60 protein-coding genes, 1 pseudogene, 1 riboswitch and 1 other annotated feature are annotated in these 56802 nt (G+C 33.5%); of the genes and pseudogenes, 16 read left to right on the top strand and 45 right to left on the bottom strand.

Annotated elements, in window-relative coordinates:
- Window positions 1–214: 214 nt before the first annotated feature.
- The 8 genes from csn2 to T513_RS11815 all read right to left on the bottom strand — a co-directional run bounded on the left by csn2 (window position 215) and on the right by T513_RS11815 (window position 9332).
- A complete protein-coding gene (gene csn2 / locus T513_RS0109970; protein WP_031589970.1) occupies window positions 215–913 on the bottom strand; it encodes a type II-A CRISPR-associated protein Csn2 in 699 nt (232 codons plus the stop codon).
- On the bottom strand, window positions 910–1215 hold the full coding sequence (gene cas2, locus T513_RS0109965; RefSeq protein ID WP_029073318.1) for a CRISPR-associated endonuclease Cas2: 306 nt from the start codon (window positions 1213–1215) through the stop codon (window positions 910–912). Before cas2 ends, csn2 begins: the two co-directional genes overlap by 4 nt.
- A 4-nt stretch (window positions 1216–1219) precedes the next feature.
- Entirely contained in the window at window positions 1220–2092 is an 873-nt protein-coding gene (gene cas1, locus T513_RS0109960; RefSeq protein ID WP_029073317.1) for a type II CRISPR-associated endonuclease Cas1, read from the bottom strand.
- The gene (gene cas9, locus T513_RS0109955) at window positions 2089–6123 is read right to left on the bottom strand and encodes a type II CRISPR RNA-guided endonuclease Cas9 (protein WP_031589969.1); all 4035 of its coding nucleotides are present in this window, start codon (window positions 6121–6123) and stop codon (window positions 2089–2091) included. Before cas9 ends, cas1 begins: the two co-directional genes overlap by 4 nt.
- 363 nt (window positions 6124–6486) lie before the next feature.
- Window positions 6487–7086, bottom strand: a complete 600-nt coding sequence (locus tag T513_RS11830; RefSeq protein ID WP_051654437.1) for an Ltp family lipoprotein — start codon at window positions 7084–7086, stop codon at window positions 6487–6489.
- A 163-nt stretch (window positions 7087–7249) separates the two neighbouring features.
- Entirely contained in the window at window positions 7250–7855 is a 606-nt protein-coding gene (locus T513_RS11825) for an Ltp family lipoprotein (RefSeq protein WP_051654436.1), read from the bottom strand.
- Window positions 7856–7994: 139 nt separating this feature from the next.
- Window positions 7995–8600, bottom strand: a complete 606-nt coding sequence (locus T513_RS11820; protein ID WP_051654435.1) for an Ltp family lipoprotein — start codon at window positions 8598–8600, stop codon at window positions 7995–7997.
- Window positions 8601–8726: 126 nt separating this feature from the next.
- Window positions 8727–9332 carry an Ltp family lipoprotein gene (locus T513_RS11815; protein ID WP_051654434.1) on the bottom strand — a complete coding sequence of 202 codons (606 nt, stop codon included), beginning with the start codon at window positions 9330–9332 and terminating at the stop codon, window positions 8727–8729.
- Between the two features lie 112 nt (window positions 9333–9444).
- Between T513_RS11815 and T513_RS0109930 the strand changes: the two genes are divergently transcribed.
- Together T513_RS0109930 and T513_RS0109925 are read left to right on the top strand one after the other, a co-directional pair.
- Window positions 9445–10293, top strand: a complete 849-nt coding sequence (locus T513_RS0109930; protein ID WP_080703152.1) for an endonuclease/exonuclease/phosphatase family protein — start codon at window positions 9445–9447, stop codon at window positions 10291–10293.
- A 43-nt stretch (window positions 10294–10336) separates the two neighbouring features.
- Entirely contained in the window at window positions 10337–10618 is a 282-nt protein-coding gene (locus T513_RS0109925; RefSeq protein ID WP_031589963.1) for a hypothetical protein, read from the top strand.
- A gap of 58 nt (window positions 10619–10676) precedes the next feature.
- Here T513_RS0109925 and T513_RS0109920 read toward each other — a convergent pair whose 3' ends face one another.
- Both T513_RS0109920 and T513_RS11545 read right to left on the bottom strand, forming a co-directional pair.
- A complete protein-coding gene (locus T513_RS0109920; protein WP_029071446.1) occupies window positions 10677–11138 on the bottom strand; it encodes an RpiB/LacA/LacB family sugar-phosphate isomerase in 462 nt (153 codons plus the stop codon).
- Window positions 11139–11409: 271 nt separating this feature from the next.
- The gene (locus T513_RS11545) at window positions 11410–13674 is read right to left on the bottom strand and encodes a glycogen/starch synthase (RefSeq protein ID WP_080703151.1); all 2265 of its coding nucleotides are present in this window, start codon (window positions 13672–13674) and stop codon (window positions 11410–11412) included.
- Window positions 13675–14187: 513 nt separating this feature from the next.
- On the opposite strand from T513_RS11545, the gene T513_RS0109905 reads away from it, so the two are divergent.
- Window positions 14188–14925: a MerR family transcriptional regulator gene (locus T513_RS0109905; RefSeq protein ID WP_031589961.1), complete on the top strand. Its 738-nt coding sequence runs from the start codon at window positions 14188–14190 to the stop codon at window positions 14923–14925.
- A gap of 26 nt (window positions 14926–14951) precedes the next feature.
- On the opposite strand, the gene T513_RS0109900 is transcribed toward T513_RS0109905, so the two are convergent.
- From T513_RS0109900 to thiM, 7 genes are all read right to left on the bottom strand, one after another.
- The gene (locus tag T513_RS0109900; RefSeq protein WP_031589960.1) at window positions 14952–15515 is read right to left on the bottom strand and encodes a TMEM175 family protein; all 564 of its coding nucleotides are present in this window, start codon (window positions 15513–15515) and stop codon (window positions 14952–14954) included.
- 162 nt (window positions 15516–15677) lie between these two features.
- Window positions 15678–16352 carry a TenA family protein gene (locus T513_RS0109895; RefSeq protein ID WP_056995128.1) on the bottom strand — a complete coding sequence of 225 codons (675 nt, stop codon included), beginning with the start codon at window positions 16350–16352 and terminating at the stop codon, window positions 15678–15680.
- The gene (locus T513_RS0109890) at window positions 16327–17022 is read right to left on the bottom strand and encodes a class I SAM-dependent DNA methyltransferase (RefSeq protein ID WP_031589958.1); all 696 of its coding nucleotides are present in this window, start codon (window positions 17020–17022) and stop codon (window positions 16327–16329) included. The genes T513_RS0109895 and T513_RS0109890 overlap by 26 nt, the downstream gene beginning before the upstream one ends.
- A 2-nt stretch (window positions 17023–17024) precedes the next feature.
- Entirely contained in the window at window positions 17025–17816 is a 792-nt protein-coding gene (gene thiD / locus T513_RS0109885) for a bifunctional hydroxymethylpyrimidine kinase/phosphomethylpyrimidine kinase (protein WP_029073308.1), read from the bottom strand.
- Window positions 17817–17844: 28 nt separating this feature from the next.
- A complete protein-coding gene (locus tag T513_RS0109880) occupies window positions 17845–18516 on the bottom strand; it encodes an HAD family hydrolase (RefSeq protein WP_035877128.1) in 672 nt (223 codons plus the stop codon).
- Entirely contained in the window at window positions 18509–19141 is a 633-nt protein-coding gene (thiE, locus tag T513_RS0109875) for a thiamine phosphate synthase (protein ID WP_031589956.1), read from the bottom strand. The genes T513_RS0109880 and thiE overlap by 8 nt, the downstream gene beginning before the upstream one ends.
- On the bottom strand, window positions 19131–19949 hold the full coding sequence (gene thiM, locus T513_RS0109870; protein WP_031589955.1) for a hydroxyethylthiazole kinase: 819 nt from the start codon (window positions 19947–19949) through the stop codon (window positions 19131–19133). Before thiM ends, thiE begins: the two co-directional genes overlap by 11 nt.
- A gap of 71 nt (window positions 19950–20020) precedes the next feature.
- A riboswitch (TPP riboswitch) is annotated at window positions 20021–20132 on the bottom strand.
- 123 nt (window positions 20133–20255) lie between these two features.
- Here thiM and T513_RS0109865 point away from each other — a divergent pair.
- Both T513_RS0109865 and T513_RS0109860 read left to right on the top strand, forming a co-directional pair.
- Complete coding sequence (locus T513_RS0109865; RefSeq protein ID WP_031589953.1) at window positions 20256–20837, top strand: hypothetical protein; 582 nt, start codon at window positions 20256–20258, stop codon at window positions 20835–20837.
- A gap of 3 nt (window positions 20838–20840) precedes the next feature.
- A complete protein-coding gene (locus tag T513_RS0109860; RefSeq protein WP_031589951.1) occupies window positions 20841–21122 on the top strand; it encodes a bacteriocin immunity family protein in 282 nt (93 codons plus the stop codon).
- Window positions 21123–21540: 418 nt separating this feature from the next.
- On the opposite strand, the gene T513_RS12590 is transcribed toward T513_RS0109860, so the two are convergent.
- Entirely contained in the window at window positions 21541–22125 is a 585-nt protein-coding gene (locus T513_RS12590) for a sugar O-acetyltransferase (protein ID WP_422723614.1), read from the bottom strand.
- Between the two features lie 2 nt (window positions 22126–22127).
- Window positions 22128–23129: an alpha/beta hydrolase gene (locus T513_RS0109850; RefSeq protein ID WP_031589949.1), complete on the bottom strand. Its 1002-nt coding sequence runs from the start codon at window positions 23127–23129 to the stop codon at window positions 22128–22130.
- A gap of 148 nt (window positions 23130–23277) precedes the next feature.
- Between T513_RS0109850 and T513_RS12085 the strand changes: the two are divergent.
- Window positions 23278–23403 (top strand): annotated as a pseudogene (locus T513_RS12085) (LysR family transcriptional regulator); the annotation flags it as partial.
- 299 nt (window positions 23404–23702) lie between these two features.
- Here the strand turns inward: T513_RS12085 and T513_RS0109840 are convergent.
- From T513_RS0109840 to T513_RS0109820, 5 genes are all read right to left on the bottom strand, one after another.
- Window positions 23703–24536 (bottom strand): nucleotidyl transferase AbiEii/AbiGii toxin family protein, encoded by an 834-nt coding sequence (locus T513_RS0109840; RefSeq protein WP_031589947.1) that lies wholly within the window; start codon window positions 24534–24536, stop codon window positions 23703–23705.
- Complete coding sequence (locus tag T513_RS0109835; protein WP_031589945.1) at window positions 24533–25126, bottom strand: type IV toxin-antitoxin system AbiEi family antitoxin domain-containing protein; 594 nt, start codon at window positions 25124–25126, stop codon at window positions 24533–24535. Before T513_RS0109835 ends, T513_RS0109840 begins: the two co-directional genes overlap by 4 nt.
- Before the next feature lie 392 nt (window positions 25127–25518).
- Entirely contained in the window at window positions 25519–27012 is a 1494-nt protein-coding gene (gene lysS / locus T513_RS0109830) for a lysine--tRNA ligase (protein WP_031589944.1), read from the bottom strand.
- A gap of 32 nt (window positions 27013–27044) precedes the next feature.
- Window positions 27045–27253 (bottom strand) — a binding site (T-box leader).
- Window positions 27254–27295: 42 nt separating this feature from the next.
- A complete protein-coding gene (locus tag T513_RS0109825) occupies window positions 27296–27838 on the bottom strand; it encodes a GNAT family N-acetyltransferase (RefSeq protein ID WP_031589942.1) in 543 nt (180 codons plus the stop codon).
- Complete coding sequence (locus tag T513_RS0109820) at window positions 27835–28596, bottom strand: MurR/RpiR family transcriptional regulator (protein ID WP_029071429.1); 762 nt, start codon at window positions 28594–28596, stop codon at window positions 27835–27837. Before T513_RS0109820 ends, T513_RS0109825 begins: the two co-directional genes overlap by 4 nt.
- A 152-nt stretch (window positions 28597–28748) precedes the next feature.
- Between T513_RS0109820 and T513_RS0109815 the strand changes: the two genes are divergently transcribed.
- The 3 genes from T513_RS0109815 (at window position 28749) to T513_RS0109805 (ending at window position 32177) form a co-directional block, all read left to right on the top strand.
- Window positions 28749–30440, top strand: a complete 1692-nt coding sequence (locus T513_RS0109815; RefSeq protein WP_031589941.1) for a PTS transporter subunit EIIC — start codon at window positions 28749–28751, stop codon at window positions 30438–30440.
- Between the two features lie 2 nt (window positions 30441–30442).
- Window positions 30443–31246, top strand: a complete 804-nt coding sequence (locus T513_RS0109810; RefSeq protein WP_031589940.1) for a Cof-type HAD-IIB family hydrolase — start codon at window positions 30443–30445, stop codon at window positions 31244–31246.
- A 73-nt stretch (window positions 31247–31319) separates the two neighbouring features.
- Complete coding sequence (locus T513_RS0109805) at window positions 31320–32177, top strand: N-acetylmuramoyl-L-alanine amidase family protein (protein WP_031589939.1); 858 nt, start codon at window positions 31320–31322, stop codon at window positions 32175–32177.
- Window positions 32178–32193: 16 nt separating this feature from the next.
- Here the strand turns inward: T513_RS0109805 and T513_RS0109800 are convergent, their stop codons facing one another.
- Window positions 32194–33132 carry a DUF1848 domain-containing protein gene (locus T513_RS0109800; protein WP_029071426.1) on the bottom strand — a complete coding sequence of 313 codons (939 nt, stop codon included), beginning with the start codon at window positions 33130–33132 and terminating at the stop codon, window positions 32194–32196.
- Between the two features lie 28 nt (window positions 33133–33160).
- Window positions 33161–34153: a tRNA dihydrouridine synthase DusB gene (gene dusB / locus T513_RS0109795; protein ID WP_029071425.1), complete on the bottom strand. Its 993-nt coding sequence runs from the start codon at window positions 34151–34153 to the stop codon at window positions 33161–33163.
- A 138-nt stretch (window positions 34154–34291) separates the two neighbouring features.
- Between dusB and T513_RS0109790 the strand changes: the two genes are divergently transcribed.
- The 5 genes from T513_RS0109790 to T513_RS0109765 all read left to right on the top strand — a co-directional run bounded on the left by T513_RS0109790 (window position 34292) and on the right by T513_RS0109765 (window position 38221).
- A complete protein-coding gene (locus tag T513_RS0109790) occupies window positions 34292–34768 on the top strand; it encodes a helix-turn-helix domain-containing protein (RefSeq protein WP_031589937.1) in 477 nt (158 codons plus the stop codon).
- 657 nt (window positions 34769–35425) lie between these two features.
- Window positions 35426–36298: an ABC transporter ATP-binding protein gene (locus tag T513_RS0109780; RefSeq protein ID WP_031589933.1), complete on the top strand. Its 873-nt coding sequence runs from the start codon at window positions 35426–35428 to the stop codon at window positions 36296–36298.
- Entirely contained in the window at window positions 36291–37076 is a 786-nt protein-coding gene (locus T513_RS0109775) for a hypothetical protein (protein WP_029071421.1), read from the top strand. The genes T513_RS0109780 and T513_RS0109775 overlap by 8 nt, the downstream gene beginning before the upstream one ends.
- A complete protein-coding gene (locus T513_RS0109770) occupies window positions 37069–37494 on the top strand; it encodes a hypothetical protein (RefSeq protein WP_029071420.1) in 426 nt (141 codons plus the stop codon). The genes T513_RS0109775 and T513_RS0109770 overlap by 8 nt, the downstream gene beginning before the upstream one ends.
- Entirely contained in the window at window positions 37487–38221 is a 735-nt protein-coding gene (locus T513_RS0109765; protein ID WP_031589932.1) for a hypothetical protein, read from the top strand. The genes T513_RS0109770 and T513_RS0109765 overlap by 8 nt, the downstream gene beginning before the upstream one ends.
- Before the next feature lie 200 nt (window positions 38222–38421).
- Here T513_RS0109765 and hslO read toward each other — a convergent pair whose 3' ends face one another.
- From hslO to prfA, 8 genes are all read right to left on the bottom strand, one after another.
- On the bottom strand, window positions 38422–39294 hold the full coding sequence (gene hslO / locus T513_RS0109760) for an Hsp33 family molecular chaperone HslO (RefSeq protein ID WP_029071418.1): 873 nt from the start codon (window positions 39292–39294) through the stop codon (window positions 38422–38424).
- Between the two features lie 138 nt (window positions 39295–39432).
- Complete coding sequence (gene ftsH / locus T513_RS0109755) at window positions 39433–41388, bottom strand: ATP-dependent zinc metalloprotease FtsH (protein WP_031589929.1); 1956 nt, start codon at window positions 41386–41388, stop codon at window positions 39433–39435.
- A gap of 14 nt (window positions 41389–41402) precedes the next feature.
- On the bottom strand, window positions 41403–41939 hold the full coding sequence (gene hpt, locus T513_RS0109750) for a hypoxanthine phosphoribosyltransferase (RefSeq protein ID WP_029071416.1): 537 nt from the start codon (window positions 41937–41939) through the stop codon (window positions 41403–41405).
- A gap of 22 nt (window positions 41940–41961) precedes the next feature.
- Entirely contained in the window at window positions 41962–43197 is a 1236-nt protein-coding gene (gene tilS, locus T513_RS0109745; RefSeq protein ID WP_029071415.1) for a tRNA lysidine(34) synthetase TilS, read from the bottom strand.
- Window positions 43198–43226: 29 nt separating this feature from the next.
- Complete coding sequence (locus T513_RS0109740; protein WP_029071414.1) at window positions 43227–43787, bottom strand: HdeD family acid-resistance protein; 561 nt, start codon at window positions 43785–43787, stop codon at window positions 43227–43229.
- Entirely contained in the window at window positions 43784–44272 is a 489-nt protein-coding gene (locus T513_RS0109735; protein ID WP_162176430.1) for a GNAT family N-acetyltransferase, read from the bottom strand. Before T513_RS0109735 ends, T513_RS0109740 begins: the two co-directional genes overlap by 4 nt.
- 10 nt (window positions 44273–44282) lie before the next feature.
- Entirely contained in the window at window positions 44283–45149 is an 867-nt protein-coding gene (gene prmC, locus T513_RS0109730) for a peptide chain release factor N(5)-glutamine methyltransferase (RefSeq protein ID WP_029071412.1), read from the bottom strand.
- The gene (gene prfA / locus T513_RS0109725) at window positions 45149–46225 is read right to left on the bottom strand and encodes a peptide chain release factor 1 (RefSeq protein WP_029071411.1); all 1077 of its coding nucleotides are present in this window, start codon (window positions 46223–46225) and stop codon (window positions 45149–45151) included. The genes prmC and prfA overlap by 1 nt, the downstream gene beginning before the upstream one ends.
- Window positions 46226–46370: 145 nt before the next feature.
- Here prfA and T513_RS0109720 point away from each other — a divergent pair, with 145 nt between their 5' ends.
- Window positions 46371–47015: an HAD family hydrolase gene (locus T513_RS0109720; protein ID WP_031589928.1), complete on the top strand. Its 645-nt coding sequence runs from the start codon at window positions 46371–46373 to the stop codon at window positions 47013–47015.
- A 63-nt stretch (window positions 47016–47078) separates the two neighbouring features.
- Window positions 47079–47696 (top strand): thymidine kinase, encoded by a 618-nt coding sequence (locus T513_RS0109715; RefSeq protein ID WP_029071409.1) that lies wholly within the window; start codon window positions 47079–47081, stop codon window positions 47694–47696.
- A 12-nt stretch (window positions 47697–47708) separates the two neighbouring features.
- Here T513_RS0109715 and T513_RS0109710 read toward each other — a convergent pair whose 3' ends face one another.
- The 11 genes from T513_RS0109710 to T513_RS0109660 form a co-directional block, all read right to left on the bottom strand.
- A complete protein-coding gene (locus tag T513_RS0109710) occupies window positions 47709–48047 on the bottom strand; it encodes a DUF1622 domain-containing protein (RefSeq protein WP_029071408.1) in 339 nt (112 codons plus the stop codon).
- 66 nt (window positions 48048–48113) lie between these two features.
- A complete protein-coding gene (locus tag T513_RS0109705; RefSeq protein ID WP_238551742.1) occupies window positions 48114–48722 on the bottom strand; it encodes a hypothetical protein in 609 nt (202 codons plus the stop codon).
- Entirely contained in the window at window positions 48719–49339 is a 621-nt protein-coding gene (locus T513_RS0109700) for an ABC transporter ATP-binding protein (protein WP_029071406.1), read from the bottom strand. The genes T513_RS0109705 and T513_RS0109700 overlap by 4 nt, the downstream gene beginning before the upstream one ends.
- On the bottom strand, window positions 49332–50015 hold the full coding sequence (locus T513_RS0109695; RefSeq protein WP_029071405.1) for a hypothetical protein: 684 nt from the start codon (window positions 50013–50015) through the stop codon (window positions 49332–49334). The genes T513_RS0109700 and T513_RS0109695 overlap by 8 nt, the downstream gene beginning before the upstream one ends.
- Window positions 50012–50584 (bottom strand): hypothetical protein, encoded by a 573-nt coding sequence (locus T513_RS0109690; protein ID WP_031589926.1) that lies wholly within the window; start codon window positions 50582–50584, stop codon window positions 50012–50014. The genes T513_RS0109695 and T513_RS0109690 overlap by 4 nt, the downstream gene beginning before the upstream one ends.
- A complete protein-coding gene (locus tag T513_RS0109685) occupies window positions 50568–51380 on the bottom strand; it encodes a hypothetical protein (RefSeq protein WP_031589925.1) in 813 nt (270 codons plus the stop codon). Before T513_RS0109685 ends, T513_RS0109690 begins: the two co-directional genes overlap by 17 nt.
- 12 nt (window positions 51381–51392) lie before the next feature.
- Window positions 51393–51524, bottom strand: coding sequence for a hypothetical protein (locus T513_RS12585; protein WP_269082089.1), 132 nt, complete (start codon window positions 51522–51524; stop codon window positions 51393–51395).
- A 194-nt stretch (window positions 51525–51718) separates the two neighbouring features.
- Entirely contained in the window at window positions 51719–53083 is a 1365-nt protein-coding gene (gene dnaB, locus T513_RS0109675) for a replicative DNA helicase (protein ID WP_029071402.1), read from the bottom strand.
- Window positions 53084–53093: 10 nt separating this feature from the next.
- Window positions 53094–53540, bottom strand: coding sequence for a 50S ribosomal protein L9 (gene rplI, locus T513_RS0109670; protein WP_029071401.1), 447 nt, complete (start codon window positions 53538–53540; stop codon window positions 53094–53096).
- Window positions 53541–53542: 2 nt separating this feature from the next.
- Complete coding sequence (locus T513_RS0109665) at window positions 53543–55501, bottom strand: GGDEF domain-containing protein (RefSeq protein ID WP_031589924.1); 1959 nt, start codon at window positions 55499–55501, stop codon at window positions 53543–53545.
- A 49-nt stretch (window positions 55502–55550) separates the two neighbouring features.
- A complete protein-coding gene (locus T513_RS0109660) occupies window positions 55551–56471 on the bottom strand; it encodes a DUF2232 domain-containing protein (RefSeq protein WP_051654433.1) in 921 nt (306 codons plus the stop codon).
- Between the last annotated feature and the right edge of the window lie 331 nt (window positions 56472–56802).

The raw sequence follows: 56802 nt of genomic DNA, 5'->3' as shown, positions 1-56802 counted from the left end.
TTAGCGATGTTTTGTATCTGTTCAAAATAACACAACTCTAAAACCCTTTCTAAAGAATATCTAAGACTACATACGTTTTGTATCTGTTCAAAATAACACAACTCTAAAACCCTGATGCTTTAAGTTCACAACCAATAAATGTTTTGTATCTGTTCAAAATAACACAACTCTAAAACCTCAAATTAGGGTTTAGAGTCTATTCGCTCAACGACTGCTAGTCATCTTGAACAAAATCTTCATTGAAATCATTATCAATGATAAAAGTCTTAAAGTATGTGTTTACGAGATTTCTATAAGAATTCTCGATAAATAATATATTAATATGCTTATAATTCTTGTATTTACATAACTCTTCAAGTTGATGATCATCAAAGTAATTAAAGCAATTACACAACACAATAATTATACCTTGATTCAATTCAGAAACAAGTTCTAAGTAATTCATCAATAAATCAAATGTAGAAGAAATAGACTCCTGAGTAAACTTCACATTAATGGATTTTAAATACTGATTAACTAATAAATCATCATTGTATTCAAAATCAAGATTCAAATTATATAGTTCATCTACTAATAATCCATTAATCTTTTCTATATATCTCTTATAACTAAAATCTTTATCTTCATCATGTAGAATTAACTTCTCAATATATTTATAAAGAGATGTAAGCATTGTTTTAGAATTAAGATTAATATTAGTAGGATTAATGATTACATCCATCTCTGAAGGAAGAACGTAGTCTTCTTTATCATTAAGAAGAAGTATTTCATTAGTCTTTAATTTATTATTTACAATACCATTTAGTAGAAATAAAATCTTAGAAAATAATTTATGATCTTCAATAATCAATCTTGTATTCGTACAATCATCAAAGATGATATCATTCTCAAATCCAGCTATACGTAATATCATAATATAATCATTCTTTCTTCTGAATCTTCAATGATGCTTTGCTTTTCACCTACAAGATATTCAATCTTAGAAAATTGTTTTTCCGTTATAACTAGTATCTCCACATCACCTTTCTTGGGTGCATGTGCCTTTAGTCTTGCTTTTACACCATTAACTACTGACATATTCAAAGCAAGTTTACAATAAACACTCTCTTGCATCATTACAAAGCCATCATTTACTAAAAACTTGTGAAATGTCCTATATGCCTTTTGATCTATATATGTCGTTGAAGGTAAATCAAACAATACAATTATTCTCATATATCTATAGCTCATACTCAATGAATTTTAACTCATTGAGATTATGCTTCTTGATTGCCTGAAATACACTCTTTACATATATAGCTATGGCATTAGATACATACTGTTTACTTCTATTAATTACAACCTGTTGATTTAATACATCTATAAGTTTTATTTTCATAGCTCCATCAAATCCTTCATCAATATTATCTCTAACAATTTTATCTATTAATGGTCTAAATGGTTCCATTAAATCAGATGATAAATTATATGGGTTAAACTCATTTCGATGTTTTATTCCTAGTTGAGTAAGATAACCATAAGCAACAATATCTCTATTAAATTGTGACAGAAGAACTGTATATCCATAATTGAGTGCTGCATTTAAATCACTGCCATCATCTCTTTTAAATGACATTCCAAATAATGTATCAAAATATACTTTAGCTGCATGACCTTCTCTATTTGTTTCATCATTGCGTTGAAGTTCTTCTATATAAACATCTAACTTATCTGCATTCTTTTCACCATAATGCTTTAGAATAATTGATTGATTATGAATCTTCTCTTTAATAATTCTTGTCCATACATCAACCGCAAATTCCTTATCCCAATACAGCTGTTCATTTATTCTCTTACTTGAATTATGACATCCATAATATGGCATAATTTCTCCTGCAGGACTTCTTGTTTCATCACAAAATATAATTTTTATTTTTCTTTTGATTAGCTCATTAATCAAATAAGAAGTAATCACAACGGCTGTACTGTTGACAATAACCGTATTTATCTCAGATAAATGAATTCTACGGATATTGTCATTTCGTACAACCAAATAATCATTCTTATATGTTAATTTTGCTTTACTATCAATAACTACTATTCTCCAGCTCATAACTTATATTTCTTTGAATACATTCCTGTCGGAGACTCTGCGATGAAGGAAATATCATCTAATGAAATTGTTCTACCATTTAAACGTCCTATCGTCGTACTAATTTTAAAGTCAGAATACATTATTTTTCCAATAGAAGAATTACAATGCAAAGTAGCTAAAATTTGTTTAATTATATTACACTTTTCTTCAATAGAAATCACTTTTAATTGTTCATATCTATCTTCGAATTTCTTTACTAATTGTTTTCTATATTCCGGATAATATAGTTCCATCTTGTTAATTAGCAATCTATACAAATCAATTATCTTCTCACTATCAAGATTATCGTAATTCTTATATTTCATTGCTTTATATATCTCACAAACTAATTTAGTCTGTGATTCATTTAATATTAATTGTTTTGCATTAATAATTTCAGTAGGCGCAACAATATAATATAATCCACCATCTTTCTCAATAAGCTGATTCTTTAGAATTTCTTTACCAATTTGTACTTCTTCTAAGTCTTCTGCTTGCTTAAGATAGTTAATCTTTATTTCTTCATCTGCATTCTTATACATTAGAGGTATACCAGTAAGCTTATTAACCTCTATTACCTTCTTACCCTTCTTCTTTTTACCCTTAATTGCAACAATAAATGAATTTACACCACTAAAACCACCATATTTATTCACATTACTACGATACTTATTAACAGGTACAGTAGCCAATGTATTGTCTTTATCTGAATTAGTATCATTAGGTAAAACCGTAACATTAAAGAATGTACCATTATTTTCTTCTAACTTCTTTGTCACAAAACAATCTTTATAATAGAAACACTTCTTAATTCTATCAATATAATTAGGATCCCAAACGATTTCTCCTGTATCCTTATCTGCATAGATATTTCTCATACTATTAAGGATAAATCCATCATTGTTTTTCTTCATTTCTTTACCCTTATTCTTCTGATTTCTAAATATTCTCTTATACTCACCATAAATATATTTAGCATCCAATGATTCAAATCTATGACCAATATAAGTTCCTAGAATTGTCGCAATATATGCATCATGTGCATGATGGAAATCATTAATATCTCTATTCTTATAGATATGATAACGTTCTCTAAATTGATGAGATAAATCAGCTCTTACTGTAACAACTTTTGTATTCTCATAATGATTATCAATAATCTGAGCAACATGTTTAGTAATCTGTCTTGTCTCTACAATCTGTCTATTAATAAAACGTTCTTGATCCTTTTCATTAAATTCTGTCTTAATTAATGAATAGAACTTCTTAGGACTTATAATCTTATTATTAAATAATTTTTCCCAGAATCCATACATCTTATTTCTTATACTTGAAGGAATAACCAAATCATCTAATTTTCTTTGATTTTCACTTGATAATACTAAAACCTTATTATCAATACTATCATCCTTTAATAAAGACTGAGGTACAATATGATCCACTTGATATGTATCTAATCTATCAATATCCAATGATTTACCTGTATACATACATTTCCCCATCTGAGTATAATAAAGCTTTAATCTTTCCGATCTTATCTTAGATTTTGCATCTTCACCTTTAAGATGTTTATTTGCTTCTTTCTCTGTTTCATCTTCAAAATCATAATCTTTATAAAGCTTCAACATCTGATTAACAAATGAATCTTTTCTTTCTTTTTCATCTTCATTTCTTGCAAATTCAATATACACATGAGCAGGCTCATGTTTCATAATCTTCTTAATTTCATCTACAATCAATAAGGCTTGCCAAATACCTCTCTTAATGGCAGGTGAACCTGCTAACTCCTGAACTTCAGCATAGCTGAATTTACCAGATACACTTGTACTGTTTGCATCATCAATAGTCTTCTTGAAGCCAAGTTTCTCATCATTGATAACCTGCATCAAATTCATATTTGTGCGTTCCATTACTTCTAAAACTGTTTCTGGTGTTCTTGTACTATCTTTATATTTTGTCTTGATTCCTGATAACAATTTCTTAGATAATCTTGACCATCCACTATATTTTAATTTAAGAATCTTCTTAATCTTTTCTTCATCTAAGTCATATTCTTTTTTTAATCTTCTTCTCAAGATTTTCTTATCTTCAAATACAGTTACATCATAAATAATCTTTTCAATGAAATCATAGTTAGATTCATTTATTTTTCCAAAAATCTTAGTGAAATCGATCCATGGAGTTAATGATGTAGAACAAGCATTTTCTTTTTGGAAACCTTCAATTTTAATATCATCCGTATTACTAAAATACTGATTCTTAACTAACCATTTCTTCATTGCATTAGCTGAAATAGATTTATGATCCATAAATAATGTATGTAGCATCTTATCTTTCATATCACGTTTAATAAGATGATCATTAATTCTTAGTTTATTAATTTCATTAAGAACTTCATACTTACTAACTGTTAAAGAATTCTTTGCCATAACTGGTTCATCAGGGAAGTATGTACAGAAGTTTCTCATTCTTTTAATAAATTCATCAGCAGTCTTATCTACATCTACTATTTCATTCGCATTCCAAGGGAGAATTCTTTCATTTTCTTTTCCTTCTTTTTTAATAATCCAATCAAATTGTCTGTCTTTAGTTATATTAAGTGGACCAAAATAATAAGGAATTCTAAAAGTAAGAATAGATCTAATCTTATCTTCATTATCTTTTAAATCAGAGTAATAAACTGATTGATTCTCTAAGATTTTATTTAATTCATCCAGCTGCATCTGATAAGGAACAGCACCATTTGTACGTGAATTTTGTTTTAACATGAAAGATTCTAATTCAATCTTATTAAGAATTGTCTTTACATCAGGATCATCAATCTTCTCAATCAGTTTCTTAATATACTTGTAGAATTCATCTACCGGTGTCTTTGATGGATGATTAATGTAGTTACAATAGTTATTCTTCTTACTCTTTTCATCTCTAAAGACTTCAAAATATTTCTTAGGTAAATACTTACGGATAACATCTTTTAATAACTTTAAATCATTCTTGTGATCCTCATATCTCTGTATCATAGCTGCAGAAATAGATGGTTCAGATGTGTGTGCTGAACCTAGTATATTTTGTAACTCTACCCAACTATAGATATCATGTAATAAATCAATGAATTCTACACAATCACCTAATAATGGTTGTTTTTCTACAAAGGCATCATCAAAAGTGGCATCACTGAATTTAAATGAAATATCCTTTTCATCCTCATCATGTAACTCTGCTTCCTTTAACATTTTTGTAACATTAAATTTATTTCCTGCCAAAGCAGCACAAAGTTCTTTATAAGCAGCTTTATTATCTTTAGTAGTATCAAACAACGCAAATGCTTTCTCAGCTTTATGTTTCTTTGATAGTGGTTCCTTCAATACATTAAGTACTTCATCAATTTTCTTTCTATCTTCTACATATTCAAACAGATTAATTTCATTAAATTGTCTCAAAACATCAATCATCTTATCTTCAATATTAGAAACATCCATAGAGAACTTCTGGCCTTCATATAAGAAATTTCCTCTATATTTCACAATATGATGTAAAGCAAGATAAATTAATCTTGGATCTTCTTTCTCTTTTGATTCACATAAGTGTTTTCTTAAATGATAAATAGTAGGATATTTATCATAGTAAGTCTTATCATTAAAATCTTTATCTATAAACAAATTGTAATTTGAATGATAATTTTCTTTTAGATAATCTTTCTTATCTTCCTGATCAAGAAATGATACATTTGCAAGTCTAATGAAGAATGTTGGATCCACATCCAATACCATATCCTCCATAATTTCTCTTAACAATCTAATACGTTCTCTTCTCTTATTGTAACGTCTTCTTGTAGAACGACTTGATCTTCTTTCTACAGCTGTATTCGCCTGTGTAAATAAACGTGAGCCCCACATATGTTTCCCATGTCTTTTTAATAGATTATAATGCTCATCTACTACAGCCCATCCTACAGATGCATCTCCAATATCTAATCCAATATTATAAATTTTATTATTATTTTGACTCATATCTTGACATCCTCCCCACAATAAATTATTCTAATAGTGACCTAAAACTAAAGTTTTGGTCTGTTCAAAATAACACAACGAGTTAAAATAAAGCTTATGCTTAAATGCTGGTTATCCAGTTGTCATTTAGATGACGTGCATCACTTCGGTGATGCTTTTTCTTTATAATTATAATCCTTTTTCTTTTTTATATGTACTAAACAAAGATATATACAAAAATTTTACAATAATTTCACCTTAACCATTCACACATTATTGTTGATATAGAAATGTCATTCACACTTTCTGTGAATAACGTTTCTATATTTTTTTATTTTCACAATAAATGTGAATAAAAAAATCACTCCCTTAAGAGTGATTAAATTAAGCATAGGCTCTATCAGCACCATAGACAGCTTGATCATATGTAAATCCATCAAACTCCAATTGGTTAATTAATTCATCTTCAGAAAATGACATAAATGACAAATAACTCTTTGCACTTTTATAAGCTTGTTCATACCAATTAGCACCACAATGATCTACTGCATATTGTGCATCTGCTTCTCTAAATTTTTCAAAGAGTAACTGTTTTTTTAGACCTTCCTTTGAAAAAGCCATCAAAGATAAATAACTTTTAGCTTTCCCTAACGCATTTCTTTGACCCGAAGTTAATCTTTTTTTTGCTACTTTCTTAACAGTAACCTTACATTTTAAAGATTTCTTACCAACCTTCGCAATAATAGTAGCTTTACCAGCCTTTAAACCAGTAACTTTACCTTTTTTATTAACTTTAGCTACTTTCTTATTAGTAGATTTCCACTTAACTTTCTTCTTTTTCCCTTTTACTTTTAATGTAAGTGCTTGTCCTACATAAATTGTAGCTTTCTTCTTATTAAGCTTCATTGTGGCAGCATTTACTGGAACAGTTAATGCCATTACAGTAGCTAAAATAACCAAAAATCTGCTTATTGTTTCCTTCATAATACGTCCTCCTTAGATACTAATTATTATAGTTATTCTTATTCACAATTTGGTATGCTCTCAGCATACTCATGCACATATGAGGTGATTACTGTTTTTATATTCACAATTAATGTGAATATAAAAAAGACTGAATCACATACTGTGTTTCAGTCTTTTCATATTAAAGTCTATTTACACCATAGACAGCCTGATCATTAGTAAATTTAATATAAACCAATTGTTCAATCAGATCATTTCTAGAATACGCATATTTAGCATATTCTCTTGCCGATCTTGCTGCCTGTTCATACCAGTTTGCACCGCAGTGGTCTACTGCAAACTGAGCATCGCTATTACTAAATCCATCAAATACAAGTTGATCTTTTAATCCCTGCTTTGAGAAAGCCATTAAATCTAAATAGCTTTTGGCTCTTGCTAAAGCATTTCTCTGTCCTGCTGATAGATTACTTCCAGCAGGTCTTTTCTTAACTGTAAGCTTACATTTTAATGATCTCTTACCAACCTTAGCAATAATAGTAGCTTTACCAGGTCTTAAACCTTTTACTTTCCCTTTTTTAGAAACCTTAGCTACTTTCTTGTTACTAGATCTCCATTTTACTTTTTTCTTCTTTGCACCAATAACATAAAGCTTCAATGTCTGTCCCACATAAATTGTTCTTTTCATTGAAGTCTTTGCTTCTACATTAACAACCTGATTAGGCAACACTACAGTAACTGCAGTTATTAATGCCAATGCGATCATAAATGATTTAATAAATCTCTTCATAATACCCTCCAATTTTCCTATATATACTATTGATAATATAGTATCTTTTTTAGTAAGTATAGTCAAATATATATCTTTCAAATTCTCTATTCATTTTTCTATATAAAAAGGTAAAATGTTTCCATTTTACCTAAAAACTCTATTCACACCATAGAACTCTATTCACACCATAGATGGCCTGTTCAGGACTGTATCCTTCATATATAAGCTGATCAATCAATTCACTTCTAGATAGACTATTATCTTCCATGTAGCCCTTAGCACATTTATAAGCCTGTTCATACCAATCAGCTCCACAATGATCTACTGCATACTGAGCATCCTTTTCACTATACTTCTCATAACGAAGCTGACTCTTTAATCCTTCTTTTGAAAAAGCCATAAAACTTAAATAACTTTTAGCACTTTCTATTGCATATCTTTGAGCTGCTGTCATTTTTGAAGCTATCTTTCTTACACTCACCTGACATCTTAATGATTTCTTCCCAATTCTTGCAATAACAGTTGTCTTCCCTACCTTTATTCCTGTTATTTTACCTTTATTATTAAGTTTAACAATATTCTTATTTGTTAACTTCCACTTCACTTTCTTCTTTTTAGCACCTCTTACTTTTAATGTAACAGTCTGTCCTACTTTTATTGAAAGTTTCTTTCTACTTAACCTAATTGAAGCTGCTTCTACATTACAAGTAAACATCATTAATAATATCAATGAAATAAAAACTGACTTCATTGTTCTTCCCATAAGCTTTCTCCTTAAAATAAATTTCCCAATAAACAATATAAACAGTTTATCACATATATTGTGAATTATCATTTTTGATTCACAATATATGTGTATAAAAAAAGATATGAAACAATGTTCCATATCTTATTTATAAGCTCTATTTGCGCCATAAATAGCTTGTTCACGAGTAAATTTAACTCTTACAAGACATTCGATCAACTGTTCTTTAGATAATGTGTATCTATTCACGTAGAACTGAGCGCACTTGTATGCCTGTTCATTCCAGTTAGCACCACAATGATCTAATGCATACTGAATTTCTTGTGAATTATATTTATCTGCAACAAGCTGATCCCTTAATAATTCTCTTGATACTGGATAATTCTGAAGAACGTATTTAGCTCTTGCTAACGCATTTCTCTGTCCAGCTGTAACTGTTGGTTTTCTCTTCTTAACAGTAAGCTTACATTTTAATGATCTCTTACCAACCTTAGCAATAATAGTAGCTTTACCAGGTCTTAAACCTTTTACTTTCCCTTTTTTAGAGACTTTAGCTACTTTCTTGTTAGTAGATCTCCATTTTACTTTCTTCTTTTTAACACCAATAACATAAAGCTTCAATGTCTGTCCCACATAAATTGTTCTTTTCATTGAAGTCTTTGCTTCTACATTAACAACCTGATTAGGCAATACTACAGTAACTGCAGTAAGTAATGCTAAAGCAACAATAAACGATTTTAATAACTTCACAAATATTCCCTCCTCTATTTGTTTATTATATGTGTTTTCATAACAATAAACAATTAGAAATTTTTTTGCTTTTGTATTTCTAATTGTTTAAAATTAATTTTGAGGTGTATTTATGATAACTTTTTACTTACTAAATTATTTCATACGTTCACATATAAGACTAATAAATCACGATCTTCCTAATATCAAAAAAACATCACAACTACGCATCATGTCTACCAATCTTCTTGTACGCTATAAGGCTTGGGGCGGTCGCCCAGTCAAGCCTCGCGCTTCACTTTTTCTCTCACTCGTTGATAAGACATCCCCCGATGTCTTATGCGTACAGGAGATGTGTATGTCGTGGTTTTGTATTTTATCAAGGCATCTGCCTAAGCGTTATCGTATTGTTCAGCCTTTACGCTCTTATATTTCTGTAAGAATGACAAATCTCATCTATGACTCTGATCGTTTCATTTTACGTTTTAGCAAGAGTATTCGTTTTAAAAAAGGGCTCATCCCTCAAACAAGACGTATGACATACGCCATATTTGAAGATAAGTCCACCCATAAAACATTTATAGTCATAAGCACACATCTAAGTCTCATCTTCCCAAGAACAATGAACAAAGATCTCAAGATCATGAAATCCCAAGCTAAAGAACTTATAAAGCTTGTATCAGAACTTAAAAAGTATCAATGTCCAATATACATTGGCGGAGACTTCAATGCTAAAGAAAGACTTGGAAAAGAACGATTCGGTGATGCCAGTGAAATTTATGATTACTTATCCTCAGCACTAACGGATGCCCGTTATAACACTACTGAATATCATCATGGAAAAGGCAGAAGACAACACACCCCAATGAGAGATCACATCTTCTCTACAGAAAAGAGTGTCAATCACTTCTATGATTTGTCTATACATGAACTTGATTCAATGTCTGATCATTATCCTATCTTCATCGATACAGATCTATAAACATGTTATAGCATTGGTAAATGTACTTAAGGAGGAAGAAACTTTGAAAAAAATCATAGAAGCATCCCTATTTGATAAAGCTTTTTATTCCCTTATTGTATTAACAATGATAGCTACAATGATCAATAATAACCAATTAGTAGATTCAATCCTTAACATTGTATTATTAACATTCTTTCTAGTTTCACTTGTAAGATGGATTTTCTCCATCATTGAAGAATACAACAAGAAAGGTGAAATAAAAGGAAGAATTGAATTGTTAGTGGTGAGTTTCATATTACTCTTAATGATACTTCTTCCTCTATATTTCATTATCACACTTTAATACGACAACTATTTATTATGAACAAAAAAGAGGTTGTGAAGAATATTCTTCACAGCCTCTATTTAATCTTTACACAATGTTTGTCGTTGATATCCTTAACCTTCTGAACTCTTCTTGTATACTTTTCTTCAGTAAGAGCATCAGTTGTCATCCAAGTTTTAACAATTTCACTTGCCATCATATCTCCGATAATCTTTGCACCAATACAAAGAACATTGGAATCAGTATGTTCACGTGCTAGCTTTGCACAGAATGGATCCTGGCATACTGCTGCGTAAACGCCATTTATCTTATTGGCAATAAGAGCACTACCATAGCCAACACCATCGACAAAGATACCTCTCTCGCATCCACCTTTAGCTACCGCAAGAGCAGCAGGATATACAAAGTCAGAAAGGTCACATGATTCTTCATCAAATGTACCAAAGTCTAATACTTCATGTCCCATATCTTCTAGTAGTTTCTTTACTTCATTTTTCATGCGTGTACCAGCATGATCATTTGCCATCGCAATTTTCATTTCTGAACCACTCCTTTACAAGTCCAATTTTATCATGGATGAGTATCACGTCAAGGAAAGTACCTAAATGAAATTAATTCTTTTGTTCATATTCACTTCACATTCATTAAGTATTATGTACTTGTCGATAGAGAAGTCGACAAATACAAACATAAAATTTCCCTTCCCTTTAATTTATTTAAAATAAAAAAACCCGTTCCCCTACGGGTTTTTTTATTGCTTTATAAACAAAAAAGAACTGATATCAGCATAGCTGACATCAGTTCTTTTGTTATTTAGTTAATTCAACATATAACTCTCTATACTGCTTTGCAGAATTTTCCCAAGAAACATCTTTTGCCATATTTCTCTGAACCATTTCATCAAAGCACCATCTATTTGTGAAATAGAATGTTTTAGCTCTATTAATAGCATCAAGCAATAATCCTGATTCATAACGATCAAATGTGAATCCATTACCTGAGTTATAGTTTACATCATAAGGTTCAACTGTATCTTTTAATCCACCAGTTTCTCTTACGATAGGCACTGTACCATAGTGCATAGCGATTAACTGAGTTAATCCACATGGTTCAAACTGTGATGGCACTAATAATGCATCAGCACCGGCATAGATGCGGTGTGCTCTTGATTCATCATACATGATATTTGAACATAAGTTTCCTTTATAAGCATTTTCATAATATCTGAATGAATCTTCATATGCAGGATCTCCAGTTCCTAAGATAACAACCTGTGTATGTTCATCCATTACCTGAGGAATGATTTCATTAACTAGATCCAATCCTTTTTGATCAGTTAATCTAGAAATCAAGCCAATCACAAACTTGTGATCATCTTGTTCAAGACCAAGCTCTTCCTGTAAAGCACGCTTGTTTTCTTTCTTCTTATCCAATACATTCGTAATATCATACTTACTTGCAAGTTTATCATCAGTAGCACTGTTCCAGATATCATAATCAATACCATTAACAATACCTCTTAATTTACCTGAATGATATCTAAGATGTGCATCTAATCCTTCACCATAGAATTCAGTCTGAATTTCTCCTGCGTAAGTATTTGATACTGTAGTAATTGCATTAGCATATGTTAAACCACCTTTTAACATATTAGCATCCAACCACTTAACAGTTAATGTATCCTTATTGAAGACATAATCTGGTAAATTAGTCCAATATTTGAATGTTTCAATGTTATAGACACCCTGGAATCTTAAGTTATGAATAGTCATTACAACCTTAGAACGTGATAATGGTGTATCATTAAACATTTCTCTTAAATAAATTGGTACAAGACCTGCCTGCCAATCATGACAATGAATAACATCAGGAGTCCAATTCATATAGTTTAATGCAGCTAAAGCAGCTTTTCCAAAGTAACAGAACTTAGGAATATCATCTACTAAGTTAGTATATGGATTACCTTCAGTAAAGAATTCCTGGTTATCAATGAAATCATAGACAACTCCATCCCATACATATTCCATAATACCAACATAGTATGATTTACCATCAGCACATAAATCCATATCAAATGATCCTCTATAGATCATCTTATTCTGATATTCTTCTGGAATACATGCATATCTAGGTAGAATAACCTTTACATCACAGTTCTGTTTAGCAAGTGCTTTAGGTAATGCATACATAACATCTCCTAAACCACCAGTCTTCACAAATGGATAACATTCAGATCCAATAAATGCCACACTTCTTCTTGGCTGAGGAAGTTCTTCATGATATTCTTCCATAACTGGTTCCACCTTAACTTCTTCAACTACTGGTTTTTCTTCTTTTTTAGTTTCTTTTACAGCCTTTTTAGCTGGCTTTTCTTCTGCCTTTGTTTCCTTTACAGTCTTCTTAGCAGCAGCTTTCTTGGCTGACTTTTCTTCTGCTTTTGTTTCCTTTACAGTCTTCTTAGCAGCAGCTTTCTTAGCTGGCTTTTCTTCTGCCTTTGTTTCCTTTACAGCCTTCTTAGCAGCAGCTTTCTTGGCTGGCTTTTCTTCTGCTTTTGTTTCCTTTACAGTTTCCTTAGCAGCAGCTTTCTTAGCTGGCTTTTCTTCTGCCTTTGTTTCTTTTACAGTCTTCTTAGCAGCAGCTTTCTTGGCTGGCTTTTCTTCTGCCTTTGTTTCCTTTACAGTCTTCTTAGCAGCAGCTTTCTTGGCTGGCTTTTCTTCTGCTTTTGTTTCTTTCACAGTCTTAGCAGCAGCTTTTTTAGCTGGCTTTTCTTCTGCTTTTGTTTCTTTCACAGTCTTAACAGCAGCTTTTTTAGCTGGCTTTTCTTCTGCTTTTGTTTCTTTCACAGTTTTAACAGCAGCTTTTTTAGCTGGCTTTTCTTCTGCTTTTGTTTCTTTCACAGTTTTCTTAGCAGCAGCTTTCTTAACTACTTTTTCTTCTTTTTTTGTATCTAATTTATCTTTAACTTCTTTAAGTTCAACTTTTGTTTCATTCGCTTTAGCAGAAACTGTCTTAGTTTCAGCTACAGTTTTCTTTTCAACGTTTGTCTTTTTCTTTGATGCTTTTTTTCTTGGCACGATAGACACCTCCCATTTGTTTTGATTATATCACATTTTGATATTTTATAAACGGCTAATTGTATGCGTTCTCAATATTTGAAAAACCTAAGTTAATATCCACTCATTTATGTAAATTCTTAGAATTAGGCTTATAATTATATTTCTCAATAACAGTGGATTTACCAACACGTCTAGGACCTTCAACTAGTAACGCTGTTTTACCCCCTGAAGTCTTTTTCCAATCGAGTAAACTGTCATATATTTTTCTCTTGAACATACTTTTTCACCATCCTTCGCAAATTCGTTGATTTTATTTTACCCATTTACTGCAAATTCGTTAATTTTGTTTTAGCTATTTACCGCAAATTCGTTAATTTTAGTGATTTCATATAAAAGAAAGCTTAATATTACATCTTGTTTAATCATTAAAAACCATGATAACATCAATATATTTAACAAATAAATTTAATAAAAATATTGCATATCACATAACGTGATAGTCTATACTCAAAAGTGTTAGGAGGGATGTACATGTACTTAATAAAGAAAGTCAGTGAAATAAGCGGTGTATCGGTGCGCACGTTACATCATTATGATGAGATTGGATTACTTTCTCCTCGTAAAAATGAACATGGATATAGATATTATACTGAAGAAGATCTGTCCTATCTTCAGACCATATTGTTCTACAAATATCTTGGTTTTACATTAAAAGAAATCAAGGGATTACTTAAACAAGATGAAAGTGAAATTCTTCCTCATCTAAAAAGACAACTGATACTTATGAAAGAAGAAAAACAAAGAATCCTAACATTAATTGACACATTAGAAAAGACTATCGAGTCACAAGAAAGGAGAATTACTATGCCAACAAAAGAAAAGTTTAAAGGTTTAATTTTCCAAGATAATCAAAAGTACAGACAGGCTGCCATTGATATGTATGGAAAAGCTGTTATTGAAAGTGCTATTGAAAAACAAAAAGGTAAAGAACAAGAATTAACTGCCGGTTTTAATGAAATCTTCTTTGCATTCGCTGATAATAAATCTCATCAGTTAGAAGCTGATTCAATTGAAAATATCGCTCTAGCAAAGAGATTACATGATCATCTTTGTAAGTACTCATTTGATTGTCCAGTCAGTACCTTCAAGGATATAGGGTATAACTATGTACAAAATGAAGAATTCAAAGAACAACTTGATCAATTTGGAGAAGGCACTGCTCAATATGTATGTGATGCTATTGTAGAATATGTAAATAAAAATATCTAAAAGGAAGATGCGAACATCTTCCTTTTCTAATTACAATTATTCTTTTCCTCAATCACAATCTTTTCTGGCATAATCCACCAGCATGTTATGATTGCGACAATGACAAAAGAAACAAGTGGATAAAAACCACCAAATAGTGATGCTAAAAGATAGACCAGTAAACTGATTGCATTTCTTTTACTTAATTTGAAGTGTTCACCATTTTCATGAATTATAAAATAGTATAAAAGATGAAAAGCAACACTCGTCAGCAACATATCTGTGAAGTAAATAGAAACTGGTGCTAATGATGTTGGATAGGTACCTACCCAAGCAGTCGCAAATGGTATAAAAGACATGACGAATAGCCAGATTATATTACACCAGAGAATCTTGATATTGATTCTTCTTGCTTTTCTAAAAATCTGATGATGATTAACCCAGTAGATCGCAATAAAAATAAAACTAAGCATATAAGCAGATAATGTTGGTCCTAATGCAATAAAATCGCTAAAACGATCACTTACTGGCTGTTTCATTTCTAATATCATGATAGTAATAATAATTGCTAAAACACCATCGCTAAATGCTTCTAATCTATTCTTCTCCATAACTGTTCCATCCTCTTTATTTCAATTATAGCCAATATTATTTAATAATAAAAAGAAAAAGCATAGTTGATTTAAAATCAACTATGCTTCAGGCTGTTGACAAAATGGACATTTTGTCGTCGGCCTGAAAATGTCAAATGGAATAACTCCATTTGGCATTCTTTATAATACATTCCAAAATTGATTTTCGAATTGAGCACACTTCACAAAAATATCGCAAAGAATTTCTGCTTGATCTGTATCAAGATATCTCGTCATCTCATTGATAAGATCGATCCAATCCTGATTAGCATCAATATATGATCCCATAGAATAAGCATCAAACCAGTCCTTATAAACAGAATGTTCATCATTCCCATAAAGTTTCCATGCCTTTTCGCTAACATAGGCATATCCCCATGAACATTGAAGAAGCGCAATAACGCCTCCTAACATAGTATGTTCTTCAATGACTGATTTAATGTAAGAAATATAATCTTTAATGACCAGTTCAATCTTACAATTAAAAATCTCATTTTGAGTAATACCTACTCTGTTCATATAAGGAACATGTACAGAATATGTTTCATGCATCGTTTCATTGATCATCTTATCTAAATGATTAGTCAAGCTCTCATGTACACACATATTCTTTAGTTTCTTTAAAATATCCAAATAATCTAATAAATAGAAATAATCTTGCATCAAGTAGTTCTTAAAACGCTCTATATCTAAGACGCCTTTAGCCATTTGAACAATAAAATCATTATTTACTTCTTTATCCCAAAGCACTGATACTCTCTTAAAAAGAAGATCAGTAAACTTTAAATTATCACTTCTTCGCAATGATTGCGACATATCCACCACTCTTATACCCTTCCTGAACATCTTCAACTTCTTCATTAGTATACAATGGATTGCGAATTAATGTTTGTAAATATTGAAAATCATTAAAATTAATGCTTTTTAACACATTAATTTTCTCTTCAGTAGAATGCCATACTCCCGATGAAGCTAACGCTAATGGATAAGGTAAAGCTGGCATTACACCATTAAGATAATCATGATCATATGTATTTAAGCTTTTTCCAAGAAGATACATAAATCCAAATGCACTTTCTTTAGGTACATCAAGAAGAATGAGCTTTCCATTCTTCTTTAATGCCTGTCTACATTTCTTATAAATAGGAAGAAGATCTTCCATATAGCTAGAACTACCATTGAAATAGATAATATCATAATGTTCATCAGGAAGATCTACATCTTCAATAAGACCATATTTGATCACATTGACTCCCCTTTTTTTCGCAATCTCTCCCATATCTTTTGAAGGTTCAATACCTTCAATATGACGAGAATCAATATAGCTTTCAAATAAGCCACTACCACATCCTACTGAGAGGATTCTCTTGTTTTCAATATCACCTAATGCTTTCTTGAATAGTTTTAATTCACTCATAAATAAGTTTTCATTCTTCATGAACCATTCATCATACTTTTTAGCATATCCATCAAATTTCTGTTTCATCTTTATTCCCCTTCAAATAGTACATAATTATGAGCCAATGGCCCACTTCCTTTTCCTAGATCAAGCTGTGCTTCTAATGCTTTAGAAATATAGTCTTTAGCATGTTTGACTGCCTCATCTAAGCTTTCTTCTCTAGCTAAAAATGAGGCAATAGCACTAGATAATGTACACCCTGTTCCATGTGTGTTGTTATTGTTAATTCTCTTCCCTTTAAACCATATATAACTACCATCACGATAAAGAAGATCATTTGCATCATTAATTTGATGCCCTCCTTTACAAAGCACATTACAGCCATATTTCTCATAGATGATTCTTGCTGCTGTAATCATATCTTCTTCATTGTTAATCTTAATACCAGATAAAACTTCAGCTTCAGGAATATTAGGTGTAATTACTGTGGCAATAGGTAATAACTCCTTTTTTAATGTTTCAATTGCATCATCACTAATAAGCTTAGCTCCACTTGTAGCGACCATTACTGGATCTACTACTATGTTTTTAGCATGATACTTCTTTAATGAGTTAACAATCGTATGAATCAGTTCACTTGATGAAACCATTCCTGTCTTAACAGCATCAGGATAAATATCAGTAAAGACTGCATCCAACTCTAAAGAAAGAAATTCTGGTGTGACCTCCATAATTCCACTTACCCCCGTTGTATTTTGTGCAGTCAATGCTGTAATGGCAGACATAGCATATACACCATTCATAGTCATCGTCTTTAAATCTGCCTGAATGCCGGCGCCTCCACTAGAATCACTTCCAGCGATTGTTAATGCTTTTTTCATGATTATTCCTTCTTTCTTCGCATTTATTTTATAAAGCGATAGGAAGTGGTGCCCCCAACTTACCGCTTTTAAAAGCTGAGTAATCTTCCAGATAATAATCAGCCATCATTTTTAATTCATACTGGTTCTTTTCTCCATATTGATCAAAGACAGCTATCACAATATAACCAGCTTCCCTCGCTGTCTTTAATGCATAAAGAGAATCTTCAAAAACCAATGTTTCTTCTTGTAAAACATGAAGATAACGTGCAGCTTCATCATAAATATCTGAAGAATGCTTGCTTTTTCCTATTTCACTAGTCGTAAATATTTTTTCAAAATATTCATATAGACCATTTCTTCTTAAAGCTTTTTCAACTTGAACACTATCACTGCTTGTAGCTGCTACAATCTTGATACCTTGTTTCTTAATAAATGCTAAAAGCTCTTTAGCACCATCTTTTTCATGAACTTCATTAACATAGAAGTTCTCAATCATATTCTTGATATCTTCTACAATCTCAACACTGCTTTTTTCTACATGATAATGTTCACTAAGATACCTTGCTCCTTCTTCCATACTCATAGAAAACAAGATATCATTAAGACCTTTTTCAGCTTCTATCCCCATAGAACTTAAATAACGTTTTCCTAGATCATTCCACATTTCCATTGAATCTAGAATCACACCATCAATATCAAAAATAGCTCCCTTAATCATAAAGTGCCTTTCTTGTTTCTTTCTTAAGATCAATGGCTGCCTGTTTAATATCTTCTTTACCAAAGATAGCACTAATGACCGCAATACCGACAATACCGGTGCCAGAAAGCTTATGAACATTTTCTTTACTAATACCACCAATCGCAATGACGGGGATAGATACCGCCTCACATATCTCTTTTAATATTTCAAAAGAAACATCTGATGCATCATCTTTTGAACTTGTAGGAAATACAGCACCTACTCCTAGATAATCAGCACCACCTTTTTCAGCACATAATGCCTCTTCAACACTTGAAGCAGATACTCCAATGATTTTTTCTTCTCCTAAAATACGACGTACATCTTCTACGTTCATATCATCTTGTCCAACATGTACACCATCCGCATTTATTTTTTTGGCAATATCCACGTTATCATTAATCACAAAGGGCACATGATACGCTTCACATAATGACTTAATCTCTTTAGCTTCTAATAGAAACGTCTCTTCATCTAAAGTCTTTTCTCTTAATTGAATAAAGGTAACTCCACCATCTAGACTTTCTTTCACATCATCATAAAGGCGTCTTCCATTTAACCAATGACGATCCGTTACCCCATAAAGCAATAATTCATCGTACATCGTATTTAACTCCTTTATTTAAAGTCTCTTCATCCATATTAAAGATGGCATCAATAATACGATTACGATATGTCGCATTACCATCTCCTTCTTGCATATGATTCCAGGCTATTTCACCAGCTAATCCCATCATACAAACTGAAGCCACTGCTGCTTCTAAAGGATTCTTATTGGCGATAAGAAATGCGGTCATCATACCTGATAACTGACATCCTGTACCGGTGATTCTGCTCATTTCTTTACGACCATTTCTTATGACAAAACATCTTTCTTCATCACTTACTAGATCAATGGCACCGGTAATCGCAATAATAGCACCTGTCTTTTTTGCAAATGATTTTACAAATGATATAGCTTCATCAAGATTGTCTTCTGTAATGACATCGGCTATGTCTGCATCGACACCCTTGGTCGTTCCACTTCCCAGTGCCAATGTCTTGATTTCTGAAATATTTCCTCTGATTACATCGAATTTGATTTCTTTCAATAAATTCAACGCCGTGTTGGTACGCAGTGCGGAAGCACCAGCACCAACTGGATCTAATAAAACGACATGATGTAATTCATTAGATTTCTTTCCTGCAAGAAGCATTGATTGAATGCTTCTTTTGTTTAATGTACCAATGTTGATATTAAGGCCACCACAGATGGATGTAATATCTTCTACCTCTTCAGCTTCATCAGCCATAATCGGACTAGCACCACATGCAAGCAATACATTGGCAACATCATTTACTGTGACATAATTGGTAATGTTATGGACTAGTGGTACATTCTTTCTGACCTTGTTTAAATATTCCCCCAGCATCTTTTTTCTCCTTATTCTTCCAACAAAAAAGCAGATATACCAACTCTGATATATCTGCTTATACGCAAAAAAACTCTCGCACAATGATATCCCTACGTTGGCATTATCCAAATCAGGTTATGGGTCCGAGCTCTTTTTTACTCTCGTTCTCAGCCTGCCTTACAAGCTCCCCTGTTGTTTCTAATAGATTATCATCATATTAAAGATTATGCAAACTTTTCTTATTAATACATTAATTCATTATCCTTCTTAACATTTTTTACGATTTGTTGTACTATTCTTTTTGTAAAAAGAAAGAGAAAATAAATGAAAAAGTTATTTACATTATTTGTTGCAAGTTTATTGATTTTTACCAGCGCTGGAATAACAAATATTCACGCTGAAGATTCTGCAGTATCAAATAAGAAATGTGTTTCTGCTCTTTTGGATAGCTTAGAAGCTTCCGCTTCTAAAAATGGTATATCACTGAATGAAGAACTCAAAAAAAGAAAATTAGTTCATGGTGGTACATACAATTTTTCCTCTGATACTCAAACTCAAAATTTAGCTAAGTTGCTGAATCAAGAATTAAAAAATAGAGGAGAACAAACATACGCTACTAGTTCACATAGCCAAAATCAAATGTTGTTAAAAGTAAGAACAACCCAAGCTAAAACTAAAGCTAAAACAAAGAAGAAAAAGAAAAAAAAGGGAAAATGGATATATAAGTACACTATTGATCCATTCAGTTTTTATAGAAACAATGTAACTGGTGAATGGCGTACTTTGAAGACAACAAGTACTATTGGTCATCTTGTACACACTGTAATAGAAGGTACAGTTACACATTCGTCAACATATCCAATTCCATACTATAATCCAGCATTTAAGCATTTAATGGGGGCTTAGGAAATGAGAACAAGAAAAGATAAAATTTTATTGTTTCTTAATCAAATTGTTTCAGATAAAGAAATTAATTCTACTGAAAAAGCAGTATTTGAGACGTACTTAAAACAATTAAGCAATAACGAAGATATAAACAGATGTATATATGAACTAAAAAGTAAGCTTTCTAATCTTTCTATGACTAATCAACTTTCTAGCAAAGGATTGGCATATTTTACAGAATTATCAAGAATAGAGCCTAGCACATCTGTAAGTTCCATGTGGAATTTTCTTGTAAGAAAAAAATAGAATTTTGAATTTTTTACTACGGATCTTGCTTATTAAGAATTTGTAAATTGATTTGAAAATATCTCATAAATTAACTATAATAGCGACAGCTAAGAAAGAAATTGTATTCAAGTGGTACACATAAAAAGCTGAAGGTTAGTCCCTCAGCTTTTTTTCTATGGCTCTCTCCATCTTCCATAAACGGCTCTGATACCACCTCAAAGCCCTCTTTCGCGTAATAGCCAATGGCATACTCCTGGGCTTCCAGGTATATTTTCTTAGCCTTAAGCTGCTCAGTGACAAAGATTTCAAATCTTGTCTTTAATATCTGGTACTGAGCTCATTAAAATGCTTAACTATCAAATTCATCCAGGATCCTCATTATCTCCTTGTTTCGCTCAAGCATATTATAAATGCCATCCTCCGATAGCATTCTTTTTTAAACCTCTTTAAACTTCTCAACATCCAATGTCTTGATAACTTTTGCAGGAACACCTCCCACAATAGTGTTTTCTTCAACGTCTTTTGTTACAACAGCTCCGGCTGCAATTACAGCACCGTCACCGATTGTAACTCCTCTAGTGATAATTGCTCCTGCTCCAATCCAGACTCTGTTTCCTATATGTATGGGTGCACACAAAAGGTGCCTGTCATAAGGATTCAAATCATGATCCAAAGTAGCAAGGACAACTCTGTGACCGATCAAGGTATCATCACCAATATAGATACCACCCTGATCCTGAAAGCTGCAACCGGAATTGATGAATACATTTTTCCCGATGTGGATATTTCTTCCAAAATCCGTATAAAAAGGCGGAAACAGCCTGAAATTCTCATCCACTTCCTCACCTGTCAGTTCAGACATGATACGGACGATTTCTTCCGGTGTATGGTATTTGGTATTTAATTCCATGGTCTGCTTTATGGCAGCCTGGCTCTGTCTCATGGAACATTCATGCATTTCTTCTGTCATATCCTCTACTCTGTCCGAATTGAGATATTCTAGTATTTCTTCAATCGTTATCATTATTTCATATTCTCCTTAAAAAAGTTTTCCAGCTTGTCAAAAGGAATATAATCCTTATCCCCGCCATCATATAGATCAGTATGTACTGCATCAGGGATTATCATTAGTTCCTTGTTATCAGTATACTTGCTGTCTTTGATCATATCTGCATAAGCATCCTTTGAGAAATAGCAGGAATGTGCTTTTTCACCATGAACGAGTAAAACGGCACTTCTAATCTCATTAGAGTACTTAAGGATTGGCTGATTAACAAAAGACTCACAGCCAATAACATTCCATCCACTGTTAGAATTAAGACTTCTCTTGTGATAACCTCTGTCAGTCTTGTAGTAGTCATAATAGTCTTTTACAAAGAAAGGTGCATTCGAAGGCACTGGATCTACTACTCCGCCGCCAAGCTTATATTCACCAGCCTTAAGGTCTTCAAGTCTCTGTGCACACATAGCAGCTTTCTTCTGATATCTTGCTTCTTCACTGTCCTCAGAGTCAAAATATCCCTTGGCATTTACCCTTGTCATGTCATACATTGTCATAGCTGCCGTAGCTTTGATTCTTGTATCAAGAGCTGCTGTGTTTACAGCCATTCCTCCCCAGCCACAGATACCGATGATTCCGATTCTGTCAGGATCTACCATTTCATTCAGTGATAGAAAATCAACTGCCGCCATGAAATCTTCAGTATTGATATCGGGTGATGCCATGAATCTTACATTTCCACCGGACTCTCCTGTAAAAGAGGGATCAAATGCTATCGTCAGAAATCCTCTCTCAGCCATCGTCTGAGCATAGAGGCCGGAGCACTGCTCTTTTACTGCTCCAAAAGGTCCACATACTGCAATAGCTGGAAGCTTACCCTCTGCATTCTTTGGAACATACATATCTGACGCAAGAGTGATTCCGTATCTGTTTATAAATGTGACTTTGCTGTGGTTTACCTTATCACTTTTCTTAAAGGTCTTATCCCACTCTGTTACAAGGCTTAGTTCTTCTTTTCTGATCATTTTGTTATCCTCCTGAATACTTTTCTTTCTGAATCCCTTCCAATTTCCATATTAAAACCTTGGCCGGATTTTCGCTAATGAATAAAATAAATATCATGATATTCATTTTTGGAATAACACATAAATAGTCAGCTTTATGGAGGATTTCATGGAAATCAAAAATCTCAAATACTTCCTTGCAGTTGCCAGGGAAGAAAATATGTCAAGGGCTGCCGAGCAGCTCCATGTATCACAGCCTACTCTTTCAAAGACATTAAAAGCGTTAGAGGAAGAAGCTGTTTATCAGGCACAGCTTCAGTATTTCACTCAGTAGGAGTTTCACTTTACACCATTTTTATATTGGCTTCTATATTACTTACATCAAAATATATGAACTTAGGAATTCTCGAAGTCTTGCAAACATAGGGTGTCATCGACTTTTATATTTTTGTTAATCGACTACGATTCCTAGACGTAACAAACCCGCCCAGGCACGTCAATCACCAGAGTAATCTTCTCTGTTTTTGACATACCCGGACGGGTTTATTTTATGTTAATCAAGGCACTTAAGGATAAGTGCCCTTCGTAATCCTATTATAAGAAAGATACCACTAAATTTTGAACAGAATCCATCACTTCATCAAAGCTTAAATCCTCAACATAATAATTATTTTTCTTAAATTGGTTCCAACGTTCTCTCATCTCCATATCAGAACCTATGTCCTCAAGAACCGTTTGCATCTGTTCAGACGTGAACACTGTATCTCTTTTCTCACACGTAGCTAAAAATGCTGTCTTTAATGTTTCTCTCTCAAAAAACTTCTTATGAGTAATCTCGTAAACATCATAAAAGTCTCGCGCTCTCGTATTCGCCAATCCACGACTAAGAATAGTCTGTAATTTTTCAGCTAATAGAGTTTCGATATTGTATGACTGCAATTCAATATCTCTATCTTCAAACATCAATTGATACCCATACTCTACCGCCCGCGGGGTTATTACATCATCAGTCGATATATCAATTTTAATCGGCTGCTTAAGATTATCAAGTTTTCCTTCCATATGAACACGTACACCCGGATAATCAAATTCATCCATAATTGTTTCTATGGATTTGATTTCAAAAGACACATTATCTTCTAACGGAATCCCACCAATTTCATTTACAATCTTTTCAATCTCTTCCTGCGTCAATGGAAGCGCCTGCACGGTAGCATCAATGTCCATTGTTGCGCGACTATTTAACCCAATCAACGAAGAGACAAGCATCCCACCTTTTAACACAAACTGATTCTTATACGCTGATATTGAAACACGTTCCAAAAATCTTTCCATAAAGAATACTCGTATCATAGTCATAGCAACTTTGCTGTCACTACCGGATATATTTCTTATCTTTGCTTTTAGCTGTATAGCAGTTTTTATCATACCATCACCTCAATGTATTTCATGATTTCATCTCGAATTTTTAAAGTTTCTGCATACTTAAGCAAACGCGTTAAGTCCTTGTCTTTTCTTCTCATATAGGACTTAATTGCAGTCTGATAATGTTGAACTTCTATTTTGCCTCTCAGTTTTACAAGATCACAGATCGTCTTTTCTACATCATAGACCCTAACTGTGTTTCCAAAATTTGTTTGTAATTCTGTGATTCCAAGATTATAACTGGTCTCCTGTGCCTGCCGAATCACAATCCCTTCAGACAATAATCTGGTTCGATTAAATCTTGGTGGGACCGTCACAGTAATCTGTGAGTATTCTCTATCAATCATTTCATGAAGATACAGCGCAGTTTCTCCGGAGAAAATAACTTTTGGATAACGAAGTTGGAGAATGTACAGTTCGTCCTTCCATGTGTCCGGCGAAATATAGATTCCTTTTGATACTTTCTCCAGTCCTCTTTCCTTAACATAGCTAGCCAAATACGTTCTGGAGATTCCGGCCTTCTCTACATCTTTTGAAAACAAGTATCCATCATTTTGTTCTAACAACTTATCAATCTCTTCAAACTTAGTCATATATGTCACCTCAAACACACTTTACATTGGTGTATACATTTTACACCATATATACACCAATGTAAAGTGTACTGATGACTATAGTTTTGTCCATCAGCATAAAACAAATTGCGACTTAGCGTTTTTCTGCATATTCAATTTTGCTGATTTGGGGAGATTTATTATAGTTCCGCCGACACTCCCGGGAAGCTTTGTTGCATAATAGTAAAGCCCACTTAAGAATAAGTGGGCTCGTCTACGATTCACATATTTAATTGTAACCCATATCGTTAGGTTTCTTTCGCATGATTTACAGCAATCCGTCAGTTGAGCGTATATTTCTTCATATCAACTTACGAATTTGTTGTAGTTGCATACAACTCATCCTCTAAAACCCTTGATTTTACGGCATTTTATTTGTCTAACTGTTTCATTGCAGGGAATAAGATAACTTCTCTGATAGTTTCCTGACCAGTCAATAACATAACTAATCTGTCAATTCCCATACCCATTCCACCTGTTGGTGGCATACCATATTCTAAGGCTTCTACATAATCCATATCCATTTCGTTGGCTTCATCGTTACCAAGTTCTCTTTCTTTTAACTGGTTAGCGAATCTTTCATACTGATCAATTGGATCATTTAATTCAGTAAATGCATTTGCATATTCATTACCACAAATGAATAATTCGAATCTCTGAGTGAAACGAGGATCTTCTAGGTTCTTCTTAGCTAATGGAGAAATTTCAATTGGATGACCATATACGAATGTTGGTTCTACAATAGTTTCTTCTACATACTTTTCAAAGAATGCATTGATGATATGACCATAAGCGAAATGTGGTTCAACTTCAATTTCATGTTCTTCTGCTAACTTTTTAGCATCTTCAAATGACATATGTTCATTGAAATCAATACCAGTCTTTTCCTTAATTGCATCAGTCATAGAGATTCTCTTAAATCCTGGTGCTAATGAAATCTTGTGTCCTTTATATTCAATATCATAAGTACCATTTACAGTCATAGCTGCATTGGCAATGATACCTTCAGTTAAGTCCATCATACCTTCTAGATCAGAGAATGCTTTATAGACTTCAATTGTAGTAAATTCAGGGTTATGAGTTCTATCCATACCTTCATTTCTGAATAATCTACCAATTTCATAAACAGCATCCATACCACCGACAATTAATCTCTTAAGATTTAATTCAGTCGCAATTCTTAAATAGAAATCTGAATCTAACGCATTAAAATGTGTTACGAATGGTTTAGCTGCTGCCCCACCAAGAATGTTATTCATGATTGGTGTTTCAACTTCTACGAAATGTTTAGAATCTAAGTAGTTCTGGATAGATCTAATGATCTTAGGTCTAGTGAAAGCAACTTTTCTTGCTTCTTCATTCATGATTAAGTCTACATATCTTCTTCTGAAACGTTCTTCAGTATCAGTTAAACCATGGAACTTTTCAGGTAAAGGTCTTAATGCTTTAGATAAATGAGTATATTCATCAACACGGACAGTTAATTCACCCATGTCAGTTACCATTAATTCCCCTTTAACACCAATGATGTCTCCAAGATCTCCACGTTTAACGATTTCATAGATCTCTTCTCCAACAACATCTTTTCTTACATAAAGCTGAATGCTGCCATCACGATCTAATAGATCCATGAAACATACTTTCCCTTTACGTCTTCTTCTAATGATACGTCCTGCAATCTGTACAGAGACTTTCTTTTCTTCTAGTTCCTCTTTAGTGCATGAACCATATTCTCTTCTAATATCTGATGTATATGTTTCTACATCATACTTCTGTCCAAATGGATCAATACCTAAGTTTGCTAATTCTTCTAGTTTCTGTCTACGTACCTGTTCTTGCTGAGTGAACTTTCTCTTTTCTGCCATGTGTTTCTCCTTTCAATATAAAAACTCCCGTCCAAAGGGACGAGAGCATCGTGGTACCACCCTAATTCACTGTATTGCTACAGCCTCTTAGACCTTAACGCGGTCACACGTTATCTTATCAATCTTTATATCCAAGATACGGCTCCTAGTCTTTATTCATTTTACCTTTACTATCTCTTTACACCATCCAGAGACTCTCTTTAAGCAAGTATAAAACTACTCTTCTATTCATCGCCTTTGCGTGTCACATTATATCTATTTTATACTGTATTTGTCAAGTTTTTTACTTATCATTCAAGATAGAATAATAAACCAGATCACAGTAGCTTCCATCTTCTTTCACAATCGCATCTCGAGATGTCCCTTCATATACAAAATCAAGATGTTCTAGAACCTTCCTTGAAGCTTCATTTTCTTTCTCAAAAGAAGCATATATTTTATGCATTCCTACTTCTTCAAATAGAAATCTCACCACTTCTTTTCCTGCTTCACTCGCCAATCCATTATTCCAATATCTACTTGAAATACCATATCCCAATTCAATACTGCTATTAAAGAGATTAAAAGAAAAACCTGAGATAGTCCCAATGATTTCATCATGATAGACTATTACCCATCCAAAGAAGAAAGGATCATCATATTTATCAATATTCCACTTTATAAACTCTTTAGTATCCTCATAACTGCTATAAGGATTCCAGGTAATATACTTATTAATTTTTTTATCACTACCATAGTTTTCATAGAATGGCTTTATATCTTCTTCTTTAAAACGTCTTAATACCAATCTCTTTGTAAAAAGAGATTTTGTCCCTAATTCTTTCATATATCCCCTTTTGCTAATTCATCAAGTATAACTTCAAACAATAGTGTTCCCACTAAATTAAACATCAGTCTAGATCTAAGTTTTTCATGTTTCTTTATTGTATCATACACGTAAATAACACCATCACTAAGCTGTGATAAATACGTGTTGCCTAAACTTGTAATAGAAAGAATCCTTGTACCGTTCTGTTTCGCTGCATAGACAGACTGATTGACTTCTTCTGTTCTTCCTCCTAAAGAAAATACAATGATAACATCTTCTTTTGTAGAAATATCCGCAATACGTTTAATGCTGTAATGTTCAAAGTAATCATTGGACCACAAGTTCACGAGTTTTAATTTTCTATTAAAGTCACTCATGGCCATATAGCTTGAACCTACCCCAATACAGAAGATTCTTCTGGCATTAATAATCTGCTGGGCAAAAAAATGAAAGTCTTCTTCTGAAAGAATAGATAATGTCTGATTAAATTCTAATGTTAACTGCTCCTTTAACTCCTCAAAAGAAGATTGTGTTTTTTGTCCCTGATATTTCGACAATTCCTTAGATAATCGTAGATCATATCTTAGGTCATTGAAAGTATGATACCCTAGCTTCTTGCATGCTCTTACTATCGTAGAAGATGAAAGATAAAGATCTGCACTCATCTTTTTTAATGTTAATGTATCAAGATTTTCCTGTTTCATGAGATAATCAATGACTTCCTGTTCATTTAAGGATAGTTTTTCATAATGATTTTTTAACTGTTCTAAAAACATAATTCCTCCTCAGTCATTTTTTACCCTTCAAGAAAAAAATATTTAACTGCGTAAGAATATTCCAAAACCCTTTATTCAAATAATAGTTTGATAGAATATGAATGTCAAATTCAGAAAGGAAAAATATGTTTGTAGAAAGGGGTTTTTTATTTATGAAGAAAAATAAATTCATATCTGCGTTTGAACAATTTGGACGTTCTTTCCTATTGCCAGTATCTGTACTTCCTGGTGCTGGTATCATCAAAGGAATTGGAACTGCGTTCACAAACTCTAACACTCTGGAAATGTTTCCGGTTTTAAACAATGCTATTTTCCAGTTTGTCATGAAGTTCTTGATTGCCTTGGGAGATGCTGCTTTTGATAATCTTCCTGTCATCTTTGCGGTTGGTGTAGCTGTAGGTCTTGCTAAACGTGAAAAAGGATCTGCTGCTTTATCTGGTTTACTAGGATTCTTAGTTATGCATAATATTCTTAACTTCCTATTAAGTGCCAGCGGCAAGCTTGTAGATACTACCGGAATGGAATCTACACAGGCAAAATTAGCTTTAGCCAATGCCATGCAGACAAAAGTGCTTGGTATTCAGACAATGGACTTAAGTGTCTTTGGTGGTATTATTGTTGGTATTACCGTCTACTTTGTCCATAAATGGGCAGTTAAACAGGAATTGCCTGCAGTCATCGGTTTCTTTAGTGGACCACGTTTTGTCCCTATTGCCACAATGCTTTGCATGTCAGTCGTTTCTGTTGTAATCTTCTTTGTATGGCCTATCGTTCAGACAGGTATCAGTATCATGTCAGTTGCAATCTTAAAATCTGGTCCAGTGGGTACTTTCCTATATGGTCTACTTGAAAGAGCCTTATTGCCATTTGGTTTACATCATGGATTAAACTGGCCAGTTCGTACAACTGAGCTTGGTGGTTCATGGATTATCAATGGTGAACATGTCGTAGGAACAGTCAGTGCCTACCTTGCTTCTCTTGCAGATCCTAAGATTACTGCTATTGATCCAACAATCACTCGTTTCAATGGTGGTAAGTTTGTTTACTTCATGTTCGGTCTTTCTGGTGCAGCTTATGCAATGTATAAATGTGCTGATCCTGAAAAGAGAAAGATTGCTGGATCATTATTATTCTCAGCAGCTGCTACTTCATTCTTGACTGGTATTACTGAACCAATCGAATTTACATTCTTGTTTGTAGCACCTGCTTTATATGCAGTGCATGCAGTATTGGCAGGTTCTGCTTTACTGGTAATGCATCTACTTGGTGCTGGGGTAGCTACTCCTACGGGACATGGCTTTATCAATCTTGTCATATACGGTGTTCTTCAAGGAGATAAGACCCACTGGTGGCTTGTCTTTATTGTTGGAATACCTTACTTCTTCATCTACTATTTCGTCTTCAAGTTTATGATTTTAAAATTCAACTTCAAGACACCTGGTCGTGAAGATAGCGGTGAAGTTCACCTTGCCTCTAAGAAAGAAGCACGTGAAAAGATTGGGGTTCAAATCCAGCAAGTTGGAACTGATGAACCTCAGGAAGTGAAATCATCTTATCCACCAATTGATTTCTCTAAGCTTTCTAAAGAAGAAAAGACTCATGAACTTGCTTTACGTCTCATTGAAGCTCATGGTGGTCCAAGCAATATCACTGATGTCAATGCCTGCATCACTCGTCTTCGTATTGACGTAAAAGATAAATCAGTTGTCGATAAAAATACCATTACATCTCAGCTTGAAGCCATGGGATTTGCGGAAAATGGAATGCAGATGCAATCCATCTATGGAGCTTACGCCAATGTTCTTAAGATGGAAATTCAGGAAATCTTAGGCATTGGAGAATAATAATGTCACAAAAGATACTATGCGTTACTGATCTTGATGGTACCTTTATCAAGGATTCAATCAGGATCAGTGATGAAGATCTTCAAGCCTATCGTAAGCTAAAAACCTTCAGTGATTTCTCTATTGCGACAGGTCGTTCCATTAAAGAAATCGACTATATTACCCACAATAAGGTTTCCTCACATCACTTCATTGCCTTCAATGGAGCGCTAATTGAAGATCAGAACCATAATATTCTCTTTAAGAAATGTATCCCACCCGTCACCGTTAAAAAAATACTTCATTTCTTAAAACAAGAAAAGCTGATCTTTGATGCCCTTGATGGCAATGAACGCATTGGCAACTTCCATCATGAACATCCAGAACGTCTTTGGAATATGGAACTTAAGACTCCTGCTGATCCTTTCCACGCATTAGAACATCTTTCAATCTACAAGTTCAATGTTAGACCTGAAAGAGCACAAACATCCACTTATGTAAAAAAACTTAAAGATACTCTCCCTGAATGCGAAGTGTATCAATCAGGAGGAACACGAATTGAGATTACAGCGAAGAATGTTTCAAAAGGCGAAGCCTTAAAACATATTTCAAGAGACTATGATCTCATCATAGCCATCGGCGATTCTGGAAATGACATCTCCATGTTTGAAGAAGCCTCCCTCTCTTTCTGCATGTCCCATGCTCCAGAAAATGTAAAGGTTCATGCCACATATGTCGTTGATAGTTTTAATGAAGCTGTTGATCACATTTATGAGCTATTAGCACAATCTAGAAAATGTGCTCATACTCCCTTACCTATCTTATAAAAGCAAAGGCTCCAAGAGGAGCCTTTACTTATTTTTGTAGATTGTTTATATTATAAATAAAGGAGAGGTTTTCATGAAGAAATTATTCGCATTATGCCTTGTCTTTTCTCTTCTTCTTGTAGGATGCAGACGTACTAATGACATTCATGTATCCACTAACAAGACAACTGTTAAGAAAGCGAAGAGAAAGACAGCTACCAAGAAAAAAACAACTACTAAGAAAAGTACATCTAAGAAGAAAAGTACAAAAAAGAAAACTGTTAAGAAAAAGACTGTGGCGAAAAAGAGTACAAATGCTAATTACTATATCTGCATTGATGCTGGACATCAAGCGAAAGGAAACAATTCTCTTGAACCAGTAGGTCCAGGATCTAGTACGAAGAAACCTAAAGTTTCTTCTGGTACATCTGGAGTGGCTACGAAAAAAAGTGAAGCAAAACTTAATCTAGAAGTTGCTTTAAAGCTACAGAAAGAACTTGTAAAACGTGGATACAAGGTGCTGATGATTCGTACTACACAGAACGTCAATATTTCTAATGCGCAAAGAGCCATCAAAGCCAATAATGCAAAAGTTGATGCTACAGTGCGTCTTCACGCTGATGGATCTACCAATCGCAATATGCACGGATTCTCAATCCTTCAGCCAGGATATAATAATCGTTATATGAATAAGCAGATCATTACAAAATCACGTCAGCTTTCAGCATGTGTAAACAAAGCTTTTGCCTCTGCCACAAATGCGAAAAATAACGGTCTTTCAACGCGAAATGATATGACTGGGTTCAACTGGTCCAAGGTTCCAGTTACACTCGTAGAAATGGGATTTATGAGCAATCCAAGTGAAGATCGTCTATTAAGCACAGAAAGCTACCAGAATAAGATGGTACAAGGTATCGCTAATGGTCTAGATAACTATTTTAAAAAAGTGTGAGTACTCTCACACTTTTTTAGTAGTCAAAAATTGTCATTTGCTTATCAATAAATGATTCCTGCTTAGCTTCTCTTATATGATCACCCTTTTTGATATGACCTACTAGAATAGGCGACTTAGGATCATGATGTCGCATGTTTCTTTTTACTTGCATCATATCATCATTTGCGTAACAGTATAGACAGCCATGTCCACACGTATTATAGGAACCAATATCATTACCAAGAATGCATCGACATCCTTCTCTTGCATTGTCCAATCCTGTTGGCCAATGCAAGTGCAGACCTGTAAAATGTTCCATTTCTTCTTTAGTAGAACATCCTGATACATCAATATTATAGTCGATTAGAAAATCATCATTCTCAAGACATGTACGAAGACGTACATGATAGCGGTCCGCTATACTCTTGAATGCTTTCGCAATCTTTTTCTTATCGCTTAAAGAAACTTCCTGTACCCCTGGAAAGTTTCTTACTGTTTTTTTATATAGATCAATGTAGCTAAAGATACATTGATCTATATAAGGAGAAAGTCTTTTACACATTTCTTCGAAGATGTGAATATGATAATCCACTGTATATTTCTCACTGATGAAGATGGGATCATAACGCCAAGCGATAGCTTGTTTCCCTACTTTCGACGAAAGAACTTTAATTGCATCTATGATGCGATTTTTATTAGGAACATGGGGTTCTATCTCTTTTCCATAGGGAGTAATGGTGACTTGCCAGACGGTATGGTAAACATCGAGTTCATCAAGATACTTTAACATTGGGATAGGATTCTTCGTGCAGAATTGGATGATATCTACCACTTTAGGAGAAAGTGAGTACTTTGTCACTAGTTCAGGATAATAGGGGTTTCTTGTATAGACAAACCCTTCACGTATACGATTCATAAACCATTCAGAATAATATCCAGGAATATCTGTTCTATTTCCAGTATTTAGTATCATGCTTCCTCCTTCTAAAAAAAGAATCAGGCTATGATTCTTTTTTTTCATATTCTAATAAGTATGTTTCATATTCTTGAAGAATATCTTCTAATTCTTTATATGTTTCAATCTTAGTCAAGGCATTCTTGATATGTGCACTTGAATGTAGACCTTTGATATACCATGGCGCATGTCCACGCATTTCTCTCATCGCATTGCGCTCTCCCATCTGGGCTACAAGTCTTTTCGCATGATCTTTGCATAACGCAAATTTCTGGTGATAATCTGGATCACCACGATCTTCACCTGTTTCAAGATAATCAATCATACGCTGAATAAGCCATGGGTTACCAAGGACTGCACGTCCTACCATCACTGCATCACAGCCTGTTTCTTCTAACATTCTTTTGGCATCCTCTGGTGTTCTTACATCACCATTTCCCATTACTGGGATATTCACTGCATCTTTAACTTGTTTAATATAAGACCAGTCTGCCTGTCCTTCATAGAACTGTGAACGTGTTCTACCATGTACTGCCAAGGCGCTTGCGCCTGCTTTTTCCATCATTTTCGCAAATTCAACACAGTTGATATGTTCTTTATCAAAGCCTATTCTCATTTTAACAGTAACAGGAATATTCACAGCTTCTACAACTGCCTTAACAATATTATAAGCCCGCTCAGGATCTCTAAGAAGATCACTTCCCGCATGTGCTTTTAATACCTTATTTACAGGACATCCCATATTGATATCGATGATATCACAATCAGAATGTTGCTCTACAAACTTGGCAGCTTTAACCATTGATTCAACTTCTCCACCAAATATCTGAATAGAGATAGGATGTTCATCTTCATCCACTTTTAACATATCTATGGTTTTCTGATTCCCGTAACATAATGCCTTATCACTTACCATTTCAGAAACGACAAGTCCGGCACCAAATTCTTTTACTAATTTACGATAAGCCAGATTGGTAATTCCTGCCATTGGTGCAAGAACGATCTGGTGTTCTATTTCTACATCTTTTATTTTCCACATAATAATTCACCATTGTGACTATATCATATTTCTACATGAAAAGACAAATAATCAGTCTTATTGATACAATTCTCAGTTTCTGTCCTACCATTTTTATTCATAACTATGTACTATATATACGAACAGGAGGTCTATATTATGAAACAAGAAGAGATCGGTAAATTTATTGCCCAATGTAGAAAAGAAAAGAACTTAACACAAGCACAGTTAGCTGAACAATTAGGTGTTACAAATAAATCAATATCAAGATGGGAAAACGGAAAGACCATGATGGATCTTTCTCTTTATGAACCATTATGTAAAATATTGGATATACAGGTATCCGAATTACTTTATGCAAAAAGATTAACTACAGAAGAGAAGACAAGACAGGGTGAACAATCCGCATTACAGATTCTTGCCACAAAGAAACAGCTAGAAACACTTAATATTTTCACACAGATTTTAGTCGTAGTGGGCATTATTATCACCATCACTTTTACTAATAAATATGCGCATAAACCAGTAGATCAAATCATAATCTTCAGTATTGGTGCTTTTGTCTGGGGCTTTGCCTTAGTATTAAGAGCACTTATTATGAAAGCTATTAATAAATTGGATCAAGATATTGAATAAGAACCTTTACAAAGGTTCTTTTTTATTGATTAGATATTCAAAACATATCTTTTAAATTTCATATATACATTGATTTTATAATTCTGAAATGCTAATATATAAATACCTAGGCAAAAATATTATCAGGTATACCTATATACTACGAAATACTTATACTACGAAATACTATATTTTAAAATTTTAGGGAGATTATTATGAAAAGAAAGTAATTATCTTTACTTGGTTTTATTTTTATACTCACACTAATGCTTTGTGTACAAACTACACATGCAGCATCATTTAAAACAGCTAGTAATCACCACATATACAAATCGATTATAGGAGTACCAGTTATAAAAATCGGAGTTAAAGGCGATTATAAAGTTTCACATAATAAAATAATAGGTTGGTCAAATGCTAGATGTGATAATGCAACCTATTATCCAGGATGGTCATGTTCAAAAAAACATGCAAAATGGGTATATAAAACAGCAAAATTTTCAAAACTACGTAATAATTCACATTTTTATTATGGACTTCATACACAATGGATTACAATCGGACTCCAAAGTTATGATCTCGAGATAAATAAAGTTGTAAGACCATAATTATTATGACACCAAAAAAAGGATATAGTAAGTAGACTATATCCTTCTATTGTATTTATAGGAGGTTCGTGTGGAAGAACAATATATTATTCAATCACATCATTTAAAAAAATGTTTTCAAGAGAAAGTTGCTCTTGAAAATATCAATATAAAAATTCATAAAGGGGAATTTTGTGGGATATTTGGTAAAAATGGAGCAGGAAAATCCACTCTTTTTAAAATTATATTAGGACTTATTTCTTCATCTGAAGGAGATTTAAAAATCAGTGATCATCTATCCATTGGCTATATGCCTGAAAATATAGCGCTCTATGATCATTTAAGTGTTCATGATAATATTCAAGTTACCGCTTTAAGTGCAGGCTATGAAGTATCCAATAATAAAATGAAAGATATCGTTGAGAAAGTGAATCTTCCCTCTCGTACCCTTGCTAAAAATCTTTCATTGGGGATGAAAAGAAGATTACAGTTAGCTATGGCAACTATGTGTAAACCCGTTGATCTATTGATTTTAGATGAACCAACAAATGGGATGGATGTCAACAGTGTTCTCTGGCTTAAGGATTTCCTTTTACAAATGAAAAAGAAAGGTATTACTATTTTAGTTTGTAGTCATTCTCTTAATGTCTTAGAACAACTTATTGATCATTACTATATTCTTGTAGATGGTCATATTGTTAAAGATGAAGACTGGAACAGTAAACTTCATAATCAGTATATTCTTACTGTTAATGATAATATGAATGAAGAAGAAATATCTCTTATTAAAAATCATTTTTCTATTGTTAAACAGGAAGATGATAAGCTTATTATTCATTCTGATAAAAAGCTGTTAGATATTTCTCGTTTTATTATCGAGAATCATCTTCCTGTAGAAGATATAGATAAAGAACATGAAAGTCTTGAAGATATCTTCTTAGAAAGTGTGGTTAATCATGATTAAGCTATTAAAGGCAGAATATCTTAAACAAAGACATGATCGTACTATCCTTGGATTATGTTTAGGTGTTCTTCTTATATTATCATTTATGATGATATGGTCTACCTGTTTAGCTGATTATAAATCCCAACAAGTCTTACTTGAAGAAAGCGGGAAAGCAGGACTGTATGGGTTATTCTTTTATATAACGGTATTAAGAAGACTATTTGGACTACTATATGGTTATCATGTGATTGATATAGAATTTATAAACAATAGACAGGATTTCTTTATTAAGAATACTGGGAGAATAAAAATAATAATGGGAAAGATTATATTGGGGATGCTTGTACTTTTCGTTATGTCATTCTTATCTTTTATTCTTCCATTTATAATTTCATTACTTATTTTTCATCAGTTTTCATTAGATATTGCTTTAGCTTTTCATCAGATGATTGTTACTTGGCTTATGGCTATTGGCAGTATGCTTCTAGGCATGTTGCTGAGGTTTATTTTTAATGAATTTTTATTATTCACGATCATCATTTCTATGTTAGAGTTCTTCTCAAGCTTTTTTCCACATCAAATCATTGACATTTGGACAAGATGTGATGGTTTCTTCTATCTTTCTCAAGCTTTAGTACCGTTAAAGAATCAATTAAAAGGTTTAAGACATTATCAGATCTATTTACCTCATTCATTTCATTTACTAAATGGATTCATCATTTGGATGGGGATACTTGTATTACTGATCATAATGAATATGTATATTATAAAAAGAAAGGATCTTACCAATGAATAAAAAAGTATTATTTACAATTATCATTATTGTCGTCATCGTAACAGGGGTATTTGTTTTAGGAAAACAGAAAATGAGCTTATCTGAAGGGGTTAGTGAAGATATCACATATAAGGATGAACATAAACAATATATAAGCTCCCTCACTTCAACTTTAGATTACAGCGATAAAGGAACTTATACCAAATCATTTAAAATTAAGAATGGACAAGAAAAATCTTTATTGATTGCGAAAAATACCTTAAATAAAGATTTTCAGCTTATAGTAAAAAACAAAAAAGGAAATGTCCTTTTTTCAAAGACTATCAAGAAGAAAGAAACACTTTCTTTAAACAAGAAATATAAATCAGGTGACTATGTATTAAACTATAAGCTTCCAAAAGATACAAAGGGAACTGTGGAGATTCAGATTAATGAATAAAGAAGAGAAAGCAAGTTTACTTGTCTTTATTCGTAACAAGTACAATCTTTATGTTATTGTGGGAACATTATGTATATTAGGATATAACATATTTGCTGTTGCTCCTGATGATCTGACACCCATTAAAGGAGGATTTTATTCCTATAATCTCCTACTTATTTGTTTTCTTGTAGGAATATTCATTCCTATCTCCGTTGGTGCTTTTATGGGTGGTTATGAAAGAAGTACAAATATGCTTGATTATAAGCTTGTTTCTCAATCCATCATGTCATGGTTAAAGGTACAGTTTACTACTATGATCAAGTTCTTCTTATTAATGTTAATATGTGCATCACTATTTGGTGGTTTTCTAGATCTTCTCCATCATAGCAATATAGGTTTTTATCTTTATTATGCTTTACCAAGATTTCTTATTATCTTCTTCATGTGGATCTTCTGGGGCATCTTATCATTTCTGATTGCCTTATTGCTAGATAGTCACGCCATAAGTTTTATTATCTGTTCTGCATTTTTCTATATAGAACAATATACACATTTAACATTTGGCATCCTCTGGAATCAGAAAAGCATTCTTCGTACACTTTTTAAAAATGATGAACTTCCTTTTGGAATCGTGCAATCTTCTTTTCATTCTTTTTCTTTTAGCATGACTTATATCTGTATACTTCTTATTCTCTTTATCATTGTTATTATTTTCTACTTAAAAAAAGCTTATCCCAATAAATAATTTCCAATTTTGAAAAAATGTATGCGTTTTCTTTTCAGGTACTATAATGTAGCTATGAGGAGACTTAATTGAGATACGACCACACCATCATTTTCATAGTCCATTTACCTTAATTAATGAAACCATCGCATTCCCATCAAAACTGCCTCCTCTTCTTTTAAAAACAAAGAGCACATTACGATTGTAATGTGCTCTTTTTCTTATTTCTGATCTAAGATTTTCTGAAGATCTTCTTCATTAAACTGATAAGTCTTACCACAGAACTGACATTTTACTTCAGCACCATGATCTTCATGAATCATGGCTTCTAGCTGATCACTTGGTAAAGTGATCATAGCCTGTTCAAATTTTTCTTTTGAACAATCACATTCAAAAGAAAGATCCTGTGAAGCTAAGATTTCAAGTTCATCACCGAAGATCATTTCTAGAATCTCTTCTGGTGTTTTCCCTTCGTTCAATAATTCTGAAACAGCTGGGAAATTTTTCATTTTTTCTTCAAGATAAGAGATATCTTCTTCAGTAGCTTCAGGTAGAAGCTGAAGAATGAATCCTCCACTTGATAATACAGTGTTATCATCATCTACAAGTACACCAACTGATACAACTGATGGTACCTGTTCCGATGCCATAAAGAAGTATGCGAAATCATCTCCGATTTCACCAGTCTGTAATGGAACATTACTTGTAACTGGTTCTTTTAGTCCCATATCTCTGATGACCTGCAATGATCCCTGGTTACCGACACATACGCCAACCGCAAGTTTTCCTGAGTCATTGTATGTATAGTGAACATGAGGGTCACCTACGAAGCCTTTGATTTTTCCATCACAGTTTGTAGTAGTAAGTACAGTACCGATAGGTCCACCACCATTGATAGTGACTGTTAATTTATCATTACTTTTATTCATAGCCCCCATCATTAATGTAGCTGACATAGTTCTACCAAGTGCAGCACTTGCACATGGCCATAAATCATGATGTTCTCTTGCTTCATTAACTAAGTTCTTTGTCGTACAGGCAAAGACACGTGTATTTCTTTTGTTGACTAAACCTCTAACTAAATAATCTTTCATGTTATTCTCCTCATCTAGATCGCAATCATCTGTATGAGTGGAATTATCATACATGCTACTAAGAAAGTGATTACGATCAGCGTTATATAACGTCTTTTCATTTGTTTCCCCCGATAAGAAAATAAAGCGCATAGCGCTTTATTTCATTTCATCTAGTAGATCATCATCTGTAGAAACAGGTGTTTCTTTTACTGGTTCTTCTACTTCTTCAGTATTATCACCATCAAATGTTTCAGGCATTTTTCCTGTTTCATAAAGTGCTGTAATCTGTTCAGCATTTAATGTTTCATTTTCAAGCAATGCATTAGCGATAAGTTCAAGCTTATCTTTTTGTGCATTGATGATATCAGTTGCTTGTTTATGAGCATCTTCAATAATCTTTCTTACCTGCTGATCAATTTCAAAGGCAATCTGACTTGAATGGGTATTGCTTAAACGAGAATAATCTCTTCCTAGGAAGACCGCATCCTGTCCACTATCGTATTTGATTGGTCCTAATTCAGACATACCTAATTCAGTAACCATCATACGAGCAATACGTGTTGCCTGTTCAATATCGTTATGAGCACCGGATGAAATATCTCCGAAGAAGATTTCTTCAGCGACACGTCCACCCATAAATCCAGCAATTGTAGCTAAAAGCTGAGTCTTTGTCTGGAAGTATGTTTCTTCTCTTGGTGTCATTAAGTTATAGCCACCAGCTTCTCCACGAGGAACAATAGTAACTTTCTGTACCTGGTTAGCATCTTCCAATGTTAACCCGATAATCGCATGTCCAGATTCATGATAAGCGACAAGTTTTCTTTCTTTTTCAGTATATTTTCTTGAATGCTTAGCTGGACCACCGATAACACGATCAATTGATTCATCCACATCATCCAATGTGATAACCGAATGACCCTGTCTTACTGCTAATAATGCAGCTTCATTTAATACGTTTGCTAATTCTGCACCAGAGAAACCTGGAGTTCTCATCGCAATGTTTTCAAAGTTTACATCAGGTGCAAACTTCTTATTACGTGCATGCACCTTAAGGATAGCTGCTCTTGCACGCTTATCAGGATTTGATACCATAATCTGACGGTCAAAACGACCTGGTCTTAATAAGGCTGGATCAAGAACGTCAGCACGGTTTGTAGCGGCTAAGATGATAACACCTTCACTACCTTCAAAACCATCCATTTCAACTAATAACTGGTTAAGTGTCTGTTCACGTTCATCGTGTCCACCACCGATACCAGAACCTCTCTGTCTTCCGACAGCATCGATTTCATCGATGAAGATAATACATGGTGCATTCTGTTTAGCGTTCTTGAACATATCTCTAACACGTCCAGCACCAACACCGACGAACATTTCTACGAATTCAGAACCTGAGATAAAGTAGAATGGAACATTGGCTTCACCAGCAACTGCTCTTGCCAATAATGTTTTACCTGTACCTGGAGGCCCAACCAATAGGACACCTCTTGGGATCTTAGCACCCATGTCTACGAATTTCTTAGGATTTTTAAGGAAATCAACTAATTCAGTTAATTCTTCTTTTTCTTCATCAGCACCAGCTACATCTGTGAAACGAGTCTTTTCGTTCTTTTCAAGCTTAGCTCTAGAATTACCGAACTCGAATGCTTTCGCATTTCCACCAGCAGCTCCACTGAAGTTTCTAAAGATAAAATACATTGCGCCAATAAGAATGACATATGGTACTACACCAAGAATAAAATTCCATACCATAGAACTTTCTTCTTTGTTTTCATAGTCAATCTTTGCAGAAGAATATTTATCCTTGATCTTCTGATTAAGTGAATCTATTTCCTGTTCAGTCTTAGGAATAATAGTCTTAAATTTGTTTTCTTTTGTCTTTCCATTTGATTTTGAAGTATAAGTACCTTCTACATTAACAATGTAAGTACCTGGCGTCAAAGTCATCTTAGTAATCTTCTTATCTTTGCTTTCTACAACAGATACAAATTCACTATATGACAATGAATCAGATCCACCCACACGATTAAGTGCAGGAATAATGGATGCCAATAGTACCAATACTACAAACCAAGGTAAAATAGCTTTAAATAAATTCTTGTTTTTACCCATAAGTATCTCCTATTCTATTGTGCATAAACCTCTTCTTTAAGAATTCCTACATATGGCAAGTTTCTGTATTTTTCATCATAATCCATACCATATCCAATAACGAAAGCGTTAGGAATTTCAAATCCGACATATTTTGCCTGGATTGGATATTCTCTTCTTTCCTGTTTATTTAATAAAGTTGCAATTTCAACACTTGCAGCACCTTTTTCTAGCAACATGGCTCTTACAGTATGAAGAGTTTTACCAGTATCTAGAATATCTTCAATAATTAAGATATTCTTTCCTGTAATATCGATATCGATATCTTTTTTCACAATAACATTACCTGTTGATTCAACTCCGTCATAAGAACTTACGTCCATAAAATCAAATTCAACATCTAGATGAATATGTTTAGCAAGTTCTGCAAAAAAAGGAACAGATCCTTTTAATAAACCTACAAGTAACACATTTTTCCCTTTATAATCTTTTTCAATGACTTCAGCTAATTCTTCACATCTCTTTGAAATCATTTCACCTGAAAATAAGATTTCTTTACAATCCTTATGCACAATTAATTCCTCCTATAAGTCTTCATTTTATCACAAAAAAATAGGGATTAATAGACAAATACCCTTTTCTTTTTGCAATTTCAGGGACCAATAAAACTTCCCCTTTACAATTTAATACAACCGGCCAGATTCTCCTTTGATTTTTTGGAATCTTAGCATCAATAAACAGTCTTGAAACCTTCTTTGTCCCACCTGCAGTCACAATACGATCGCCTGGTTTCATGTTCCTGATTGTCAAAGGAAAATCCTCTTCTTTTACAGGAATGCCACTATTTAATGACCCTTCGCTCTTAATGGAAAAATACTCACATTCAAAAGTTTCTCCTTGATTTATTTGATATGAGTATTCCTCAACCGCACTGTGTAATTGTATAGTTATATTATTGTACTCTTTTATGAACAAAAAATGAATAGGTAAATTCATTTGTATATTCGGTTTTTCACTCTTTATCTGTTTTTTTATTTCTTCTATCAATGATCTACCGATCATTGTAGAAGGTATGCATTCTTCAAGTAAAGCATACAGGAAGGTATCCATTAAATGATCTTCTACAAGATGAAAATCAATTTTTCCTTGTTTATGATAAAGATCAAGATATCCTTGAATAGCTTCTTCTTTCTCTTTCTGCTTACAATTAATATCCTGTGCTCTTTGATACAATGCTTCCTTTTCTTCTTCACTATAAGTATTTAAGATCGTATTGCGTACACGATCTCTTTCAAAATCTACACCAAAGTTGGTATAGTCATCATGAAAGACAATTCCTTCCTCTTCACAGTATCTTCTTAAATCCTTTTTATGACAAGATAAAAACGGTCTGATGATCTTCATACCCATCACCTGACTTACTTCCTTGATGCCAATAAAATGGCTCTGTGAGCCTCTATTTAATGACATATAGATATTCTCTAAGACATCATCATGATGATGTCCTAATACCACAGCATCCGCCTTATATTGACGCAGTAAGTCCTTATAGAAAAGATAGCGTACTTCTCTCGCCTGTGACTGAAAGTTTCCTTTTCCTTCATGATGTTCTACTTCTTTATAAGCAAACTTTATTCCATATTTTTGACAGTAATCATGAACAACCTGGTAATCAATCTCTGTATCATTTCGTAGATTATAGTTTACATGAGCTACAATACAATGAAACCCTTCTTTTCTTAAGCAATCAAGAAGAGCCATAGAATCGCATCCTCCTGATACACCTACAATATAGGTTCTATCATGATGTAATAATGTCTTATTTAACATACATGCCTCCTAATAAAAAAAGGGAATCATCAAGATCCCCATCCATTTGTCTGTGTTAATCTTTTTATCACCAGACGTGTCTCTATTATTTCTATTATTGCCATGATAATCAATAATATACCAATTATCATAGTAACGCTTAATAGAGAAGATAATGGATGAAGAATCATGATTCCAGCAAATAGTATTTCTACTACAGCTTCAAGAAATAAGAAAGCCCATTTGACTTCTAATGTTCCCACTAACATAAATGAAACCTGAATCTTTACGAGAGCTTTCATCACAATCCAAATCGCAAATACAAGTGGCAGTACCATCATGATATGCATAGGATCAATGCCCATGACTAATCCTAGGATGATGGAGAAGACTCCTATCAATAAATCACTAGAATATGGTCTTAAGTGGGCATCTAGGAAAGCATAATGAATAAGGTGATAGGCACCATCTGCTACTAGAAAGCAGCTAATGATGGTAATAAGAAGACTCATCATCTTTAATGGAAATAAGGTCATAATAATACCAACAATAAGCATAATAAACGCATTTACTATTGTCATTTTTTCATATGCCTTTACATACTCTTTCATTTCTTATTACCTCCCCTTAAGTAGAGAACATATCCTTCATCATGATAGAAGAAGGATTCATCAAACTTAACAAAGCCTAAATCAAGCAGAAGACGTCTTGAACGATCGTTTTCTTTGTAAATATAAGCAATAACTTTATTATGAGGAAAAGTCTCTTTAATATAAGCAAGCAAGCCTCTAACAGCTTCTCTGCCATATCCCATTCCCCAATAAACACTATCTAATGTATAGCCAATAGTAAGACAAGTCTTGCTGAGTGTTTCTAGATGAAGATCACCAATCATAGTCCCATCTTTTAAAGTGACTGCCAACTGTGTCTTCTGCTTAGGTTCCCCTTCATAAGGATGATTTAATGTATAAGTTACAAGGTTTCTCGCTTCTCTTTGCGAAAAGCGTGTCCATGATTGATATTTTGATACTTCTTTCTTATTGCGATATTCATGAAGTCTTACTTCATCACCTAAGCGAAGCGTTCTTAATATCAATCGCTCTGTCTCAATGTTCATCTTTTAGATTATGATAGATAAATAACATTCTATCTTTCCCATTCATATCTTTGATAATTTCAAATGGGGTATCTCCAAAATATTCATGAACAGCTTTTTCCATGATTTCTCTTTGGTCAAAGCCCATTTCAAATCCTAATAAAGCTCTATCCTTGATTACTTTTTTTACATCCTTAAAGATTTTTCTGTAGAAATATAAACCATCTTCTCCACCAAATAAGGCTACGTGAGGTTCATTATCCTTAACCATAGGATCAATATTTTGATCTTGTGGGATATAAGGTGGGTTAGATACAAAGACATCTACTTTTACATGATGATCAATCAAAGGTTCAAGCATATCACCTGCATAGAATGTTACATTTGCACCTAGATCATCATTATTCTTTTTAGCAACTTTCAATGCCTCTTCACTAATGTCAGTAGCGACAACTTTAGCTTTTGGTACTTCTAGATCTAATGAGATACCAATAGCACCTGAACCTGTTCCTACATCACATAGATCTATTTCTTCTTGATCTTTGAAATAATCATCAATACGATATAACAACTGTTCTACTAATTCTTCTGTTTCATATCTAGGAATAAGAACATTCTCATCTACTGAGAATTCTCTAGAAAAGAAGTATTCTTTTCCTTTGATATACTGTACAGGTTCTCCATTAAGATATCTTTCTAGATATTCACTGTATGTCTTATAGATATCTTCTGGGACTTCTTCATCCATTTTAAGATAAAGTTCATGTGGCTGTAGATTGGAAACATGATAATAAAGTACCTTTGGAACATTGCAGTCCTTATTATTGGCATCTAGTTTTTCTTCTGATTCTTTGATCAATTCTCTAATAGTAGGCACTAGTTCTGTTCTCCCTCTAATTTACGTTTCTGATCTTCATTGATTAATGCTTCAATGATATCATCAAGTTTCCCTTCCATAATCTTATCAAGCTGCTGAATAGTAAGCCCAATTCTATGGTCAGTCACACGATTTTGTGGGTAGTTGTAAGTTCTGATCTTTTCAGCACGATCTCCTGTACCCACTTTACTTTTACGTTCTGCACCAGCTTTAGATTCTTCAATTTCTCTAAAATGTTCATATACACGTGTTCTAAGAGACTGCATAGCCTTATCACGGTTATCATGCTGAGAACGACCATCCTGACTTGTTGCGACAATTCCTGTTGGAATATGTGTAATACGTACGGCAGAGTCAGTCTTATTGATATGCTGTCCTCCGGCACCAGATGATCTGTAAGTATCAATTCTTAAATCTTTTGCTTCAATCTGTACATCTACTTCTTCTGCTTCAGGCATTACAAGCACTGTTGCTGTTGAAGTCTGAACACGACCCTGTGATTCAGTCTTAGGTACACGCTGTACACGGTGTGAACCTGATTCATATTTTAATTTAGAGTAGACACTATCACCTTTTACATTAAAGGAAATAAGCGAGTACCCTCCTGCTTCACTTGTCTGTGCTTCTTCAATTTCAATCTTCCATCCCTGGTTTTCAATATATTTAGAGTACATTCTAAATAAGTCTCCAGCGAAGATATTACCTTCATCTCCACCTGCAGCACCACGGATTTCAATAATAACGTTCTTTCCGTCATTTGGATCCTTAGGAATCAATTCAAGCTGAATACGTTCTTCTAATTCTGGTCTTTTCTTTTCTAGCTCTTCATATTCCATCTTAGCCATTTCTTTAATATCAGGATCACTATCACTAAGCAATAACTTAGATTCTTCAATTCCATCCAATAGCTCTTTATATTCTTTATACATGCCATAAGCTTTTTCTAAAGAACTCTGTTCCTTAGATGCTTCAGTCATTCTTTTTACATCATTTGCGATGTCTGGATCCATGAGAATTTGTGTCAATTCATCATATCTTTTTGCGACTGTTTCAAGTCTATCTAATAATGTGTTCATAACTTCTCCTCCAAATTCTTACCTATTATAATATATAATTACGCATTGTGCAAAATGATTTGAAAAAACGGTATTTTTTTAAAATGAGAAAATATATGACAAACAAATTAAAAATGTTCTATGATGATACAAGGAGGTAACAACAATGATTAAAGCAGTTATTTTTGACATGGACGGTTTAATGATAGATAGTGAACGTGTCACATTCGAATGCTATCAGGAAGTATTAAAAGAAATGGGATTAACAATGAGTCAATCATTCTATATCTCTCTTCTTGGAAAACCAATTCCAGGCATTCAAACTCGTTTTTATGAAGAATATGGGGAAGATTTTCCTATTAATGAAGTCATCAAAGCTACTCATCAACTAATGGCAGAACGCTTTGAAAAAGAAGGTGTCCCAATTAAAAAGGGACTCATTCCCCTACTTGATTATCTAAAAGAACATAACTATAAAACCATCGTTGCAACCAGCTCAACAAGAGATCGTGTCGATTCCATCTTAGCCAATGCCCACTTAACAGACTATTTTGATGCATCCATCTGTGGTGATGAAGTCACACATGGAAAACCTGACCCAGAAGTTTTCTTAAAATCATGTGAAAAACTCCATGTATCCCCTGATGAAGCCATCGTTCTAGAAGATAGTGAAGCAGGAATACTATCTGCCTATGATGCCAAAATCAAAGTCATCTGTATTCCTGATATGAAGTATCCAGAAGAGTCCTATGCAAAAAAGACGACGCATATTCTAGATTCACTTGATGAAGTGATTCAATTTTTAAAATAAAATATTCTTCATCCTTTTCTCTATTTCTAGTATAATATGAAAGTCAAGAAGGAGTTTGGTTATATGTATAATCAGTATAGAGAAGGATGGCTAGAAGTCATCTGTGGCTGCATGTTTGCAGGAAAAACAGAAGAGCTCATTCGTCGTATTAACGTATTAACTTTTGCTAAAAAGAAAATCATTGTCTTCAAGCCAAAAGTTGATAACCGCTATTCAGAAACAGAAATCGTTTCTCATGCCGGAGCACATGTGCCTTGTATTGTCGTTGACAAGGCCGCTGATATCCTCGAATATATCGAAGAAGATACAGATGTGGTCGCAATCGATGAAGTACAGTTCTTTGATGAAGAAGTTGTCAATGTCTGCGACTACCTTGCAGATAGCGGACTTAGAGTCATGGTAGCAGGATTGGACAAGGACTTCCGTGGAGAACCTTTCGGTGTCATTCCTGATATTTTAACAAGAGCAGAATTTGTCACTAAGCTTACTGCCGTATGTGCTAAGTGCGGTGCACCAGCAACTCGCACACAGCGTATTGTCAATGGCAAACCAGCTTCATTTGATGATCCTGTTGTTCTTGTTGGAGCCAAGGAAACTTATGAACCACGATGCAGACATTGTCATGAAGTTATTGATAAGCCACAAAAATTTCATCAATTTAAAAAAAGAATTCAGGACTAATCCTGGATTCTTTTAATTTTCTCGAAGTGCTTTCTTTTCTTCTTTAATTTCCCAATTAATCAAAAATGTCAACAAGCCCCTTAATACAATGATAGCACCAAGAACACCCAATTCACTCCATGTTCTCGCAATGATTGTTCTAAGTACTTCGCCACCCATCTTAAATGTCAACGATAAGGCAATCCCCTGTGCCAGGTAGAGTCTAACCGACTCATTCTTTCTGATCCAATAATAGAATCCCTTGACAGCAGTATAAACAAGTACACATGTTCCAAACAGCTCCAACATAAAAACAGAAATATTCGCAATTATTTCCAATATTTCATGCATATCAGTAATTAAATGAGTCATAAGTTCACCCCTTTTTTATTATATAATATCAAAAAGAAAAAAAGAATATGAATACTTATCATATCCTTATTTCCATTTTGATATTTTAGAAACCACCTGATTATATAGTTTTAAATCATCCTGATATATAATCACTGCTTCTTTACCTTTAATATCATTATAGGAGTAATCCTTATTATCCTTATAGGCAAAAAGACTTTCCTTCTTGTCTGTATACTTTCCAAGTGCTCCCTTATTGATGTAGTACTTATTTTGATATTTACATTTCTTCAAGAATAAAACATATTCCTGTCCATCATGCATATTTAAATAGCCATCTTCCACAAAATAACTTTGCCATGCTGAAGGTGAAGAAGGTTCATAGATGTCAATGAACTCTCCACATTTTCCCTTATACACCTTAGAAATCTGAAATTCTCTTAAAACTGATTCAAGACGATAGCCTTCTACTTTCTTGCATACGCCTTTTACAATCAAATCAGATGATTCATAAAGCTCACTATAGCTTGTCTTTTTATGTGTCATACTACTTTCATCAAAAGATACATGGGCATTGCGATTATAGACATCATCAAGAGTATAAGCTGGCTTGAAAGACCTCTTTGCGACATATGTCCATCCACACATAACAAGAATACATAATACATTAAGGACAAGTAATAATTTCTTCATCATGCTTCCACCAGATTCCTGTTCTTTAATAGAAGTGTATAATCAGCTAAATCCTGTAAATCTTCTATATTATGAGAAACAATCACTATCGTTTTTCCTTTTTCTTTTTCTTCAAGAACAATCTTTCTGAATATGTCTACGCCATCATCATCCAATGAATTTGTTGGTTCATCAAAAAGAAGAACATCAGGATTTTCCATTACAGCCTGTGCAATAGCTAATCTTTGTCTCATTCCTAATGAATATTTTCTTGTACTCATATCTTTAGCATCATAAAGACCTACTCTCTTCAATGAATCAAGAATTGTTTCCTTATCAATAATCTTTCTAATTGATGCTAGGAAAGAAAGACATTCCATTCCTGTCATATCCTTCCAGAAGATTGGTGTTTCAATGATTGTACCAATATAAGGCTTATAAGCCTTATGATCTTGATCATAGAATGTCACTTTTCCTTCTGTTGGCTTGCTAAGACCACAAAGAAGCTTTAATAACACTGTCTTTCCCGTTCCATTCTTTCCTCTAATAAGATAAATGGATCCATCATCAAATTCACAATTGACATGATCCAATATTTCATTATATCTAAATTTTTTACTTACGTTTTCTAGTTTAATCATAGTCTTTCCCCACTGGCATCCCTATCAAAGTAAGATAGAAAACTAAGACAAGGATGAAAAATAATGTGAAATGTATATTAAAAAATGGCTTTTGAGAAAGTCTCAATACCATATGAGCTGACATTGGATTAATGCTTAATAAACCGTAATCCTTTTCATACATCAAAAAAAATCCCCACGCACAAAGAAGTGTCATAGTCATGATATTCGTACATAATGCAAATGAACCATCCGCAAATCTTCTGATTATTTCATATATCATCATGAAGATAAGCTCTACACAAATAACATTTACTGTAGCTAAAGGAATACTCTGCAATGAGAATGTCATTCCTTTTATCATTCCAATTACAATTATAAGTCCCATCATGATGAACACTTCACTTATAATTAAAAACATAATTCGTCGTATACAATATAACCGATAACTTATTTCATTCTTCATTCTCATGCGAATAAAAAGTCTATTATCATGGATTGTCTGTATATCCAATATTGTAAAAATCATTATAAGCATATAAGGCAATAAATATTTGAGAACATCTGGGATATACCAATAGAGTTCTGTACCTTTATATAGACAGGATACTATAGCTTCATCTATTGTATGACCTTCAATAGTTACAAATACATGAAACATCATTAATACGGTATATAAAATAAATCGTTTTCTCATACATTCTCCTTTTCTGGACATACATAATAGAGAATTAACGCGATTATTGAAACAATAATCCAATAGATCATACAGTTCACCATAACATAGTGAATACTCCATGAATGATCATTCCAAATAATACTGAGCTGTCCTGGCGCAAATACTGAGATTGCGAAAAAGGCAAGTACAAGTGATAGAATAATACTTTTCATATAGTTCATATTGTATACAATGACTGCTAAAGCAAGTGTTAAACAATATAAAAATACAATGACAAGATATTCAAATCTAAAGATAAATAAATTAACACTAATTAATGTTCTAATAACATCACATATCACAATAGCAAGAGAAGAATAGAGAGAAAGACTAACACAAGCAAATATATTTTTTATTTTTCTTTCATGTCTTGTCTCTCTTATTTTTACCATAAGATTTTCTCTATCATTAAGACAGGACACTATAACAAGTGATAACCCTAAAAACAGAAAAACAGTACGGATCTTAGGTACTGTCACAAATGAAGAAAATATAAGTGTCATTATATAGAATAAGACAACAAGCTTTGTTCTATTCCTGTTCATCATAAATAATACCTACCTTAAAAAGTATTCCTAAGATAATTATTGTTAGTATAAAGACAATAATCATTGGCATAAAACTTATCTTTTCATATCTAAGGTCAATAACATTGACATATGCATAATCTGGAAATATCTCACCTATATAAAATGAATTGAATAAATAAATTCCAAATGTAATTAACACGGAAATATATTTATTAAAATATGTGAATAATGAAATAGAATAGCTTATTCCACATAATAGAGCTGTTGCAGTACCAATTAAAATAACATGAAAGAAAAAATAAAAGTTTGGTGCAAACGTATACCAATAACCCATGATCCCTTTGAAATTAGGAGTTAGACCATACGCTGTAGTTTTAAATGTACTATTCACTCCGCCACTTAATGGGTAAGCGATTAGTGATACAAAAAAACTAATTAAAAGCGGTAATGCAATTATTAGAAATCCTGAAATCATTGAAGCAATAAGATGATAATTATGGTATTTATTTTTTTCGTCCCTTGTAGCTATACAAGCTGTCATATTTGCTTCGTAGTCTTCTGCATAGCCTTGTGAACAGGCAAAGCATGCTAATAATGGAGCTGCTATAAGAAACATAACATGTAAACTTGTTGTCAGTGTAGAATGCAGAATCGTGACTTCTGATGCATCAATCTGTGAAAGATATCCATCTAACCCGTAATCCTGTATAATTTCTCTTCCCAATGGCATAAAGCATACAATCATAATGGATAAAAAAGCAATCAGGTACTTTCTGTTCCACATTATCTTTTTAAGATATATTCCAATATTCATTTTTTTCCTTCACTATCTAAAATCTACTTCACCAGAAACATTTGCGTTTTCTCTTGGTTTCTGTGATTTTTCCATCGCCATTCTAATTTTACTTCCTTTTTTCTTATAAGATGAAACAATAACAATGTGTTTGATTCTTTTCATAAAAAATCTCCTAACATAAATTATCCCAATATTAAAACAGCTATTTTTTACAAAGTAGTTGCAACGATATATATTATATTTCCCAACAAAGATAGTGTCAAGAATTTTGCATAAATCCTTGACACTATCTAAACATGACAATCAACTATTAAAATTAAAAGCAAAATTAATAATGAAATAAAAAAGAGCGTGTATTACGCTCTTACATCTCGAATGCCATCACCTGCTTGTGGTGCGCTTTCTGTCGTATAGTTAGAGAAACGTGAGAACTGACGTTCAAAAACAAGTGGGATATCGGCTGTTGCACCATTTCTGTGCTTAGCGATAATGATTTCTGTCAATCCGTTTGTTTCTGCTTCTTTTTCTTTATTCTGATAATCTTCACGATGAATGAATGCGACAATGTCCGCATCCTGTTCGATTGCCCCTGATTCACGTAAATCGGAAAGCATTGGCTTTCCTTTACGCTGTTCTACCTGACGAGATAACTGCGACAAGGCAATGACAGGGCATTCTAGTTCTCTGGCCATGGCTTTTAGCTGACGTGAGATATCTGATACTTCCTGCTGACGTGATTCTCTTGAATTGGCTGGTCCACTGATCAGCTGAAGATAATCGATAATGACAAGAGCTAAACCATGTTCTTGTTTTAATCTTCTACATTTAGCAGCGATTTCTCCAACTTTGATACCTGCTGAATCATCTATGAAAAGATTACATTTTGTAACCTTTTCTGCCGCAGCATAGTATTTAGTAGGATTTTCTTTAAGAATTGCACCGTTCTTTAATGAATCATTGTTTATTCCCCCACTGCAGCAAAGTAATCTATTGACTAGCTGCGCAGCTGGCATTTCTAGTGAAAATACTGCAACAGCATCAGGGCTTTGGAATGATGCATTATGGGCGATATTTAATGCGAATGCGGTCTTACCAACAGATGGTCGGGCAGCTAAGATAATTAAATCCCCTGGCTGGAATCCCGATGTTAATCTATCGATATCACGATATCCTGTCTTTACCCCGGAAATATTTCCACCGTTCTTTTGTAATAAGACAAGACGATCTGTTACTTCCTGAATGACATCATTGATATTCTGGAATTCACCCGCATTACGATCTCTTGTAACATCTAGAAAATTCTTTTCTACTGTAGAAATAAAATCATTCATATCTCCGACTTCATCATAAGCCTGAGAAATAATTTTAGTAGATTCTTGAATTAATCTTCTTAATAAAGACTTATCATTAAGAATATTAAGATAATACTGAGTATGAGCAGTAGTAGGAACTGATTCACTCAACTGCATCAAGTATTCAACTCCTCCAACTTTATCAAGAATCTTCTTATCCATAAGATATGTCGTGAGGGTAGTAACATCTACTGGGACGCTACTATCATGAAGGTATTTCATACCTTCAAAAATCATCTTATGTTTATCATAATAGAAATCCTGAGGCAGAGCCACATTGATGACTTCTGCACAGGCATCTTTATCAATAAGCATCGCTCCTAAAAGAGCACGTTCTGCTTCAAGATCATGTGGATACTCTCTTTCCATAAGATCCCTCCTATTTTTCAGTTAAATGTACATTAACAGTACCAAATACACCTTTATAAAGCTCAATCTTTAATTTAGTTGTACCAAGGTTACCAATTGGATAAGCATTCACAAATTTTCTCTTATCTACCTTGATACCATAATCTTCTCTTAAAGCTTTAACAATCTGTTTAGTAGAAACATGTTCAAAAGTACGACCTTCTTTACCAGTTGCAACCTTGAATTCTACTTTAATATCTTCAAGACGTTTAGCAAGTTCTTCTGCTTCCTTCTTCTTTTCAGCTTCAATAAGAGCTTCTTCTTCCTTCTGTTTAGCTAAAATATTCTTTTGAACTTTAGTAGCCATAACAGCCTTCTTATTCTTGATAAGGAAATTCTGTCCATATCCATCAGCGACATCTACGATGTCTCCTTTTTTACCAACTTTTCTTACATCTTCCAATAAAATAACTTTCATATCTATTCTCCCCTATCTTCTAAATATTCATTAATTGCATCTTCAAGACGCTTGCGCGCTTCTTCGACAGTTATCTCTTTTAGCTGACAGGCTGCCATTGTGAAATGGCCTCCTCCACCCATTAATTCCATGATCATCTGTACATTGATTTCACGTGAACTGCGGGCACTGATAGAAATAACATCTTTTGCGGTTCTACCAATTGTAAACGCAGCCTTAACATGAGAAATGTTAAGCATCTGGTTACTTGTCTTAGCTAATACTACTGAATCATGTTCATCATCATCTTTCGCATATGCGATCAAGATGTGATCTTTAAATTGATATGCGCTCTTAGAAATATTCATGACTTCTACTGTACGATCAAATGAATCTTCTAGGAATTCATAAGCTCTAACAACATCTGCCTGCATTTCTTTAAGCTTAGCGGCTGACTGGAATGTACGTACACCTACACGCTGTCTGAACTGGTTTGTATCTACTAGCATACCAGAATACATAATTGTTGCATCAAGTTCAGTTAATTCTACCTTCTTGCTTACATAACTATAAAGCTCGACAATAAGCTCTGTTGCAGATGAAGCAGATGGTTCTAGATAAGTTAATGTTGGTGAATCAATAAATTCTTCACCTCTACGATGATGATCAATAACAACCTTCTCTTTCGTCTTTTCAAGTAAAGTCTGTGAAATAGAAAGAGATGGCTTATGATGATCTACTACAATCAATAATGAATCTCTCTTTACACGTTCCACTGCTTCTATTGGTGAAACAAGTAGATCATTGTATCTTTCATCTTTTTTGATGATTGACACAACATCCGCTGTCTTTTCTTCTAATGAATCATTATCAATGACAATATGTACCTCTTTATCAAAACTTTTTACTAGTTTCGCAATACCTAAAGATGAACCTAAAGAATCAAGATCAGAATATTTATGTCCCATGACATAAACATTCTCACTTCTCTTAATAATACCTGAAAGCGTCTGTGCAATGACTCTGGCACGTACCTTTGAAGATTTCTCAAAGGTATCTGTTGTACCACCAAAATATCGAACACGATCATTGCTGCTCTTGATTGCAACCTGGTCACCACCACGTGAATACGTAAGATTAAGTGCTGAAGAGGCAAGCTGTTCTAGTTCACCTAATACTCTCGTCCCTCTACCAATACCGATAGAAAGTGTCATTACTTCGCCAAGTTCTAAGATAGATTTTTTAAAGCGATCTAGAATATTGAATTTATCTTCAATGAGTTTCTTATAAATACGTTCATTAAATAAAATGAAATAACTTCCAGACTTGTATCTTCTAATGATCATGCCATTATCACTAGCCCATTTTACAATAACCTGACGAACAACTGATTGAATCTCTACTGATTTTGTTTCATCAACATTAGAGATAGTTTCATCGTAGTTATCAATAGTAATATAGCCAATACACATCTGACCATCATCGAAGTCCTGTTCTAGTACAGTATATTCTGTAACATCTTTTAAATAGATCAGATGAGATTCATCTGAATTGTAGGCTTCAAATTTACGTCCTTTTACATCGATAAGTCGTACATCTTCATCTTCAAATAATGAAGCTAATGTTGGCTGCCACTCTAACAGCTTAACTCCTACAATCTTAATATTTAATGCTAAAAGAAGATCTGATACCCATGTGATGTTTCTATTATCATCATATTGAATAAGACCAATTCCCCCAAAGATTAAAGCATTGCCCATATCCTGATTCAATGCTTCAGAGACACTCAAGGAATCATTTTCTAGAAGTGATGCCATATAGATTATACAGCCAAATATGATGACATTTTTTAATAAAACATATATAGCTAATATGAATAGCACATCCACATTTAAAACAAGATAGAAACTTGTCACAATGACAATTTCTAGCAGTAATGCCAAAGTAAAGATATTTCTCAACGATAACATCTTTTTTGTCATGGCATTCACCTCCTCATTCATTCATTATATATTGTTTTCACATGTTTTTCTATTCTTTAACATCACCATGATTCGCATTCTTCATAATTTCATCATAAATTGTGTTTTTTCTTTGTGTTATTGTATCAATACCCCCAACTATTGCATATAAGACCGGTGTAATTGGGATGATCAATAAAAGAATAAGCAAGGCACTTGCGCCTGGTTTTCCCTGTAATACAAAGAAGAAAGAAAAATATGATAATCCTGCTACCACAAAGATCATATAAGTCAGATAGTAAGTATAATTAACAAATATATTCTTCATACCATTGTTTCTTAATAAGAAAGATACAGCCAGTAAAATGGCACATACCAACCCTGCTTTTCTTGATAATCTAAAGGTAGATAAATGAAAAGATTCAGGAAAAGGAATATGGAATCTCATTAAGATAATCTGTGTTAATGCTAACATGACATAACATTCCATGAAGGAAACACCAAGAATAAAGAGAGGAATCATATTCTTGACTTGAGACAAGCTTATATACTTCTTTAATGAAGGCCAGAACTCAATCGCATTCTTATAGCTTTGTGTCAATTGAGCAATAAGATCTATACCAAATAATCCTGATAACACTTCATATAACATAATATTAGCGATAAAACTGACAATAAACCCTCCCAGCAATATCCATTCTTTCTTTAGTTTTCTTTTTAAAGATTCACCTAAAAACAATCCAAACATTGAGGAATATATCGCAATAAATATGAACATTGGTAATCCTGTAAAGATAACTATTAACACTGAAACAAAGGCAACTATCATATTATCTTTAAGATTATAGCGATAACCATACCAGGCAATAGGAACAACCATAAAATAGCCTACCAATGAATCCATCATTCCTGCTGAATAAGAATTGAGTATTGATACTAACCCAAATAATGCAGCTATCATTGCCCCTTCTACCAATTGTCTTGTCTTCATCTTTATTCCCCCTTCAGTCCTTTCATTTTAGTATAAGATTTCTTATTTGTACAATGAAAATCTAAATTAAAATAAATATCCTCCGGCATAGCCGGAGGTTTTTCAGTTTCGGGCATAGCCCTGCTCCTACTAGCACGGTACGTAAACCGTACTATTACTTCGTACGGCTCCGCCAACTGCCCGAGCATTTATCTTTTCGTTCTTTTATTTACTCTTTTCTTCTCTATTGTGTAGTCCTTGAACGGATCTTCAAAATCCATTGACAGCTGATCATATTCTCTATCTTCCTTCAATTGATTTTGAATATATTCAGCTATTTTCTTTGTATTCT

This window comes from Kandleria vitulina DSM 20405, from assembly GCF_000702065.1.
Classification (GTDB): Bacteria; Bacillota_I; Bacilli_A; order Erysipelotrichales; family Coprobacillaceae; genus Kandleria; species Kandleria vitulina.
This window is presented reverse-complemented; position numbering and strand designations above follow the sequence as displayed.

Coding starts and splice junctions, on each gene's coding strand:
- T513_RS0109905 (WP_031589961.1), top strand. CDS start 14,188: ATGTACTTAATAAAGAAAGTCAGTGAAATAAGCGGTGTATCGGTGCGC.
- T513_RS0109710 (WP_029071408.1), bottom strand. CDS start 48,047: ATGACTCATTTAATTACTGATATGCATGAAATATTGGAAATAATTGCG.
- T513_RS0109695 (WP_029071405.1), bottom strand. CDS start 50,015: ATGAGAAAACGATTTATTTTATATACCGTATTAATGATGTTTCATGTA.
- T513_RS0109825 (WP_031589942.1), bottom strand. CDS start 27,838: ATGAAAGAATTAGGGACAAAATCTCTTTTTACAAAGAGATTGGTATTA.
- T513_RS0109840 (WP_031589947.1), bottom strand. CDS start 24,536: ATGATAAAAACTGCTATACAGCTAAAAGCAAAGATAAGAAATATATCC.
- T513_RS0109815 (WP_031589941.1), top strand. CDS start 28,749: ATGAAGAAAAATAAATTCATATCTGCGTTTGAACAATTTGGACGTTCT.
- lysS (WP_031589944.1), bottom strand. CDS start 27,012: ATGGCAGAAAAGAGAAAGTTCACTCAGCAAGAACAGGTACGTAGACAG.
- T513_RS0109720 (WP_031589928.1), top strand. CDS start 46,371: ATGATTAAAGCAGTTATTTTTGACATGGACGGTTTAATGATAGATAGT.
- csn2 (WP_031589970.1), bottom strand. CDS start 913: ATGATATTACGTATAGCTGGATTTGAGAATGATATCATCTTTGATGAT.
- rplI (WP_029071401.1), bottom strand. CDS start 53,540: ATGAAAGTTATTTTATTGGAAGATGTAAGAAAAGTTGGTAAAAAAGGA.
- dnaB (WP_029071402.1), bottom strand. CDS start 53,083: ATGGAAAGAGAGTATCCACATGATCTTGAAGCAGAACGTGCTCTTTTA.
- T513_RS0109775 (WP_029071421.1), top strand. CDS start 36,291: ATGATTAAGCTATTAAAGGCAGAATATCTTAAACAAAGACATGATCGT.
- dusB (WP_029071425.1), bottom strand. CDS start 34,153: ATGTGGAAAATAAAAGATGTAGAAATAGAACACCAGATCGTTCTTGCA.
- T513_RS0109860 (WP_031589951.1), top strand. CDS start 20,841: ATGAGAACAAGAAAAGATAAAATTTTATTGTTTCTTAATCAAATTGTT.
- T513_RS0109895 (WP_056995128.1), bottom strand. CDS start 16,352: ATGTCGCAATCATTGCGAAGAAGTGATAATTTAAAGTTTACTGATCTT.
- cas1 (WP_029073317.1), bottom strand. CDS start 2,092: ATGAGCTGGAGAATAGTAGTTATTGATAGTAAAGCAAAATTAACATAT.
- T513_RS0109705 (WP_238551742.1), bottom strand. CDS start 48,722: ATGATGAAGAAATTATTACTTGTCCTTAATGTATTATGTATTCTTGTT.
- thiE (WP_031589956.1), bottom strand. CDS start 19,141: ATGTACGATGAATTATTGCTTTATGGGGTAACGGATCGTCATTGGTTA.
- T513_RS11830 (WP_051654437.1), bottom strand. CDS start 7,086: ATGAAGGAAACAATAAGCAGATTTTTGGTTATTTTAGCTACTGTAATG.
- cas9 (WP_031589969.1), bottom strand. CDS start 6,123: ATGAGTCAAAATAATAATAAAATTTATAATATTGGATTAGATATTGGA.
- T513_RS0109865 (WP_031589953.1), top strand. CDS start 20,256: ATGAAAAAGTTATTTACATTATTTGTTGCAAGTTTATTGATTTTTACC.
- T513_RS0109790 (WP_031589937.1), top strand. CDS start 34,292: ATGAAACAAGAAGAGATCGGTAAATTTATTGCCCAATGTAGAAAAGAA.
- T513_RS0109850 (WP_031589949.1), bottom strand. CDS start 23,129: ATGATCAGAAAAGAAGAACTAAGCCTTGTAACAGAGTGGGATAAGACC.
- T513_RS0109900 (WP_031589960.1), bottom strand. CDS start 15,515: ATGGAGAAGAATAGATTAGAAGCATTTAGCGATGGTGTTTTAGCAATT.
- T513_RS11820 (WP_051654435.1), bottom strand. CDS start 8,600: ATGGGAAGAACAATGAAGTCAGTTTTTATTTCATTGATATTATTAATG.
- thiD (WP_029073308.1), bottom strand. CDS start 17,816: ATGAAAAAAGCATTAACAATCGCTGGAAGTGATTCTAGTGGAGGCGCC.
- T513_RS0109660 (WP_051654433.1), bottom strand. CDS start 56,471: ATGAAGACAAGACAATTGGTAGAAGGGGCAATGATAGCTGCATTATTT.
- T513_RS0109770 (WP_029071420.1), top strand. CDS start 37,069: ATGAATAAAAAAGTATTATTTACAATTATCATTATTGTCGTCATCGTA.
- T513_RS0109740 (WP_029071414.1), bottom strand. CDS start 43,787: ATGAAAGAGTATGTAAAGGCATATGAAAAAATGACAATAGTAAATGCG.
- hslO (WP_029071418.1), bottom strand. CDS start 39,294: ATGAAAGATTATTTAGTTAGAGGTTTAGTCAACAAAAGAAATACACGT.
- T513_RS0109920 (WP_029071446.1), bottom strand. CDS start 11,138: ATGAAAATTGCGATGGCAAATGATCATGCTGGTACACGCATGAAAAAT.
- T513_RS0109805 (WP_031589939.1), top strand. CDS start 31,320: ATGAAGAAATTATTCGCATTATGCCTTGTCTTTTCTCTTCTTCTTGTA.
- T513_RS0109820 (WP_029071429.1), bottom strand. CDS start 28,596: ATGTTTTTAGAACAGTTAAAAAATCATTATGAAAAACTATCCTTAAAT.
- T513_RS0109835 (WP_031589945.1), bottom strand. CDS start 25,126: ATGACTAAGTTTGAAGAGATTGATAAGTTGTTAGAACAAAATGATGGA.
- tilS (WP_029071415.1), bottom strand. CDS start 43,197: ATGTTAAATAAGACATTATTACATCATGATAGAACCTATATTGTAGGT.
- T513_RS0109665 (WP_031589924.1), bottom strand. CDS start 55,501: ATGACAAAAAAGATGTTATCGTTGAGAAATATCTTTACTTTGGCATTA.
- T513_RS0109765 (WP_031589932.1), top strand. CDS start 37,487: ATGAATAAAGAAGAGAAAGCAAGTTTACTTGTCTTTATTCGTAACAAG.
- T513_RS0109700 (WP_029071406.1), bottom strand. CDS start 49,339: ATGATTAAACTAGAAAACGTAAGTAAAAAATTTAGATATAATGAAATA.
- T513_RS0109810 (WP_031589940.1), top strand. CDS start 30,443: ATGTCACAAAAGATACTATGCGTTACTGATCTTGATGGTACCTTTATC.
- thiM (WP_031589955.1), bottom strand. CDS start 19,949: ATGCTGGGGGAATATTTAAACAAGGTCAGAAAGAATGTACCACTAGTC.
- ftsH (WP_031589929.1), bottom strand. CDS start 41,388: ATGGGTAAAAACAAGAATTTATTTAAAGCTATTTTACCTTGGTTTGTA.
- T513_RS0109930 (WP_080703152.1), top strand. CDS start 9,445: ATGATAACTTTTTACTTACTAAATTATTTCATACGTTCACATATAAGA.
- T513_RS0109685 (WP_031589925.1), bottom strand. CDS start 51,380: ATGAATATTGGAATATATCTTAAAAAGATAATGTGGAACAGAAAGTAC.
- prfA (WP_029071411.1), bottom strand. CDS start 46,225: ATGAACACATTATTAGATAGACTTGAAACAGTCGCAAAAAGATATGAT.
- T513_RS0109890 (WP_031589958.1), bottom strand. CDS start 17,022: ATGAAACAGAAATTTGATGGATATGCTAAAAAGTATGATGAATGGTTC.
- cas2 (WP_029073318.1), bottom strand. CDS start 1,215: ATGAGAATAATTGTATTGTTTGATTTACCTTCAACGACATATATAGAT.
- T513_RS0109715 (WP_029071409.1), top strand. CDS start 47,079: ATGTATAATCAGTATAGAGAAGGATGGCTAGAAGTCATCTGTGGCTGC.
- T513_RS0109880 (WP_035877128.1), bottom strand. CDS start 18,516: ATGATTAAGGGAGCTATTTTTGATATTGATGGTGTGATTCTAGATTCA.
- T513_RS0109690 (WP_031589926.1), bottom strand. CDS start 50,584: ATGATGAACAGGAATAGAACAAAGCTTGTTGTCTTATTCTATATAATG.
- T513_RS0109800 (WP_029071426.1), bottom strand. CDS start 33,132: ATGATACTAAATACTGGAAATAGAACAGATATTCCTGGATATTATTCT.
- T513_RS11825 (WP_051654436.1), bottom strand. CDS start 7,855: ATGAAGAGATTTATTAAATCATTTATGATCGCATTGGCATTAATAACT.
- T513_RS12585 (WP_269082089.1), bottom strand. CDS start 51,524: ATGAAAAGAATCAAACACATTGTTATTGTTTCATCTTATAAGAAAAAA.